At 26.9% G+C, this 57,671-nt stretch carries 49 protein-coding genes, 2 tRNA genes and 3 pseudogenes (2 of these 54 only partly in view); 43 read left to right on the plus strand and 11 right to left on the minus strand.

Annotated features, from left to right (window positions below; translation table 11 throughout):
* The 8 genes from spoIVB to scpB all read left to right on the plus strand — a co-directional run.
* Nucleotides 1–940, plus strand: the 3' portion of a protein-coding gene (gene spoIVB / locus OW763_RS05320; protein ID WP_268040045.1) for a SpoIVB peptidase. It extends 275 nt beyond the left edge of the window; only the last 940 of its 1,215 coding nucleotides appear in the window; its start codon lies beyond the left edge, outside the window; its stop codon occupies nt 938–940.
* Nucleotides 941–1,092: 152 nt separating this feature from the next.
* Nucleotides 1,093–1,905, plus strand: coding sequence for a sporulation transcription factor Spo0A (spo0A, locus tag OW763_RS05325; protein WP_268040046.1), 813 nt, complete (start codon nt 1,093–1,095; stop codon nt 1,903–1,905).
* 400 nt (nt 1,906–2,305) lie between these two features.
* On the plus strand, nt 2,306–2,932 hold the full coding sequence (gene spoIIM, locus OW763_RS05330; RefSeq protein WP_268040047.1) for a stage II sporulation protein M: 627 nt from the start codon (nt 2,306–2,308) through the stop codon (nt 2,930–2,932).
* Between the two features lie 305 nt (nt 2,933–3,237).
* Nucleotides 3,238–4,116 carry a site-specific tyrosine recombinase XerD gene (gene xerD, locus OW763_RS05335; RefSeq protein ID WP_268040048.1) on the plus strand — a complete coding sequence of 293 codons (879 nt, stop codon included), beginning with the start codon at nt 3,238–3,240 and terminating at the stop codon, nt 4,114–4,116.
* 178 nt (nt 4,117–4,294) lie between these two features.
* A complete protein-coding gene (locus OW763_RS05340; protein ID WP_268040049.1) occupies nt 4,295–5,470 on the plus strand; it encodes a D-alanyl-D-alanine carboxypeptidase family protein in 1,176 nt (391 codons plus the stop codon).
* A 93-nt stretch (nt 5,471–5,563) separates the two neighbouring features.
* Nucleotides 5,564–6,751: a tRNA nucleotidyltransferase/poly(A) polymerase family protein gene (locus OW763_RS05345; RefSeq protein ID WP_268040050.1), complete on the plus strand. Its 1,188-nt coding sequence runs from the start codon at nt 5,564–5,566 to the stop codon at nt 6,749–6,751.
* Nucleotides 6,735–7,490 carry a segregation/condensation protein A gene (locus tag OW763_RS05350; protein ID WP_268040051.1) on the plus strand — a complete coding sequence of 252 codons (756 nt, stop codon included), beginning with the start codon at nt 6,735–6,737 and terminating at the stop codon, nt 7,488–7,490. The genes OW763_RS05345 and OW763_RS05350 overlap by 17 nt, the downstream gene beginning before the upstream one ends.
* Nucleotides 7,477–8,082 (plus strand): SMC-Scp complex subunit ScpB, encoded by a 606-nt coding sequence (gene scpB / locus OW763_RS05355; protein WP_268040052.1) that lies wholly within the window; start codon nt 7,477–7,479, stop codon nt 8,080–8,082. Before OW763_RS05350 ends, scpB begins: the two co-directional genes overlap by 14 nt.
* Nucleotides 8,083–8,086: 4 nt before the next feature.
* Here the strand turns inward: scpB and ytfJ are convergent, their stop codons facing one another.
* Nucleotides 8,087–8,509: a GerW family sporulation protein gene (gene ytfJ / locus OW763_RS05360; RefSeq protein ID WP_268040053.1), complete on the minus strand. Its 423-nt coding sequence runs from the start codon at nt 8,507–8,509 to the stop codon at nt 8,087–8,089.
* Between the two features lie 30 nt (nt 8,510–8,539).
* Nucleotides 8,540–8,947: a DUF2953 domain-containing protein gene (locus OW763_RS16960; RefSeq protein ID WP_418921794.1), complete on the minus strand. Its 408-nt coding sequence runs from the start codon at nt 8,945–8,947 to the stop codon at nt 8,540–8,542.
* A 310-nt stretch (nt 8,948–9,257) separates the two neighbouring features.
* Here OW763_RS16960 and OW763_RS05365 point away from each other — a divergent pair, with 310 nt between their 5' ends.
* From OW763_RS05365 to OW763_RS05390, 6 genes are all read left to right on the plus strand, one after another.
* Nucleotides 9,258–10,364 (plus strand): D-alanyl-D-alanine carboxypeptidase family protein, encoded by a 1,107-nt coding sequence (locus OW763_RS05365; protein WP_268040054.1) that lies wholly within the window; start codon nt 9,258–9,260, stop codon nt 10,362–10,364.
* Between the two features lie 254 nt (nt 10,365–10,618).
* Nucleotides 10,619–10,822, plus strand: coding sequence for a hypothetical protein (locus tag OW763_RS05370; RefSeq protein ID WP_268040055.1), 204 nt, complete (start codon nt 10,619–10,621; stop codon nt 10,820–10,822).
* A 239-nt stretch (nt 10,823–11,061) separates the two neighbouring features.
* Nucleotides 11,062–13,191, plus strand: a complete 2,130-nt coding sequence (gene recQ, locus OW763_RS05375; RefSeq protein ID WP_268040056.1) for a DNA helicase RecQ — start codon at nt 11,062–11,064, stop codon at nt 13,189–13,191.
* Nucleotides 13,192–13,512: 321 nt separating this feature from the next.
* Nucleotides 13,513–13,929 carry a hypothetical protein gene (locus tag OW763_RS05380; protein ID WP_268040057.1) on the plus strand — a complete coding sequence of 139 codons (417 nt, stop codon included), beginning with the start codon at nt 13,513–13,515 and terminating at the stop codon, nt 13,927–13,929.
* A gap of 296 nt (nt 13,930–14,225) precedes the next feature.
* On the plus strand, nt 14,226–16,187 hold the full coding sequence (locus tag OW763_RS05385) for a DNA gyrase/topoisomerase IV subunit B (RefSeq protein WP_268040058.1): 1,962 nt from the start codon (nt 14,226–14,228) through the stop codon (nt 16,185–16,187).
* 82 nt (nt 16,188–16,269) lie between these two features.
* Nucleotides 16,270–19,188, plus strand: coding sequence for a DNA topoisomerase IV subunit A (locus tag OW763_RS05390; RefSeq protein ID WP_268040059.1), 2,919 nt, complete (start codon nt 16,270–16,272; stop codon nt 19,186–19,188).
* 58 nt (nt 19,189–19,246) lie between these two features.
* Here the strand turns inward: OW763_RS05390 and OW763_RS05395 are convergent, their stop codons facing one another.
* Nucleotides 19,247–19,690, minus strand: a complete 444-nt coding sequence (locus tag OW763_RS05395) for a GtrA family protein (protein ID WP_268040060.1) — start codon at nt 19,688–19,690, stop codon at nt 19,247–19,249.
* Between the two features lie 115 nt (nt 19,691–19,805).
* On the opposite strand from OW763_RS05395, the gene OW763_RS05400 reads away from it, so the two are divergent.
* Nucleotides 19,806–21,020, plus strand: a complete 1,215-nt coding sequence (locus OW763_RS05400; protein ID WP_268040061.1) for a M16 family metallopeptidase — start codon at nt 19,806–19,808, stop codon at nt 21,018–21,020.
* A gap of 77 nt (nt 21,021–21,097) precedes the next feature.
* Here the strand turns inward: OW763_RS05400 and OW763_RS05405 are convergent, their stop codons facing one another.
* A complete protein-coding gene (locus tag OW763_RS05405; protein WP_268040062.1) occupies nt 21,098–21,688 on the minus strand; it encodes a flavin reductase family protein in 591 nt (196 codons plus the stop codon).
* A gap of 460 nt (nt 21,689–22,148) precedes the next feature.
* Nucleotides 22,149–22,967, minus strand: coding sequence for a TIM barrel protein (locus OW763_RS05410; RefSeq protein WP_268040063.1), 819 nt, complete (start codon nt 22,965–22,967; stop codon nt 22,149–22,151).
* Nucleotides 22,968–23,043: 76 nt separating this feature from the next.
* On the opposite strand from OW763_RS05410, the gene recJ reads away from it, so the two are divergent.
* Nucleotides 23,044–24,825 carry a single-stranded-DNA-specific exonuclease RecJ gene (gene recJ, locus OW763_RS05415; protein ID WP_268040064.1) on the plus strand — a complete coding sequence of 594 codons (1,782 nt, stop codon included), beginning with the start codon at nt 23,044–23,046 and terminating at the stop codon, nt 24,823–24,825.
* 158 nt (nt 24,826–24,983) lie between these two features.
* Nucleotides 24,984–26,588, plus strand: a complete 1,605-nt coding sequence (locus tag OW763_RS05420) for a sensor histidine kinase (protein ID WP_268040065.1) — start codon at nt 24,984–24,986, stop codon at nt 26,586–26,588.
* Between the two features lie 62 nt (nt 26,589–26,650).
* On the opposite strand, the gene OW763_RS05425 is transcribed toward OW763_RS05420, so the two are convergent.
* Both OW763_RS05425 and OW763_RS05430 read right to left on the minus strand, forming a co-directional pair.
* A complete protein-coding gene (locus tag OW763_RS05425; protein ID WP_268040066.1) occupies nt 26,651–26,830 on the minus strand; it encodes an alpha/beta-type small acid-soluble spore protein in 180 nt (59 codons plus the stop codon).
* Nucleotides 26,831–27,133: 303 nt separating this feature from the next.
* Nucleotides 27,134–27,313 carry an aspartyl-phosphate phosphatase Spo0E family protein gene (locus OW763_RS05430; RefSeq protein ID WP_268040067.1) on the minus strand — a complete coding sequence of 60 codons (180 nt, stop codon included), beginning with the start codon at nt 27,311–27,313 and terminating at the stop codon, nt 27,134–27,136.
* Nucleotides 27,314–27,591: 278 nt separating this feature from the next.
* Here OW763_RS05430 and rlmD (OW763_RS05435) point away from each other — a divergent pair, with 278 nt between their 5' ends.
* Nucleotides 27,592–29,004 (plus strand): 23S rRNA (uracil(1939)-C(5))-methyltransferase RlmD, encoded by a 1,413-nt coding sequence (gene rlmD / locus OW763_RS05435; RefSeq protein ID WP_268040068.1) that lies wholly within the window; start codon nt 27,592–27,594, stop codon nt 29,002–29,004.
* Nucleotides 29,005–29,076: 72 nt separating this feature from the next.
* Here the strand turns inward: rlmD (OW763_RS05435) and OW763_RS05440 are convergent, their stop codons facing one another.
* From OW763_RS05440 to OW763_RS05450, 3 genes are all read right to left on the minus strand, one after another.
* Complete coding sequence (locus tag OW763_RS05440) at nt 29,077–29,733, minus strand: pentapeptide repeat-containing protein (RefSeq protein ID WP_268040069.1); 657 nt, start codon at nt 29,731–29,733, stop codon at nt 29,077–29,079.
* A gap of 147 nt (nt 29,734–29,880) precedes the next feature.
* Nucleotides 29,881–29,956: transfer RNA gene (locus OW763_RS05445), tRNA-Met, on the minus strand.
* A 113-nt stretch (nt 29,957–30,069) separates the two neighbouring features.
* Nucleotides 30,070–30,145, minus strand: a tRNA-Met gene (locus tag OW763_RS05450).
* 257 nt (nt 30,146–30,402) lie between these two features.
* Between OW763_RS05450 and rlmD (OW763_RS05455) the strand changes: the two genes are divergently transcribed.
* From rlmD (OW763_RS05455) to OW763_RS05500, 10 genes and pseudogenes are all read left to right on the plus strand, one after another.
* Nucleotides 30,403–31,794 carry a 23S rRNA (uracil(1939)-C(5))-methyltransferase RlmD gene (gene rlmD, locus OW763_RS05455; protein WP_268040070.1) on the plus strand — a complete coding sequence of 464 codons (1,392 nt, stop codon included), beginning with the start codon at nt 30,403–30,405 and terminating at the stop codon, nt 31,792–31,794.
* Nucleotides 31,795–32,206: 412 nt separating this feature from the next.
* Nucleotides 32,207–32,275: pseudogene (locus tag OW763_RS16895) on the plus strand (SEC-C metal-binding domain-containing protein); the annotation flags it as partial.
* Between the two features lie 3,897 nt (nt 32,276–36,172).
* Complete coding sequence (locus OW763_RS05465) at nt 36,173–37,375, plus strand: DUF262 domain-containing protein (RefSeq protein ID WP_268040072.1); 1,203 nt, start codon at nt 36,173–36,175, stop codon at nt 37,373–37,375.
* Nucleotides 37,329–38,288 (plus strand): hypothetical protein, encoded by a 960-nt coding sequence (locus OW763_RS05470; protein ID WP_268040073.1) that lies wholly within the window; start codon nt 37,329–37,331, stop codon nt 38,286–38,288. Before OW763_RS05465 ends, OW763_RS05470 begins: the two co-directional genes overlap by 47 nt.
* Before the next feature lie 4 nt (nt 38,289–38,292).
* Complete coding sequence (locus OW763_RS05475; protein ID WP_268040074.1) at nt 38,293–39,075, plus strand: hypothetical protein; 783 nt, start codon at nt 38,293–38,295, stop codon at nt 39,073–39,075.
* A 472-nt stretch (nt 39,076–39,547) separates the two neighbouring features.
* Nucleotides 39,548–40,816 carry a DNA methyltransferase gene (locus OW763_RS05480; protein WP_268040075.1) on the plus strand — a complete coding sequence of 423 codons (1,269 nt, stop codon included), beginning with the start codon at nt 39,548–39,550 and terminating at the stop codon, nt 40,814–40,816.
* Nucleotides 40,817–41,078: 262 nt separating this feature from the next.
* Nucleotides 41,079–41,477 (plus strand): hypothetical protein, encoded by a 399-nt coding sequence (locus tag OW763_RS05485; RefSeq protein ID WP_268040076.1) that lies wholly within the window; start codon nt 41,079–41,081, stop codon nt 41,475–41,477.
* A gap of 55 nt (nt 41,478–41,532) precedes the next feature.
* The gene (locus OW763_RS05490) at nt 41,533–43,809 is read left to right on the plus strand and encodes a hypothetical protein (RefSeq protein WP_268040077.1); all 2,277 of its coding nucleotides are present in this window, start codon (nt 41,533–41,535) and stop codon (nt 43,807–43,809) included.
* Between the two features lie 376 nt (nt 43,810–44,185).
* Nucleotides 44,186–44,440, plus strand: a complete 255-nt coding sequence (locus OW763_RS05495; protein ID WP_268040078.1) for a hypothetical protein — start codon at nt 44,186–44,188, stop codon at nt 44,438–44,440.
* Nucleotides 44,441–44,607: 167 nt separating this feature from the next.
* The gene (locus tag OW763_RS05500; RefSeq protein ID WP_268040079.1) at nt 44,608–45,612 is read left to right on the plus strand and encodes a hypothetical protein; all 1,005 of its coding nucleotides are present in this window, start codon (nt 44,608–44,610) and stop codon (nt 45,610–45,612) included.
* Nucleotides 45,613–45,669: 57 nt separating this feature from the next.
* Here the strand turns inward: OW763_RS05500 and OW763_RS05505 are convergent, their stop codons facing one another.
* A complete protein-coding gene (locus OW763_RS05505; RefSeq protein WP_268040080.1) occupies nt 45,670–45,870 on the minus strand; it encodes an ImmA/IrrE family metallo-endopeptidase in 201 nt (66 codons plus the stop codon).
* Nucleotides 45,871–46,046: 176 nt separating this feature from the next.
* Here OW763_RS05505 and OW763_RS05510 point away from each other — a divergent pair, with 176 nt between their 5' ends.
* The 15 genes and pseudogenes from OW763_RS05510 to OW763_RS16965 form a co-directional block, all read left to right on the plus strand.
* The gene (locus OW763_RS05510; RefSeq protein ID WP_268040081.1) at nt 46,047–46,262 is read left to right on the plus strand and encodes a DUF3791 domain-containing protein; all 216 of its coding nucleotides are present in this window, start codon (nt 46,047–46,049) and stop codon (nt 46,260–46,262) included.
* A gap of 7 nt (nt 46,263–46,269) precedes the next feature.
* A complete protein-coding gene (locus OW763_RS05515) occupies nt 46,270–46,473 on the plus strand; it encodes a DUF3990 domain-containing protein (RefSeq protein ID WP_268040637.1) in 204 nt (67 codons plus the stop codon).
* Nucleotides 46,474–46,476: 3 nt separating this feature from the next.
* On the plus strand, nt 46,477–46,719 hold the full coding sequence (locus tag OW763_RS05520) for a hypothetical protein (protein ID WP_268040082.1): 243 nt from the start codon (nt 46,477–46,479) through the stop codon (nt 46,717–46,719).
* A gap of 140 nt (nt 46,720–46,859) precedes the next feature.
* Nucleotides 46,860–47,393: a GNAT family N-acetyltransferase gene (locus tag OW763_RS05525; protein ID WP_268040083.1), complete on the plus strand. Its 534-nt coding sequence runs from the start codon at nt 46,860–46,862 to the stop codon at nt 47,391–47,393.
* A gap of 385 nt (nt 47,394–47,778) precedes the next feature.
* On the plus strand, nt 47,779–48,525 hold the full coding sequence (locus OW763_RS05530) for a 3'-5' exonuclease (protein WP_268040084.1): 747 nt from the start codon (nt 47,779–47,781) through the stop codon (nt 48,523–48,525).
* Nucleotides 48,526–48,897: 372 nt separating this feature from the next.
* Nucleotides 48,898–49,863 (plus strand): helix-turn-helix domain-containing protein, encoded by a 966-nt coding sequence (locus OW763_RS05535; RefSeq protein ID WP_268040085.1) that lies wholly within the window; start codon nt 48,898–48,900, stop codon nt 49,861–49,863.
* Between the two features lie 97 nt (nt 49,864–49,960).
* Entirely contained in the window at nt 49,961–50,569 is a 609-nt protein-coding gene (locus OW763_RS05540; protein WP_268040086.1) for an MptD family putative ECF transporter S component, read from the plus strand.
* Nucleotides 50,570–50,573: 4 nt separating this feature from the next.
* Nucleotides 50,574–51,266 (plus strand): energy-coupling factor transporter transmembrane component T, encoded by a 693-nt coding sequence (locus OW763_RS05545; protein ID WP_268040087.1) that lies wholly within the window; start codon nt 50,574–50,576, stop codon nt 51,264–51,266.
* Nucleotides 51,267–51,277: 11 nt separating this feature from the next.
* A complete protein-coding gene (locus OW763_RS05550; RefSeq protein ID WP_268040088.1) occupies nt 51,278–52,747 on the plus strand; it encodes an ABC transporter ATP-binding protein in 1,470 nt (489 codons plus the stop codon).
* A gap of 9 nt (nt 52,748–52,756) precedes the next feature.
* On the plus strand, nt 52,757–54,469 hold the full coding sequence (locus tag OW763_RS05555; protein WP_268040089.1) for an ABC transporter ATP-binding protein: 1,713 nt from the start codon (nt 52,757–52,759) through the stop codon (nt 54,467–54,469).
* The gene (locus OW763_RS05560) at nt 54,470–56,224 is read left to right on the plus strand and encodes an ABC transporter ATP-binding protein (protein WP_268040090.1); all 1,755 of its coding nucleotides are present in this window, start codon (nt 54,470–54,472) and stop codon (nt 56,222–56,224) included.
* Between the two features lie 3 nt (nt 56,225–56,227).
* A complete protein-coding gene (locus OW763_RS05565; protein ID WP_268040091.1) occupies nt 56,228–56,371 on the plus strand; it encodes a hypothetical protein in 144 nt (47 codons plus the stop codon).
* A 99-nt stretch (nt 56,372–56,470) separates the two neighbouring features.
* Nucleotides 56,471–56,668: a DUF2281 domain-containing protein gene (locus OW763_RS05570; protein ID WP_268040092.1), complete on the plus strand. Its 198-nt coding sequence runs from the start codon at nt 56,471–56,473 to the stop codon at nt 56,666–56,668.
* Nucleotides 56,669–57,197: 529 nt separating this feature from the next.
* Nucleotides 57,198–57,425: pseudogene (locus OW763_RS05575) on the plus strand (alpha/beta hydrolase); the annotation flags it as partial.
* Between the two features lie 133 nt (nt 57,426–57,558).
* Nucleotides 57,559–57,671, plus strand: a pseudogene (locus OW763_RS16965) (DUF6718 family protein) (its annotated part continues 52 nt past the right edge of the window); the annotation flags it as partial.

The following is a 57,671-nucleotide window of genomic DNA, read 5'->3' on the forward strand; positions in this document are numbered from 1 at the left end:
TGGAGGTATTCCAGTAGGAGTTAAACTAAATACAAAAGGAGTATTAGTAGTTGCGTTTTCTGATATAGATACCAATAAAGGCAAGGCTATAAGTCCATCTGCTGAAGGAGGATTACAATTAGGAGATAGTATAACTAAGATAAATGATAATGTAATAAATGGTTCAGAAGAATTAATTAGAGAAATAGATTTAAATAAAAGTAACAAAATGAAAGTAACAATAGAAAGAAATAACAAGACAATAGAAAAAACAATAAAACCTGTAAAAGATAAAACTGATGATATTTATAAAATCGGACTTTGGGTAAGAGATTCAACTTCTGGAGTAGGTACATTAACATTCTATGATGAAAAAAGTGAAAAATTCGCTGCATTAGGTCATCCCATAACCGATGTAGATACAGGAACAATTTTAAAAATTAATAATGGGGAAATAGTACAATCATCTATTATATCGTTAAGAAAAGGTCAAAAAGGTAACCCAGGAGAATTAAGAGGAATATTTGTAAATGAGGATGAGGATTTAGGTAAAGTATACAAAAATACTAAATGTGGAATATATGGAAATTCAAATAAAAAATTAACTTGCAGTAAAAATAATAAACCTATGAAAATAGCATTAAGAACTGAAGTAAAAGAAGGAAAAGCTAAAATATTAACAACTATAGATGGTTCAGAACCTAGATATTATGATATTAAAATAGAAAAATTATTAGTACAAGATAATCCAGGACCTAAAAGTATGGTAATAAGAGTTACTGATCCAGAACTTTTAAATAAAACAGGTGGTATTGTACAAGGAATGAGTGGTAGCCCAATAATTCAAGATAATAAAATAGTTGGAGCAGTTACGCATGTCTTAATAAATAAACCCAATGTAGGTTATGGCATTTATATAGAATGGATGTTAAGAGATGCTGGGATTTTACCAAATAACTAGTAATTATTGATAAAAAGTAGTAGAATAAAAGATAGGTTATACTATCTTTTATTTTTTATTTTTAGAAAAATTTTGTAAAAAAGAAGGATATAGGAATTGGTTGTCGAAATAATTGTTAAGAAATGGAATAAAAAAGAAGGGGAGATATAAATATGGAAAACAATAAAATAAACGTTGTCATTGCAGATGATAACAAAGAATTTTGTAATATACTTAATGACTATTTGCTAAATCAAAGAGACATAATTGTTACTGGTGTTGCTAAGGATGGAATTGAAGTATTGAAATTAATAGAAGAAAAGAAACCAGATTTAGTAGTTCTTGATATTATTATGCCTCATTTAGATGGAATTGGAGTATTAGAAAGATTAAATACTATGAATGTTGATCCTATGCCTAGAGTAATAGTACTTTCAGCAGTAGGTCAAGATAAGATTACACAAAGAGCTATTACATTAGGAGCAGATTATTATGTTGTAAAACCATTTGATATGGATGTCTTTACAAAACGAATTAGACAAATGTTTAATAATACTATTTCTAGTGATCAAACCAAAAGAACTATTTCTTCAATGCAGTTAGAACAAACTAGAATTAGAAAAAGTGAACCATTAGATTTAGAATCTGAAATAACAAATATAATTCATGAAATAGGAGTACCAGCTCATATTAAGGGATATATGTACTTAAGAGAAGCAATAAGTATGGTTGTAAATGATGTAGAATTATTATCCGCAGTTACAAAAGAATTATATCCATCAATTGGTAAAAAATACAATACAACAGCAAGTAGAGTTGAGAGAGCAATAAGGCATGCTATAGAAGTTGCATGGTCTAGAGGACAAGTAGAAACAATCAATAAAATCTTTGGATATACAATACATAACGGCAAGGGCAAACCTACAAATAGTGAATTTATTGCTATGGTAGCAGATAAGCTTAGATTAAAAAATAAAGTTAGTTAGTATAGTATATCAAGAGATTTAGACCGATTACATCTATATTAAACCAATGAGCATATATTTAGACCAATGAATATATGTTTAATACCTAGGAACCTTTCATATTCATTGGCAGTGAATATGAAAGGTTTTTTATTATAGCTGAGAATATGAAAAAATTAAGAAAAATATTAATTATTAAAACTTTATATTGAAATAAATTGTAATCTATATAAGTAGCTTTGTTGTTATATAATTTGTAGGATTGTATAGCAAATCATTATTAGTATACATATTTTTTATTATGTATACTAATTAAAATGTAAATTTAAAATATACAATCAGAAGAAATTTTTTGCTTGCATATATCTTCTTTTGTAATCATAAATATTAGAAAGGTAATCAACAAAAGGAGGAATAATAAGTGAAAAACAATAAAGGATTTAAAAATATAATAGAACATATGCAGAAAAATTTAATATTATATTCTATAACTTTGTTATTCCTTTGTATAGGAATAGTATTAGGAATGTATACTGTTAAGTATATGAATGAAAACCAAAGAAGCAGATTAATGGATTACTTTATTAATTTTTTAACGAATATTGACTTAAATAAAATAAATAATAAACATATTTTTATAGAAGCATTTAAAAACAATATAGCTATTATTTTAGCAATCTGGTTTTTAGGACTTACTATGCTTGGTATTCCTATAATATTAATTATAGATTTAATAAAAGGTTTTACATTAGGGTTTACAGCAAGTTTTGTTATAAATGTATTAGGTTCTAAAGGATTACTTATTAATCTAATTGCTATTTTTCCACAAAATATAATTTATATTCCTTGTATAATAATTGCGTCTGCTATTGCAATGGAATTTTCAGTGATACTATTAAAACACAATGTTTCATTGTCTGTTAAAAATAATAATTTTATTCAGATAGCATCGTATTCTACTATGTTTTTGCTTATTGCTGGATTTATGATCATAGGATTTTTATTGGAAGGATACATAATTCCTAATGTAATGAAGTTAATAGTATAAAGAGTAGGATGTGTTTTAATATGATTAGAAAAAATGAAATGTTTAATTTTATTTTACTTGTCTTCAAATGTTTTTTTATAATATTATTTTTTGGTATAATAATTCCTAAATTTATTGATTTTATATTAAAAACATTTATAAATAGATATCTTATATATAATAACAGTGTTTTAGTTTTTCATGTTATAAATAAAAATGAAATTATTTTATATAAATATATTTATATTGTAAAGTCTTTTTTGTATTTGTAAAATATATAATATATTAACTAATTATAAATAAAAATAAATTATTGGAGAAATCATATGGGAGAATATTTAATTAAGTTTGTTCAAGATATGAGAAATAAAAGGTTAAGTAAAAATACTATTGAAGCATATATAAGAGATATAAGGAATTTTGATGAATTTTTAAAAAAAAGAAAAGAAGTAATGATAAGTATTGATGTTGTATCTGTTATGGCATATGTTCAAAATTTAAAAAAAGAAGGACGAGCAAATAGTTCTATTATTAGAAATTTAGTTTCACTTAGAAATTTTTATAAATATTTAATGAAAATAGGAGAAATTTCTCATAATCCTATTATTAATTATGAAATGCCTAAAAACAAAAGAAATATTCCTGAAGTACTTACAGTAGAGGAAGTAGATAGATTCTTATCTATGCCAGATTGTAGTAGTTATAAAGGGATTAGGGATAAAGCTATGTTAGAGCTTATGTATGCAGCTGGCATTAGAGTTTCAGAATTGTTGAATTTAGCAATCTTTGATGTGAATTTGAAATTAGCGTATATAAAATGTAAAGGAACTAAAAATAAAGAAAGGGTAATCCCAATAGGGTCGTATGCTATTAAATGTTTGAATGAATATTTTAAAATCCGAGATATTCTAAATATTACAAAATCTAACTTGTTATTTTTTAATTTAAAAGGAGAAAAGATGACTCGACAAGGATTTTGGAAAATAGTTAAAAATTATGGAACTGAAGCTAGTATAAAGAAAAGAATTGATTCTTATACATTAAGACATTCTTTTGCAGTACATTTACTTCAAAATGGCGCTGATATTAAATCGGTTCAACAGCTTTTAGGACATAATACTATAGCAACTACTCAAATTTATTCTAGTATTTCAAAACAAAGCAAAATAGTTGATGTTTATAAAAATGCACACCCAAGAGCATGATGTCTTGAGGTGTGTATTTATTTTTTGTGAAAAAGACCCATGCTTTTTTATATTTAGTTATATTACTTCTTAAATTTTAAATAAAAAGTAAAATATTAAGTTTTGTCATAATCTAAAACTAATTGGTAAAAATAAAAACATAAAGTTAAAGTTAAAGTAATGTGGAAAGGGGATAAATATGAAGAACAAAAACAAGGTAATAATAAGTATTTTTTTAGCAGCAGCTCTTCTAAGTCAGATATTTGTAATTCCTGTTAAAGCGGATGAAACAGGTTTAGATGTAGAAGCAAAATCTGCAATGCTAATGGAACCATCTACAGGTAAAATTATTTTTGAAAAAAATAGTCATGAAAAATTTGCACCAGCTTCTGTAACTAAAATAATGACAATGCTTCTAACTATGGAAGCAGTAGATTCTGGTAAAATGAAAATGTCTGATAAGGTAGTAATAAGCGAAAATGCTAAAAAAGCTGGAGGAAATGGAAGTAGTAGTATGCTTCTAGATACAGGAGAAGTTAGAACAGTTGAAGAACTTTTAAAAGGAGTTGCTATTGCTTCTGGAAATGATGCTGCTGTTACTTTAGCTGAATACATAGCAGGAAGTGAGCAGGCATTTGTTAAGGCTATGAATGAAAAGGCTAAATCATTAGGTATGAAAGATACAACGTTTAAAAATTGTCATGGATTATCAGCAGAAGGGCACTTATCAACTGCTTTTGATATATCTATAATGTCTAGAGAATTATTGAAGCATGAAAAAATTTTAAAGTATACTGGAACTTATATGGAAACAATATCTGAAGGCAGAAAATCACCTATTGGGTTAGTTAACCATAATAAGCTTGTAAGATTTTATAAAGGCTGTGATGGATTGAAAACAGGTTATACAAGTGAAGCTAAATATTGTATTTCAGCTACAGCTACTAGAAATAATATTAGAATGTTGACCATAATAATGGGTGCGCCTACCTATAAAATAAGAAATAGAGATGCAAGTATGCTTATGAATTATGGATTTTCAAAATTTGAAGCTAAAAAATTATTGGTAAAGGATGAAGATGTAGAAAAAATACCATTAAATAAAAAAGGAGATAAATTCTTAATAGCAAAAGCTTCAAAAAATTTAACTTTAATTTTAGAAAGAGGTATAGAAAATAAAATAACTAAAAAATGTGTCTTAAATGAAGAAAAGAAAGAATATAAAAAGAATGAAATTATTGGATACTGTGAGATATATGTAAATGATAAACTTTATGGCAAGGTACCTGTTTATAGTGATAGAGATATTAAAACTCATAATATTTTAGAGAATATAAAATACAATTTAGTAAATTTATTTGATAAGGCTATTTAATTAAAAAGTCTACAGTTTAAAAACTGTAGACTTTTTAAGATATGTATTATAATATAAATAATACATATCAAATAAAAAGAAGGAATATGTTATATGAATATAATGAATAATTTTGACAAAGATGATATTTATATAGTAAATTTAATAAAGGAAGAATGTATTAGGCAAAACGTAAAGGTTTATATTGTTGGAGGAGCTGTAAGAGATGCTATTTTACATAGAAAGGTAAATGATATAGATATTTGTATTGAGTGTGATCCAATTAATATTATAAAAAAAATTAAAGAGATAAAAAAATATATATATTATAAGGAATTTAAAACAAGTAATATTATATTTAACAATAATGTTACGATAGATTTAATACACTGTAGAAAAGAAGGCTATGAATACAGTGGAGCTTTGCCTAAAGTTACTCCTTCTAATCTTTATGATGATTTATATAGAAGGGATTTTACCATAAATGCAATGGCATATGATATTATTGATGATAAACTTATAGATTTATATGATGGTATGAAAGATATTAAAGCAAAAAGGATTAGAAAGGTTCATAGAAATAGCTATAATGAAGATCCTACAAGAATTTTTAGAGCTATAAGGTATTCAGCAAGGTATGAATTTGATATTTATGATAAAAATGAAATTAGTACATGTATTAGAGAAGGGATAATTAAAAATATAAGTGATGATAGAGTAATTCGCGAAATCCTTTTATTATGTATGGAAAGTAAATGGAAAGAGAGTGTAGTATGTTGCAATCAGTTTAATATAATGCAAATAGAAGTAGATTTGTTAGAAAAAGATAATATATTATGTGATTATTTAAAAATAAATACTAGAATTTTAAATTTATTTTTTGCTTCAAAACAAAATGAATTTAGGGAAATGTTAATAAATAATTCTATTTTAGAAAAAGAACTTAGAAATTCATTAAAAAGATATAGAAATATGACGAATGAAATACAAACTATACTTTCTCAGTGTGTAGATAATTTTGATATTTATAAATTGTTAAAAAAATTTTCTTTGTATGAGCTAATATTAATTAGTTTTTTTGATGTATATAAATATAAAATAATGAATTATTTAAGTAATTTAAAAGAAATTACTTTAGATGTTGATGGAAAGTATCTAATGGATTTAGGAATAGAACAGGGAAAAAACATAGGAAATGTAATGAATTATTTATTGGAATTGAAACTTAATACGGGTATTAGAAATGAAAAAGAGTATTTAAATAAAAATTCAGGAGAGATCTTAAATGCCGTTAAACATTAAAATAGAAAATTTTGAAGGTCCTTTTGACTTGCTTTTACATTTAATAAAAAAGAATGAAATGGATGTATATGATATTAAAATACATGAAATTACTGCTCAATATTTAAGATATATAAATAATATGAGAGAGATAGATTTAGAAGTTACTTCTGAATTTATAGTTATTGCAGCAACTCTTTTGGAAATAAAATCAAAAATGCTTTTGCCAAAAGCTAGTAAAGAAGAAGATTCAGAAGATGAGAATGATCCAAGAAAGGAATTGATAAGTAAGCTTTTAGAATATAAAAAGTTTAAACTTGTTGCTGATTTCCTTAAAGAAAAAGAGGAGCAAAGTGGTATTACTTTCAAGAAAAAACCTGAAATAATAGAGGAAAAGAAAGAAAAAGAAGATAATAAAGATATTTTAAAAGATATAACTATACTAGAATTATTTAATATTTATAATGATTTAATAACTAGATATAATAATAAAATGAATACTGAAAATGTTATTGAAAAAGAAATACCGTTGGATAAATTTAAAGTTGAAGATAAAATGATAGAAATTAGCAAGCAGCTTGCTAAAAATAAAAGAATGAAATTTTCTAATTTTATATATGAATCTTCAAGTAAGATTGAGACTGTTGTGGCTTTTCTTGCGTTATTAGAGTTAATAAAATTAAGGGCTATATCAGCTATTCAAGAGAATAGCTTTAATGAAATTTTTATAGAGGAGATTAATGGATATGAAGGAGAATAACATAAACCAAATAGAGATAACTGAAGTATCTAATAAAAAAAGATATCTTTCTATAATAGAATCATTACTTTTTGTTAGTGGAGAAGCATTACCAATTGCAGAGATATCATCAATAATAAATTGTAGTGAAGAATTTACTGTTAATTTATTAAAAGAAATGCAGTATAAATATGATGAGGATGAAAGAGGAATAAAAATAATAAGCATAAATAATAATTATATGTTTGTAACTAAAGCAGAAAATGGTGATTTTGTTCAAAAGTTATTAAAAACTAATACAAGACAATCTTTATCTAGAGCAGCTTTAGAATCTTTAGCAACTATAGTGTACAAGCAACCAATTACTAGAATTGAGATTGATGAAATAAGAGGAGTTAAAAGTGATAGGGCTATTCAAACTTTAATTGAAAAAAAATTAATTAAAGAAGTAGGAAGAAAAAAAGTACCTGGCAGACCTATTATGTATGCTACTACGGAAGAGTTTTTGAGACATTTTGGACTAGATAATTTAAAGGGTATGCCTACACTGGAAAGTTTTCTAGGGGAACATGAAGAAGTGCTAGGATTAAATAACGAAAATGAAGAGAAATAAAAAATTATTCCTCTTCATTTTCGTTATTATCCTTTTTTGGATTTTTTTCTTTATCTTTTGAAAAAGCATTTTTTAATATATCTATTAATTGTGGTATTCCATCAACAATTTTGTCGTATGTATTCTTTTGATTTACTGGAAGAAGTCTAATAACATCGTCTTTAATTACTAGAAATGCCATAGGTTTAACACTTATACCAGCACCAGACCCCCCTCCAAATGGATATTGAGAAGTAACCTCTTTTGAAGAATTATCAGAAAACTCACTTCCACCTGATGCAAAACCTAAACATACTTTAGATATAGGAATTATTACAGTACCGTCCCCTGATTCAATAGGGTCACCTACAATAGTATTTACGTCTATCATATCTTTTATATTTTCTAATGTACTTTTCATAAGACCCTCTATAGGATAAGTTGCCATTATATTGCCTCCTTAGGAATAAAAATTTTTTTAGTTTCTTTTTTTATAATGATTAAAAATAAAAAACTTATTATAGATAATTTTAACTAAATTTGTGAAAATTATTCCTTTAATTTTAGCTTCAAGTATTGATTGGTTAAAATTAGGTTTTATGTTTACTTTAAATTTTTTATTTTTAAAATAAATAGAAAGAAAATTATAGAGGTTTCGATTAAGTTCCCATAATAAACCATAGGTTATGCCAGTTATAGCTGCATCATTAAATCCGTATATTAAATCGATATTAAGAATTAATAGAGGTTTAAACAAACTATGTGTGGTTTTAAAACTTTTAATTATTCTAATAAGTTTTTTAAGTGAGATTTTTTTCTTTTTTTTAAAAGATTTCCTTATTTTTTTCTTCTTTTTTTTATGGGGATATATTTTTATTCCAACCATATAAAGTGAACTAGTATTATTAATATATTCAAATTTAATGATAATAGGGATGGGTATGAAAAATATAACCAGAGTAATTAAAACCCAAATCAAAAAAAAACCTCCATAAATTTATGATATTAAAAATTATTGACAAAAAACTTATTAAATATAACCCAGTTGTAAAATATTATTGAACAAAAATATAAATATGATGTTAATTTACATATTTTAAATTATGTAAATTAAATTAAATGTAAACCGGAAAACATTACATGACTATTTAAAGAAAATATGAAAAAAATAATTAAGAAGGGTTGGTGAATTATAAGTGAAAAATAAACATATTAAAAGAATAACATCTATTATTCTGTTAACCTTAATTTTTAACATATTACCTTATAGAGTAAATGCAAAACCCATGTATATAGATGCAAGAAGTGCAATTGCAGTAGACAGCGAATCTAAATGTGTATTATATGAAAAAAATTCAGAATTATTAATACCAATAGCTAGTACTACTAAAATTATGACTACTCTAGTAGCTATAAAATATGGGGATTTAAATAAAAAGGTAGAAATATCTAGTAAATCATCTAATATTCATGGATCTCAGGTTGGATATAAAAAAGGTGAGTTAATAAGTATAAGAGAATTACTATATGGATTAATGTTAAGGTCGGGGAATGATGCAGCTATAGCAATAGCAGAGGGTATAAGTGGAAGTGTAGAAGAATTCTTAAAACTTATGAATGAATATGCGCAGGAAATTGGAGCAATTAATACTCACTTTGAATCACCACATGGTTTAGACAGTCAGTATCATTATTCAACTGCTTATGATTTAGCATTAATTACTGCAAAAGCTAAGGAAAATAAGTTATTTAATCATATCGTAGGAGTTAAAGATGTGGATGCAAAGGAGTATGGTTTTACAAGAAGTTATCATAATATAAATAAAATTCTATATCAAATTCCTGGTGCTAATGGAGTCAAAACAGGATACACAGGAAATGCAGGTAAATGTCTTGTTACATCAGTAAATATGGGAGGAAGAGATATAGTAATTGTTGTACTTAATTGTAGTAAAAGATGGGGAGAAACTAGAAAAATATATGAATATGTAAAAGGTAATTATGAATTTAAAAAGGTAATAAAAAAAGGAGAAATAGTAGATTCTCTTGAAATCGATGAAAATAAAAAGGTGAATTTAATATGTGATGAAGATATTATAATTCCTATAAAAAAAGAACAAAGTTATGAAACAAAGGTAATTAAGCCTGTAAAAATTCAAGTTCCCATACAAAAAGGTGAGAATTTAGGTAAGGTGTGTATTTATAAAAATGGAACTATATTATTAAGTAAAAGCTTAAAGAGTAGCGAAAAAATTGATGAAAGTAAAAAGTTAAAAATATTATTTAAGAATTTATTTAAATGAGAAAATTGGATAATTCTAAAAAATGAAAAATATATAATTATAAAAAATAGAAACATTACGTATATGTTTCTATTTTTCTGTTAAAGAAAATTCTGTGTTTTTCAATGCATTTATACGAGGTTTTATCTAATAGTCCAACTATATAATATAATAAGTTACTCATCTTATTTTATAATTATTTAGTACATTATAACATATTCCGTTAGTATTTTTGAATATAATTTGTATTGAACTATATATTATGGAGGAGTAAAATGAGATTAGTTATTAATTATAAGAGTGGAAAAAAAGAAATGCTTAACGAGGAAGACACTAAAAAAGTAATGAAAAGCATAAATTATTTAAAGCTTATAAGATTTATTATGAGTTCTAAAAAATTGAAAGGGAAAACGATTAATATTTTAGATAAGAAAATAAATATTGATGAACTAAAGTCTTTAGAAATATTATTTATGTAATTATGAGATATAAAAAACTTATTTTTCAAATAAATGCTTAGCTTTAATATAAGCTAGCATTTATTTTTATATACAGCTGATTTATAATAAAAACATATAATAGTATAATAAAAATTTTATTTGTGATTATTAAAACTATTATATATAATTCTAATAATTTATAAAAAGCAAATAGATTAAAATTAAATGAATTGGATAAAGTTATTAGAAGATTGAATATGATTTTTTAGGAGGAAAAAATGAACCAAAGCGCTGAAGAAATACTTAAAAAATATTATGGATATACAGAATTTAGAGAAGGACAAAAAAATATTATAGATAATATAATGAATGGTAAAGATACCTTTGCTATTATGCCTACTGGTGGTGGTAAGTCAATTTGTTATCAAATACCAGCAATAATGCTTCCAGGACTTACGTTAGTGGTTTCACCGTTGATTTCCCTTATGAAGGATCAGGTGGATGCTTTAAATAGCTTAGGAATTTCAGCAGGAGTTATTAATAGTTCTCAAGGAATAAATGAAGTTAAGGATACAATTTATAAAGCAACACAGGGAGAACTAAAGCTTTTATATGTAGCTCCAGAGAGATTAGAAGTAGAATCCTTTTGTAGAGTTTTACAGACTCTTAACGTATCTCAAATTGCTGTAGACGAAGCTCACTGTGCATCACAATGGGGTCATGATTTTAGAATGAGCTATAGAAACATCAACCCTTTTATAAATCGATTTAATAACAGACCAATAATATCAGCATTTACAGCTACAGCGACATCTAATGTAAGAGAAGATGTAATTAAATTATTAAACTTAAAGGAACCAGGGGTTTTTATAACTGGATTTGATAGAAAAAATTTATATTTTTCTGTAGTGAAAAATGAAAATAAAAAAGATTTTATTTTAAAATATATTGAAGACAATAAAGAAAAGTCAGGTATAATATATGCTGCTACTAGAAAAGAAGTGGAGAATATTTATAAGGGTTTAAAACAAAAAGGGTACTCTATAGATAAATATCATGCGGGTATGAATGATAATGAAAGAGCACAAAGTCAAGAAAAGTTTTTATATGATGATATAAAAATCATGGTTGCTACCAATGCATTCGGTATGGGTATAGACAAGTCTAATGTTAGATATGTTATTCATTATAATATGCCTAAAAATATTGAGGCTTATTATCAGGAGGCTGGAAGAGCGGGAAGAGATGGAGAACCAGGAGAATGTATACTATTATTTGGACCTAGAGCTATTATGCTTCAAAAATTTTTCATAGAGCAAACTGTTTTAACACATGAAAGAAAAATGAGTGAGTATAGAAAACTACAGGCAATGGTTGATTATTGTCATACAACTAGATGTTTAAGAAAATATATATTAGAGTATTTTGGAGAAAAAAACGTTAAGGATAAATGTGATAATTGTGGAAATTGTAAAAATGAAGGTGAAACTATAGATATAACAGTTGATGCTCAAAAAATATTCTCTTGTATATACCGTATAAGAGAAAAATATGGAGTAACTATGATAGCAGAGGTACTCAGAGGTTCTAAAAATAAAAAAATATTAAACTTAAGATTAAATCAATTATCTACATATGGAATCATGAAAAATTATACAATAAAAGGAATAAAGGATTTGATTAATGTACTTATTGCTGAAGAATATCTTACTCTTACTGAAGAGGAATTTTCAGTGGTAAAATTAAAAAATAAGGCTATTGACGTATTAAAGAATAAAGAAAAGGTTATGCAAAAAGTATATAAGAGAAAAGAAAAAGTTCAAGAGGATAATTCATTATTTGAAATGCTTAGAGAAATTAGAAAGAAAATTGCTCAAAGAGAAGCTGTACCACCATATATAGTATTTGCAGACAGTTCATTAAAAGAAATGAGTGAATATGTACCGTTAATTAAGGAAGAAATGTTAAATGTAAAAGGGGTAGGAGAAAAGAAATTTGAAAGATATGGTGAAGAGTTCTTAGAAGTTATTATAGAATATAATAACGAACATAATTTAAGAAAACAAGAAATGATCAATAATGAAGAAGATTCTAAAGATAAAAAAATTCCAAGTCATGTGAAGACTTTATCAATGGTTAAAGAAGGAAAAAAACTAGAAGAAATTTCACAGATTAGAGGAGCAAAATTAGATACAGTTAAGGATCATATAATTAAATGCGGTCTTGAAGGATATGAAATAGATTGGAATTTACTAATTCCACAGCAGCATGAAGAATTGATTTTAGAAAAGATTAAAGAAGTGGGATGTGAAAAATTGAAACCACTTAAAGATCTTTTACCAGAGGATATAGAGTATATCACTATTAAAGCTGTGATATGTAAGCATAAAATTAAAGATGTTTCATAAAACAAAGAATGCTGGAATTCAGCATTCTTTGTTTTATTTCAATTAAATTTATAATTTATTATTTAGCACAATCTTTATAAAGTATTAAATTAATGCTTTATATTTGTCTCATTTTTTATTAGAATGGCATATACCATTATTAGATAGATTTATCGGAGGAGGGTTGCTACGATGCTATTAGTACTAAAATATGTTTTAGTAATGGGGTTAGTTGTTGGAGCAATATATATAGGCAAATAAGTAGTAGTATGTGGTGGTAATAGTGTTTTTACAGAATTATATATTTAATACATGTGCTTGGTTTAGAAATGGAGGAACGTTATGGGAGAATTAATAATACAATATGTTTTAATAGTATTCCTTGTTGTGGGACTAGCCTATTTTGTATATTTACTTAAAGATAAAGGAATAAAAATAACTGAAGATTATTTCGGTATAGCATACACAATGCTAGGATTTTTAGAAAATAATGAAGCAACAACGGAAAATCAAAAAAAAATACTTAGGACTATTTCAGAGATTGTTAATTATGTAGAGGTAAATTATACAAATCAAGAAAATAGTATGAAAGAAGAAAAGGCTTTAGTTCTAGCAAGAGAAGCTATGGATTCTTTGAATTTAAAAAATAAGATTGAAGAACATGACTTAAGACGTCTTATAAGGTTATGCTCAGGGTTTATGCCTTCAACAAATAAAATTTTTAGAAGTGAAAAATTAAAATATGAAAAAGAGAATTAAATGTTGAAAAAGTAATAAACTAAAGAGTGAATAAAAATATAGTATAAATAAAAACAGGCATGAGTTTTGCTCATGGCTGTTTTTATAAAATAGGAAAAATATAATACGATAATTATCCATATTATAGTAAATGGATAGTATATTACCGAAAAATATGTAAAATCAACTTGTAATGAATTAGAAAAATGGTTAAAATAGAATATGGTTTTATATATGAGAACATTAGTTTCTATATTTTAAAATGATTTTTAAATATACTTAGAGTGAATAGAAGATTTAAAATATGGAGGAATAATATGAATTTAAATAATAAAGAAATAGTTTCCTATGATGTTACTGATTTGACATCTTTAGAAAAATTAGAACCAGTTAGAGTAAGACCTGGTATGTATATTGGTTCCACAGGTACTAAGGGACTTCATCATTGCATATGGGAAATGTTGGATAATGCCATAGATGAATTGACTAATGGTTATGGAAATAAAGTCGAAGTAATTTTAAATAAAGATAAAAGTGTTACAATAGCAGATAATGGAAGAGGTATACCTACAGGAATACACCCTATAAAAAAGAAATCTGGAGTAGAGATGGTATTTACAGAATTGCATACTGGAGGTAAATTTAATAATAAAAATTATAAAACTTCTGGTGGGCTTCATGGAGTTGGAGCTGCAGTTGTAAATGCTTTATCTGAATGGCTTGAAGTTGAAGTTAAACAAAAGGGAAATATATACAAACAGCGTTTTGAGTATGCCATGGATAATGAATTAAATAAAAAGATGCCTGGAACGCCAGTAACTTCTCTTGAAATTATAGGAAATACGAATACAAAGGAAACTGGTAGTAAAATAACCTTTAAACCTTCTACAGAGATTTTTAGTACAACAGATTTTAAATTTGACATAATAGATCAAAGATTACAAGAGTTAGCCTTTCAAAATAAAGGTATAACATTAGTGTTAAGAGATAATAGAAAAGAAGAAATTATAGAAAAAGAGTATCATTCTCAAAGAGGACTTTTAGATTTTATAGAGTACTTGAATGAAAGTAAAACACCTATTCATAAAGAACCAATACTTTTTCAAGGAGAAAAAGAAATCAATGGTATGAGAGTATATGGAGAGGTTTGTGTGCAATTTACAGATTCCACTACAGAAAATATAGCAAGTTATGTAAATAATATTCCAACAACAGAATCAGGAACTCATGAAACTGGTTTTAAAACAGGAATGACTAGAGCTTTTAAAGAATGGTCTAAAAAGTTAAACATAGTTAAAGAAAAAGATAAAGGCTTTGAAGGTGATGACTTAAGAGAAGGTATGACTGCTATATTAAAAGTTAAAATAAGCAATCCTATTTTTGAAGGGCAAACTAAAACTAAACTTGGAAATAATGAAGCATACACATTTATGAATGAACTTGCTTATACAAAATTAGGAGCTTGGATAGAAGATAACAAGGATATTTCTGGAAATATTATGAATAATGCAGTATCTGCAGCTTCACGAAGAGAAAAAATAAAAAAGATAAATGAAGCAGAAAAGAAGAAGATAGGAAGAGGTACTGCACCGCTTGCAGGAAAAATATCTGTTTGCACTTTAAAAAAACCTGAAGTTCGTGAATTTATTGTAGTTGAAGGTGATTCAGCTGGAGGTAGTGCAAAACAGGCAAGAGACAGACGGTTTCAAACGATAATGCCTTCTAAAGGTAAAATAATGAATACGGAAAAACAAAAGGTTGAAAATGTATTAGCTAGTGAAGAACTTAAACTTTTTAATACTGCAATAGGTACAGGAGTTTTGGATAACTATAGTGAAGATGATTTAAAATATAATAAAATAATTATATTAAGTGATGCAGACGTTGATGGCTATCATATAAGAACTTTATGGATGACATATATATACAGATATATGAAATCGTTGATTACAAATGGGCATTTATATATAGCGTTACCTCCTCTATATAAGGTTTATAAGAATACTAAAAATGGAGAAGTGAAGAATTATGCATATAGTGATGATGAATTAAAAAATATAAAAAAAGAAATCGGAAAAGGATCTATGATTCAAAGATATAAGGGACTTGGAGAAATGAATCCTGATCAACTTTGGGAAACTACCTTAAACCCAGAAACAAGAACTCTCCAACAAGTTACTATTGAAGATGCTGCGAAAGCTGAAAAAATGGTATCTCTTTTAATGGGCGATGTGGTAGAACCAAGAAGAAAGTATATGTACAAGTATGCAGAGTTTTAATTAGTTTAGAATTTAAAGTTTATAATTTTATATAGATTGGGAAAATTATTTGAATTTTAAACTATGAGAAAGGAATTGAACAATGGTTAAGAAAATAGATATTCCAAGAGATAATAATATAATAAAAGTTTCTCTTTCAGAGGTTATGCCTGAGAACTATCTTCCGTATGCTGTGGAAGTTGCAAAAGAAAGAGCATTACCAGATGTTCGAGATGGTTTAAAACCTGTACATAGAAGAATTTTATATGGTGCTTATAAATTAAAAGCTATGCCAGATAAACCATATTATAAATCAGCAAGAATAGTTGGAGATATTTTAGGTAAATATCATCCTCATGGGGATACTTCTGTGTATGATGCTATGGTAATACTAGCACAAGATTTTTCAACAAGAATGACACTTATAGATGGTCATGGAAACTGGGGAAGTGTAGATGGAGATAATGCAGCAGCTATGCGTTATACTGAGGCTAGGCTTACTAATGTTGCTTTAGAAATGTTAAAAGATATTGATAAAGATGTAGTTGAAATGGTAAACAATTACTCTGATACGGAGCTTGAACCCAAAGTACTTCCATCCAAATTCCCTAATTTATTAGTAAATGGAACCTTTGGTATAGCAGTAGGACTTGCTACAAATATACCACCTCATAATATGAGTGAAGTTATAGATGGAGTTATTGCTTATATAGATAATAATGAAATAACTACTAAAGAACTTATGGATTATATAAAAGGACCTGATCTTCCTACTGGAGGAATAATAATTGGTGAAAATGCACTTCTTTCTGCTTATGAAAAAGGTGAAGGTAAAGTTACATTAAGAGCTAAAACAAGTATTGAAAAATTGGAGGATGGTAGATATGGAATAGTAATAACTGAATTCCCTTATAGAAGAAATAAATCAAAAATCCTTCAATCAATTTCTGAAATGACAGCTGATAAAAAGCATGCTAAAGCTTTAGAATCTATAACTGATATTAGAGATGAATCTGATAGAAATGGAATAAGATCAGTTATAGAATTTAAAAAATCAGTAGAAAAAGATATTGTTGAAAAGGTATTAAAATACTTGTTTAAAAAGACGGATTTGCAATGCAATGTAAATTTTAATATGGTAGCGATTGCAAATGGTAGACCAGAAATTATGGGTCTTAAGACGATAATAGTTCATTATACAAATCACCAAAAGGATGTAATAACTAGAAGAACTAAAAAAGAACTTGAAATAGCAAAAAAAAGATTTCATATAGTAGAAGGGTTTATCAAGGCTATAGATATAATGGATAAAATAATTTCTACAATTAGAGCTTCAAAATCAAAAAAAGATTCAGAGAAAAATATTATTAATAAATATGGTTTTTCAGAAGCACAGGCACAAGCTATTGTTGAACTTATGTTATATAGGTTAAGTGGTCTTGAAATTAAAACGTTTGAAAGAGAATATATGAAATTAGAGAAAGAAATTAAATCTCTTGAAAAAATACTTTCTAGTGAAAAAGAACTATTTAAGGTTATTAAAAAACAATTCAACGAAATAAAACAAAAATACGGAGATAAAAGAAGAACTAGAATCATACATGATGATGAGAAGGCTAAGATAGATTTAGATGAAATTATTTTAGAAGAAGATATAGTGATAACAATTTCAAATGAAGGCTATATAAAGCGATTATCTGATAAGTCATATAAAAGGTCAAATACTAATGTTGACGATATAGAATATAGAGAAGGCGATTTGAATAGATATTTAATAAATGCAAATACAAAAGATACTCTTATGATATTTACTGATTTAGGCAATGCGTACCAGATTAAATGTGCATTATTACCTGAAATGAAATGGAAAGAAAAAGGAGAAAAGCTAGATAATATAATAAGGGCTTTAGATTTAGATAAGGAAAGAATTGTAGAAGCTTATGTATTAGACAAATTTTCTAAAGATAGAACGTTTGTTTTCTTTACAAATAAAGGGATAATAAAGAAAACATCTTTGGACAAATTTGAGACAAATTACTCTAAATTGGTAGCTTTAAAAATAAAAACTAATGAAAAACTTATAGATGTTCAGTTAGTTGACAATAGAATATTAAAGAAATATATAAAGGTTAAAACAAAAAATGGATTGGAATTTACTGTGGATAAACCTAGTCTTGAAACTACAGACAGAAATATATTAGGAAAACAATTGTTTAACCTTTCAAATTCAGATGAAGTTATTAATATTAAATATACAGATGAATTTAAACTAAAAAAGTTTGTTGTGAATATTAATGGAAAAGGATTAATAAAGGTAACTAATAAAAAAGTTTGTAAAAATTTTTATGGATGTCATACTAACTCATTGAGTAAAATTATGATTTTTAGTGATATTGGTAATGTGTTTAAAATTCCTGCGTATATGTTAGAAAATGTTCAAGAAAAGGGAATTAGTCTAAGTGATTTAATTAATGATTTTAATGAACAAGAGGAAAAGGTTATAAAGGTTTTGTCTATTATAGATTTTAGTGAAAATAATAGTGTGTATTTTTTTAGTAAAAATGGTTATGTAAAAAGAACATTAATGAGCGAATTTGATGGAGATTATACTTTTGTTAAGGGATATAAAATTAAAAACGAAAAGGATAGATTGATAAATATTAAGTTAAGTAATGACAAAGATAATAATGATATAGTACTTATAACTAAGAGAGCAATGGGTATAAAATTTGATAAAATGAGTATAAATACTATGGGTAAAACTGCATCAGGGGTTACAGGAATAAGTTTTAAGGACAATGACAATGATGAGGTTATTTATGCGGAATTTATAGCAAATAGTAAAGTTAATAATGAAGAACTAGCTGTTGATGCTGAAAATACAAAATGCTTAAAGATGATTTCTAAAAATAATATAGAACAGGTAGTAGAAATAGGAAATATGAAAGTTCAAAATAGGGCAGGAAGAGGAAAAAAATTAATTCTTTTAGAACTAGATGATTATGTAGATAAAATAAAATAATATAATAAGGAGAAAAGCTGGGTTTATGCAGTTTTTCTCCTTATTTGAAATGTAAAAATTAATTTTTTTTAAATATAAAGAATTTATTTATTAAAAAAGTTACTATTCCTACAGTTATGGAAGCTATTAATTTTGATAAATTAAACCAAAGCTTTATAGGCAAATAAAATGTATTATGACCTGTAAGCCATACAAATATATTAGTATTAAAGAAAGCTGAAATTCCTAGAACTAAAGCATATTTTAAGTAAGAACTTTTATTAGATTTAAAAGTGAGCTTCCTATTTAATAAATAACCATTGATTGAATATGCTCCAAATGCTGCTATATCGAATAAATATAGCAGTGCTCTAGAATATGTATCTGTTGCAGAATATATATTAGTTATTGATGATAATATATTTATTATAGCAAAGTTTATAAGTACATTACTTCCACCTACTAAGGCATAAGTTATAAATTGAACTAAGTTTTGTTTTGTTGTGCAATTGCTTTTTAACATTTTTAGTTCCTCCAATGTTTGAACATAGAGTAATTATATCACAAATTATGTAAAAAATTTTAAAAATAAGCTACAATGTAATTATTTGTATAAATGAGAGTGGAGTGTTTTGTTGATGATAGAATATAAATTAAATAATGGGATTATTGTTCAATACATAAAAAGAGAAAGTAAGGTTACTTCGTTTTGTATAGGATTTAATGCAGGGGCTATTGTTGAGGATAAAAACGAAATTGGAGTTGCTCATGCAGTTGAACATATGGTTTTTAAAGAAACAAAACATAGAAGTGAAAAACAGATAAATGAAGAATGTGATGAAGTATTTGGATTTCATAATGCTATGACAAATTATCCTTATGTTATATATTATGGTACTACATTATCTACAGAATTTGAAAAAGGATTTGAAATTTATTCAGATATTATATTAAATCCAATATTTCCACATAAAGGATTTAAAGAAGAAATAGATATAATTCTTGAAGAATTAAATGAATGGAAAGATGATCCATATCAGCATTGTGAGGATGAACTTTTCTTTAATTCTTATAAAAATAGGAGAATTAAAGATTTAATAATTGGATTAGAAAGCAGTATTAAAAGCATTACATTAGAGGATATTAAAAGATTCTATAATAAACATTATGCACCTGAAAATTGTGTTATAAGTATAGTTTCTTCTTTAGATTTGGAAATTGTTGCAGGAATCATAGAAAAATATTTTGCACAATGGAATAAACCATATAATTTTATAGAAAAACAGCTTTACGAAAAAAATAAAAAAGGTATTTTTTATAAAACTAGAAGTGATTTGAATGGTGCAAAAATACAATATTGTTTTCCTATAGATTTTTTAAATGAAAAAGAAATAAAATTATTGAAAATATTTAATCTTAAATTTGGTGAGGGAATAAGCAGTATATTATATGATGATATAAGAACAAAAAATGGTCTTGTTTACGATATTTCAAGTAGCATAAAAAATGAGAAGGGAATAAAATTATTTACAATAAAGCTTGGAACATCTATACATAATATAGATAAAGCAATAGAGCTTATTAATAATAAAATAGATCAAATCAAGAATTCAAAAGAAATTTTTGATGAAAAAACTATAAGAAAAATTATAAAAAGTATAAATTTAAAAACAGAGCTAGGTGTTGAAAAATCTATAGAACTTGCTAAAAAAATGACTACTCATAAGATAATGTATAACTCTGTTGAAAATATTTTTGATGAATTTAATGACATTAATGTAAATGAAAATATGATTTTAAATGTAATTAATAAGGTTTTAAAAAGTCCTAGTATACAAGTACTGAAACCATAACAAATAATAAAAATGAGATTATGGTTAATAATGAAAAGAACACAAATATGGATTTAAAACATATTGTGTTCTTTTTGTTAACGTTTTTTATTTTTACTCTTTTTTTTCTTTTTAACAGAATAACCAAAGCTTCCTAAAGCGTTTTTTGAAAGTCCAAAATACTCTCCGTGAGAATAGCAAATAAGATTTGCTTGTTCATAGTGAATTTTGTTTTTTTCATCAATTAGAGTTTCTTCAACATGAACAGCTAAAACTTCAGCTATAAATAAATCATGCGAACCTAATGGCATAATATTTTTCACTTTGCATTCTAAAGATATAGGACAATCATCTATATAAGGGGGTTCTATTTTTGTGCTAGGAGCTAAATTTAATTTACATTCTTTGATTTTATCTGTGTTTTTCCCAGAACGTACACCACAAAAATCTACTATTTTCACCATATCCTTAGATGGAAGATTAACTACAAATTCTCTAGTATCTTTAATATACTGGTGTGAAAGTCTTTCAGGTTTTATACCTACAGTTATCATAGGTGGGTTTGTACAAACAGTTGATATCCATGCAACTGTAAAAACGTTTGTTTTACCTTCTTTGTTTTTTGATGTAATTAATACAGAAGGAACAGGATTTAACATTGCGCTTCCTTTAAAAGTTTTTTTTGTCATTATTATCTCTCCTAATTTATATGGCTTACTATTGTGTACTTGAAAACATAATAATTATAACAGCTAAGATGTTATATAATCAATAGAATATAGAAGAATAATTTAAGTTTATCAATATTAATATAAAAAATACTTAGTGGATAAATATTACTATATTTCCTCTAGGATACTATGTAATAAAATCCGTTTTTGTACGATAATTAAAGTATATAAAAATTATTTTGCAATAAATATGGAGGGGATAAAAATGGAGAAAATGGAAATGCAATTATTGGAAAAAATTTTGAGAGAGTTACAAGATATTAAGGTTATTGTTCAAGAAAACTTGGAAAGTGAAAAAGAAGAAAAAGAAGAAAAATAGTATTATACATAAACATACTAAATTAAGGACAAGCTTATAGATTTTAAATTAAAGTAAAATTTAATTATAAAAAGCGACTTTCGTCGCTTTTTTTACAATTTAAAGAGATTCATAATAATTTTTAAGAAGCAATGCATCTTTTTCTAAAAATGGGCTTTCACAAATAATGCAGCCCCTAATATTAAATTTGTGAAAAGATTCAAGACAAGCTTTGTAATTAAAATCACTTTCCTCAAAGGGAAGATGATTTCTTTCACCTTTTACAGTATAATTTATTCCAGACATATGTATATGCATATCTTTTAATGCTGTGTCTCCTAGCTCACATCCAACATAATCTAGGATTCTTGCAAAATCATCGTAAGTTTTTAAACAACCGTTATATCTAGCATGTAAGTGTGAAAAATCTATACATAGTTTGCATGTAGATATAGCTTTACATAATTGAACGTTTTCTTCAAGAGACCCAAATTGGGTTGATTTTCCAGTAGTTTCTAATCTATAATGTACTCCTAAATCAGGAAGTTTTAGCAAATTATTTTTTATAGTTTCAAAGGTTTCTTCTTTAGAATCCTTAAGATAAAATCCAGGGTGAAAAACAAGACTTCTTCCTTCTACTTTTTTTAATCCTTCAGCTCCTTTTATGATTCTTTCCATAGATTTTTCTTGTTTTTCTTGTTCATCAGCATTTAGATTTACAAAATATGAACCATGAGCAGAAAGATAAAATTTATTTGTTGCTTTGGCTGTTAATATATCATCTTTATTTTTATCCGTTACATTAACAGATCTTACAAAAGGAAGTTCCATGGCATCTAAACCAATTTTTTTTAAATATTCAATTCCTGATTTGTAGATAAGTTTTTTTGTTCCATCTCCAAAAGGGAGACCTGATATTCCAAATAATAAAGTATCCAACATTAGCACCTCCAAGTGCAATTATACCACAAATCCTTGCTTATTATGATATAATAGCGTAGAGAAGGTGATGAAAATGAAAGCAGAATGGAGATTACGAGTTACAAAATGCGATATTGATAAAATCTCAAAAGAAGCAAACATTAGTAAGATTGTTGCAAAGGTTTTAACTAATAGAGGTATTAAGAAGGTAGATGAAGTTAAAAAATTTATGAATACATCTCTAAATGATTTATATGATCCTTTTTTAATAAAGGATATGGAAAAAGGAACGGATATAATATTAGATGCTATAGATGAAGGAAAAAAGATTGTAGTATATGGTGATTACGATGCAGATGGAGTTACAAGTACTACTATTTTGTATAAAGCCTTATTAAAATTAGATGCAAATGTAAAGTATTATATTCCTGACAGAGAATCAGAAGGATATGGAATGTGCTCCGATAGAATAACAACCTTAAAAGAAGAAGCTGCTGAAGTTATTTTAACTTGTGATAATGGAATAAGTGCTATTGAAGAAATAAAACTTGCTAAAAGTTTAGGAATGCAAGTGATTATTACAGATCACCATGAACTTCCTTTTGTAGAAAATGAAGGTGAAAAAAAGTATGTAGTACCAGATGCTGATGCTATTATAAATCCTAAACAAAGCGATTGCCCTTATCCTTTTAAATTATTATGTGGAGCAGGAATAGCGTTAAAATTTGTACAGGCACTTTACATAAAGCTTGGTATTGATGAAAAAGAAGCTTATGAATTCATAGAATTTGCTGGAATAGGTACTATATGTGATGTAGTTGATTTAATAGGGGAAAATAGAATTATAGCAAAACATGCTTTAAAAATGATTAGTAAAACTAAAAATCTAGGTTTGAAATCATTAATAGAAGTATTAGGAATTACAGGTGGAGAGATAAAATCTTATAACATAGGCTTTATGATAGGCCCTTGTATAAATGCAACTGGAAGATTGGATACAGCAGCATTATCAGTAGAATTACTTATGTGTGAAGATAAAGAAAAAGCTGAAGAACTTGCAAAAAAATTATATGAATTAAACAAAAGAAGACAAGAAATGACAATTAAAAATGTAGAAGAAATAATAGAATATATAGAAACTTCTGAACTGAAAAATGATAGAGTTTTAGTTATATATAAACAAGATGTCCATGAGAGTATAGCTGGTATAGTTGCAGGGAAAGTTAGAGAAAAATTTAATGTTCCTACAATAATTTTAACAAAAGGAAAAAATATGCCAAAAGGATCAGGTAGATCCATAGAAGAATATAATTTATTTGAGGAACTTGTGAAATGCAAGGAGTTATTAGATAAATTTGGTGGACATCCTATGGCTGCAGGGTTATCGATAAAAGAAGAAAATATTCTTAAACTAAGACAAAAGCTTAATGAAAATTGTAAGCTTACTGAAAATGATATTATTCCTAAAATCAAGATTGATAAAAGAATACCTTTAAGTATAATTGATTATATATTTATAGATGAACTTGAAAAATTAGAACCCTTTGGAAAAGGAAATTCTTCTCCTTTATTTGCAGAAAAAAATATAGAAATTATAAACATAAAAATAATGGGAAAAAATCAAAATACTTTAAAGCTAACTTGTAAAATGAATAAAAAAGATACAATTGATGCTATAGCATTTAATAAAGTAGAAGAACTAAAAGAGATACTTAAAGAAAAGCACGGAGAAAATTATATGAAAATATTAAATAATCCGATTGGATTAAAGTTAGATATAATTTTTTATCCTTCAATTAATGAATATAATGGTCATAAGAGTAAGCAATTAAAAATAAAAGATTTTAGGATTTCAAAAGAGTTAAATAACAAATAAAAAATAGATATATCACATTACTTTATATAAAGATAATTGTGATATATCTATTTTTATTTTTATAAAAGTAAATTAGGCTATTTTATGTAAAAAGAAGGAAAAAAAGTATGCGTATAGAATAAATATAAGATAAGCTGCCATATGTTGGAGGTGTTTTCATGTATGAATTATATGATAAAACTCTTTTTAATGTAATAATTTTACAAGGAATAGATTTGAAAATTATTTATGTTAATGATGAGTTTTTAAATAAATTTAATATAAACTATGATATTTTAACATACAATATAGAAAAATTATATTTTATTAAAAATAGTAAAGATATTTTTATTAACTGTTTTGTAAATAAAATGGATAAAAAACTAAAAAAAATATGTATTTTAGATAATAGATATTTTGATATTATGATTAATTATAAAGAAGAGCACTTAGAAATATTTATTTATGAAGTTACAGAATATGTGGAAAATGTAAACAGAATAAAAAAAGATAGAGAAAAATTCTTGTCTATTTCTACTGAGATAAAAACTAAATGTGATATTATTGAGAATTTACGAAATAGAGAAAAAAAATATCTTATACGTTTGAAAGATGTTATAAATAATATGTCTGAAGGATTGATAGTTTTAGATAGATATGGTTATTTTAACTTTTGTAATGAGGCAGCTCTTAAAATATCCAGTCTTAAATTACAACAAATATCAAATTATAAAGAAATAATTAAATATATAAAGATTTATAACGGAAAGGAATATGGAAATGACCTTGAGGAAGTATATGATAATTATAAAAATCATGTAGCTAATATAAAAAATTTAGTTATAAAATGTAATAATAAACAAAATAATGAACAAAAATACATAGAATTAAATTGCAATCCTATATTAAATGAAAAAGGTAAATTAATTTATACAGTAATAACTTTAAAAGATATTACAGAAACAAAAATTAACGAAATAAAAATAAAAGAACAAAATAGAAAATTAGAGAAAGTTTCTGAAGTTAAAGATGAGTTTTTCAATATGATTTCTCATGAATTGAGGACACCAATAACTATAATTTATTCATCACTTCAGTTAGCTAATGATATATATTCAAGTGAAATAACTCCTAATATAAGAAAAATTTTATTAAAGGTTTCTCAAAATTGTAGTAGGCTATTAAAATTAGTAAATAATATACTTGATATATCTAAAGCAGAAGGAGGCTTTTTACAAATTAATTATTCTGTATTTGATGTGATTTATTTAACAGAAAATCTAGTTACTTCAGCAAATCTTTATGCAAAAAGCAAGGGTATTGATTTGATTTTTGATACAAATCTTGAAGAAGTATTAGTTAAATTGGATAAAGATAAATATGAACGAATTATTTTAAATTTATTATCTAATGCAATAAAATTTACACCTAAAGATAAAAAGGTTATGATAATAATAAATATTAATGATAGTGATGTTAGGATTAAAGTACGTGATGAAGGAATTGGTATTGCAGAAGAGAATATTGAAAATATTTTTGACAGATTTGCGCAGGTTAATAGTTCACTCTCAAGAAAAGCAGAAGGTACAGGTCTTGGATTAACATTAGTTAAAAAGCTTGTAGAACTTATGAAAGGTAAGATAGACGTAAAAAGTAAAATAAATCAAGGTACTGAATTCTGTGTTAAATTTAATAAGGAAATTATTATAAAAGAATGTAAGAAAGATTACTATGTGGATTCCAACTTAAATGATAAGGTAATTGTTGAGTTTTCAGATGTGTAACATTTAATACTAAAACGCATGAGTATAAGGACTCATGCGTTTATTTATATATTATCTAGTTATTATAGATTTCTTTCATATTGTTCTACCATTTTTTTAACCATTTCTCCGCCAACTGAACCACACTGCTTTGAAGTAAGATTTCCATTATATTCTGTAAAAGGAACTCCTAATTCATTAGCAACTTCCATCTTAAATTTGTATAATCCTTGTTTAGCTTCAGGTACTAATTTTTGTGCCATTTATTTTCACCTCCTTTTTCTGGTTCATTAATAGCTTATCCAATATGGAGATATATATAATAGAAGATTCAAGGAAAAAAAGGAAGTGGATTCAAGAATTTTAATCAATTTCTTTATAACCAAATTTTTTCAATTTTTTTATCACTACATAAATTATGATACCCTTATATAGAGAGAATATACTATAGTTACATAATGTAAATAAAAATTTTAAATAAAAAATCTGTTTTTAAGACTATAATATTTGTGTTATATTTCAATTGATTTTATGGAATTATATATGTTAATGATGATATCTTTAGTTTATTCATAATTAAGATCTTTATATTGTAATATAAGCTTGTCTAAATATTGACTACAGTTTACAACTTCTGTATCGGTAGGTTTTTTATATTTTAAAAGTATATAAAGAAGATCTTTTACATAGTCAACTTTTGTATCTAATAATTTAAGTTTTTGATTATTTACAAAATTATATTCCATTTCCAGTTACCTTTCTCTTAAGCATAATCCACATAATTTTACCATACTTTTTCAATAAAATAAATATATAGTATAAAAAATAATATTTTGAAATTAACAGTAAAATAATATGATGTTTTCATATTAATTTTGCAAATATTGATTAATTTGAAATAAGAATGTTATAATGTAAAAATAAATGTTTAAACAATTATCAATAACTAAAGTAAGGCATCTGAAAAACTAGATTAGTATGCTGCTAGTATTTTTTAAGATGTCTAATACAAAGGATGGATTCAATGAATAATATTAAGCATAATTTTAAGAAAAATTCCAAAAATAATTCGAAATTTAAAAAGAAAATACATAAAAAAAGTGATTCCAAGAAAGAAATAGTAGAAGTTAAATGTATTGATATGGATGAAACCGGAAAAGGAATAATAATACATAGGAATGATAAAGTGGTAATTCCGTATTTACTGAAAGGTGAAACAGCAACTGTTGAGATATTAAAAAATACTGGAACTATTACAGGACGTATACTTAAGGTTAAGAATTCATCGCAATACCGAGTGAAGCCTAAATGTCCTTATTATAATGAATGTGGTGGATGTCAGATACAGCATATGTCTTATAAAGGGCAATCAGAATTCAAACAAAAATCCGTTGAAGAGATTATGAAACCATTCGGTAAGGTGAATCCAATTATCACTATGGAAAAGCCATATGATTATCGTAATAAAATACATGCAACTTATTCTTATGGAAAAAGAGGCGAGGTTATTTCAGGTTTTTATGAAGAAAATAGTCATAGAGTGATTCCTATTCAACGATGTATAATTCAAGATCCTAAGGCAGATGAGATAAATGCTTCAATTAGAGAACTTATGAAATCCTTCAAGATGAAGCCTTATGATGAGGATAGGAGGCAAGGAATTTTAAGGCATGTTCTTATTAAAACAGGTTTTGCTACTAAAGAAGTTATGGTGGTACTAGTTACAGGAACTTCTGTTTTCCCTTCAAAAAATAATTTTGTGAAGGCATTGTTAAAGAAGCATCCTGAGATTACAACAATTGTAATGAATGTGAACAATAGAAAGACTAGTATGGTACTTGGAGACAGAGAAAACGTCCTGTATGGTAAAGGAACTATTAAAGATATACTATGTAATTGCACTTTTAATATATCTCCTAAATCGTTTTATCAGGTTAATCCTATTCAAACTCATAAGCTATACAGTAAAGCAATTGAGATGGCTGATTTCAAAGGTGATGAAGTGGTTATGGATGCTTACTCTGGTATTGGTACTATAGGACTTATTCTTAGCAAAAGGGTGCATTCAGTTATTGGAGTTGAATTGAACAGAGATGCTGTAAAGGATGCTATTAAAAATGCTAAGATAAATAGCATAAAGAATGCACGTTTCTATGAAGGTGATGCAGGCGAATTCATTGTAAACATGGCTAAAACTGGTGAAAAACTAGATACGGTTATGATGGACCCACCGAGAAGTGGCAGTGATGAAAAATTCCTATCTTCTTTAGTAAAGATGAGTCCCCAAAATGTTATTTATATTTCTTGTAACTATATAACACAAGCAAGAGATTTGAAGTTTTTAACAAAGAATGGCTATAAAGTAGAAGAAATTCAACCGGTTGATATGTTTCCACAAACGAGCCATGTAGAAAATATAGTGAAGTTATGCAAGTAAAATAAGTTAACAAAATAGAAAAAATATCATGAGAAGTATTCCTCATGATATTTTTTCTATTTTATAAGTATATTAAAGAGTTCCATCTATTTGATGTTTTTTTAGTAACTTGATTATATAACTTAATGTGTAAAAAGCTCTATCTAGTTCAACTTCAATGATAGTTAATCCTTTTATTAATGTTGATTCATCAAAGTTATCTAATAAGATCATTAAGTTCAATACGTTTAAGTTCCCATCTTTTGTATCAAAAATCCTTGCTTTCTTTACATATTTATTTTTCATTATGGTTTTAACTGCTAGTTCTAGTTCTGTGCTGATTTCTAATTGTGGCATTTCATCAAAAACTTTAATGTTTGAATCTTTTAAATTTAAGTTTTTAGCTTTATCTGTATTAGTAGCTAAAAATATAGTATTTTTAAATTCTGCATCTTTGAAATTAACCCCATCTAAATTCACAGAATCAAATATAGTATTTTCAAACTTAGCATTTTTTAAAATACTGCCTTTTAAATTTGTTCCAATAAATTCTGCCCATTTAAAGGTACATCCCCAAAAAGTACATGATTTAAAATGTGCACCTCTAAAACTTACATAATTAAAATTTGAATTTGAAAAATTGCTATTATAGCAATTACTTCTCTGAAGATTTTTATACATAAAGTTCTTATCTTTTTTATCTATATTATTGTAATTAAAATTTCCACTAACACTTTGATTTTTAGCCATTGTTTACCTCCATTATAAGTACCTTTATTTGCTGTTTGTTATTTTAATATTTAATTTATCCAATTTTATATAAATGAATTGAAGCTGTTATAGTTTAATATTTTATTATTAATAAGAAACTCCTATACTTAAGTATAGGAGTTTCTATGGTTGCGGGAATAGGACTTGAACCTATGACCTTCGGGTTATGAGCCCGACGAGCTGCCAGCTGCTCCATCCCGCGTCGTTATATATAAGTTTTGACTAGGGCTTTATTATAACTTAATAAATATAATAAGTCAAGAGAAATATTTTATTATTAATAAAAGCTCCTATACTCAAGTATAGGAGCTTTTATGGTTGCGGGGATAGGACTTGAACCTATGACCTTTGGGTTATGAGCCCAACGAGCTGCCAGCTGCTCCACCCCGCGTCGTTATGTGTAAGTTTTGACTAGGGTTTTATTATAACTTAATAAATATAATAAGTCAAGACATCTGTTGAAATATATTAAATAAAACATTATTAAAATATTGGTTGTTCTTAATTTATATCAATACTTTGAATATAAGAATACCGCGTAAGTTGAATTTTTATTATTAAATTTTTAGAATAACTATATTACTATATTAAATTTTCTGATAAGATATAATACGATAGTAAAAAAGAAAAGAAATGGAGAAATATTAAATGGAAAAAATTATACCAATAGAAAAAAATACAGAACACGTTGTAGAAATAACAGGATTGGGCTATGAAGGAGAAGGTGTAGCCAAAATAGATAATTACACTATCTTTGTGCAAGGAGCACTTCTAGGAGAAACAGTTCGTATTAAAGTTTTAAAAGTAAGAAAAAACTTTGGATTTGGAAAACTTATAGAAATAATTAATCCATCTAAGGATAGAGTTGAACCAGTTTGTAGTATATATAATAGATGTGGAGGATGTGGATTACAGCATTTAGCTTATGATGCACAGCTTAAATTTAAAACAAACAGAGTTAAGGATTGTTTAGAAAGAATAGCAAAACTTAAAGTTGATAGTAAAGAAAATATAGTTCTTCACGATACATTAGGAATGGATAGTCCCTATAATTATAGAAACAAAGTACAACTTCCAGTGAGAGAATATAAAAATGAAGTTAAAATAGGATTTTATGTTCCTAGAACTCATGATATTATTGATATACAAAATTGTGCAATACAAGATGAAACAACTGATAAAGTTGTTAAACTTACAAGACAGTGGATTAAAGAGTTTGATATAAAGCCTTATAATGAATATATAAATGCTGGAGTAGTAAGACATATCATGGTGAGAAGAGGATTTAAGACTAATGAAACTATGGTTGTTATTGTAACAAAAGCAAACAATCTACCATGCAAAAAAGAATTTATAGAATTAATGGTTAATAACATAGAGGGAATTACAAGTATAATTCAAAATGTAAATCCTAATAAAACTAATGTGATTTTAGGTGAAAAATGTAAAACTCTATGGGGAAAAGATGTTATAAAAGATAACATAGGAGAATTTAAATTTAATATATCTCCATTGTCATTCTTCCAAGTTAATCCAATTCAAACAGAAGTATTATACAATAAGGCTTTAGAATATGCTGATTTAAGTGGAGAAGAAATAGTATTTGATGCTTATTGTGGTACAGGAAGTATCTCATTATTCCTATCACAAAAATGTAAAAAAGTATATGGAATCGAAATGGTACCTCAAGCAATAGAAAATGCAATAGTTAATGCTAAAGAAAATAATATAGATAATGTTGAATTTATAGTAGGAAAATCTGAAGAAGCTATACCTCAATTAATAGAAGAAGGAATAAAAGCAGATGTAGTTGTAGTTGATCCACCAAGAAAAGGGTGTGATAAAGTTCTTTTAGAGGCTATAGCTGAAATGAAGCCTAAGAAAGTGGTCTATGTATCTTGTGATCCAGGAACATTAGCTAGAGACTTAAACATACTTGATGAGTTAGGATATGAAACATTAGAGGTACAGCCAGTTGACATGTTCCCACAAACGAGCCACATCGAGTGCGTAGTAAAGCTTAAAAGGAAACACAGGTAGAGGTATTGGTACATCTAGGCTGAAAGAATGGTAAAAATAGTATATGTTTCTTGACACGGGGTTAGGAAACAGAAAAAAAAAGAAAATATGGTTGGGTAGAGCCCTTGAGTGTAGATGGTGCACTTGAGGGCTTTTGCATACAGGAATATATTTTTTTGAGTTAATATAGAAGTGTAACTTAAAAATTAATAGGTTTATGTAAAGAAATAGATATTTTTATTGTGTGTAAACTATACTGTGAATTTATTTAAAGGGTAATCATATAATAAATATGTAAATTAACTTAAATATGGTAAAATATGATTAAAAGATATTTACTTTTAATTGATGTAATAATCGATTGTAATAAAAAAAAGTTGGCTATGAATTTAAATATATAAGTTAGATATTATTATTTGGGAGGTTCTTAATGAAAATAGGAAGAAATGATCCATGCCCTTGTGGTAGCGGAAAGAAGTATAAAAAATGTTGTATGAATAGAATGATAGAAAGCAAAAATAATGCAGATTATAATAAAAATCAATTGTTAGTATCAAGTGATTTTCAAAGAATTGCAACAAAAGTATTACCAATAAAAAATATTTTATCTGAATATGATTTTAATGATTTAGTAATAGCTATATATTGTATTAATATTTCATTAGATAATCGTTCAGCATTAGAAAATGCATTGACTCTTAATGCAGGATTACTAATTCAAGAAAATTTTGGAAAGAAACGTATATCTGATTATGCTGATTTTTTGGAATTCTTTAAAAAAATTGAGAAAGAATTGCCGGTTGGTATTTGGGATGATTACACTATAGAAGATTTTGGTGAAATTAAATTCTATTGGAGAGATAAAGAGTACAATGTCATTACGGGTACAGGGCATAATCAAGTGTTTGGAATGCTACAGTTCCTTCCATGTTTAGCTGAATTGATAAATATGGAAGAAATATTAAAAGGATTATTAGAGTATACTTCTGGTACTATTAAATTTTTTAAAGAAGAAAATATCAGTAATGGTGAAAAAAAAGTTAAATATTTAGTACCTTCAGAAAAATTATTTAATAGAACACGTGAGTTCTTTGATGATGAAATAAAAAAGTATCCTTTAAAGAATATTGCAAAAGTACTAGCTGGTAGTAATTTACCAATAGAAAAACGCCATTTCATTATAAAATATGGACAAGTCTATCCATTGTTTAATACATCTATCATTGTTGATATATATAGTATTTGGATTAAAAATTTAAATTCAATTCAGGAAACTAATCTTATTAATACAACAATTATTAGAATGCTAAGTAAATTATGTAAGATGGATGATATGGAATGTCCTAAAGTACTATTTCCGGTTTCAATACTAAAAGATGGGGAATTAATATCAAAATCACCTTATGCCTTTTGTGCTAAAACAGAGAAAAATATTATTTTGGCTATAAACGAGGATGAGTATTCTGCTGAGGAATTGTATAATGAACTTGATAAAATTCAAAACCTAAATAAAAATAATTGCTTAAATATAGTGGAAACCGTAAGCAGAAGTAATGATGAAAATGTTATTGGGATTAATGTGCCAAATGATAAAAATATATCATTCATTTTGTTTAATCAGTTTACTAATATAACAGAGCATGCAATGCAATTAGGTGATAAAAATGAGAAATATTTCAAATGTTCGGCATTAGATATGGCCTACATTTTATTATTTATGGATGATTTCGAAGAACTTGCTATTTATTTAAATCAAGATAGAAAAAATGAATATGAAAAGATGTTTGGATTTGGAGGTAAAGCATCTCATTTTCTAACTTGGAAACAACAAAATCACATGTTTTCAAAAGGAGCAATTGAGTTTCAAATGATAGGATTGGCACATGATGTAGAAATTGCATATGTTTGGGATTATTATAAAGATAAGTTACAAAAGTATCCATGGCGAAGTGATGAGTTTATGTTTGATTCTCCTTTTAGCTGGGTTATTGAGGAAAAAGGAAATGGTTATTATCAATATATTAATAAAATTTCACATGGTTTTAGGGGAATAGTTAAACGATTTGACAATAATTGTGTTCTTTTCTTTATTCATAATGTTGAATTTTTTAGGCGTATAGGATTTTCAGAGAAAGAATTTGAAACCATTAATTTTGTAGATGACCTAAATGATAGAAAAATAAAGCGATGTGAAAAGGTATTTAGAGATTCTAAAAAAATGTATAATAAATGCATACAAATTTTATATATGCCTAGTATATATGCAAAAGAAGTAGATGAAACAGGATTTACTGAAGATATTTCTCGAAAATATGTTTATAGTGATGTTCATACCTATGGAAACAATATATGCATTAGGTACGCTGTTAATAAAGAAAATCTATACAGAGATATTGAGACATCAATAGATAGAAGTGTAGAGAATAAGTATTTCTTAGAATTATTTAAGCCGTTAGAAAAAATTAGTAAAGAAGACTATTCAGCTTTAGTTAGTTGTTTAAATAATGAAATTAGATTAAAAAAAGAAGTTGATGTTTTTGCTATGTCTATAGATTATTACTGGTCTGATAAAGCTGTTCGATACAATGTTCATGATCAAGCATATTTGAATGTAAGAAAGAGTATTGCAAAGTTATGTTATGAAATGGGGATAGAACAAAAAATATATAATGGAAGAGAGGCTACAAATGTAATTAGAAACATGCAAGGTGGTCTTATAAAAATGTTTGAGGAAAAAGTATCTGCATTTAATAGAGAGGATTTACATTATCGAGTACTTAGTATCTATGCAAATTCAATACATACTGTAAATGTTCATAATAAAAGATATAGGGCATTTCACAATGTTGAAGAAGAAATTATCCAAGAGATTCACGACAAAATAATAAATATGAGGGAAGAAGAAAAGCATCATATACGGTGTTTGCAGTATTTGATAGAAACAAATTTGAATTTGAATAGAGCGGTTTCAAAAAAATGTTCCAATGAAGAACTGGAATTTCTGATGGCCTTTGCCAATTGGCTTGTTGTGCTACAGGATAATGCTGATTTATGCTATAACTCTGAAAGAGAATCACATATTGAAATAAATTTTGAGTTTATTGTGGATGTTATAGCAGAAGATGAAGTGGAATTACAAAAAGAAGAATTGGAACAACGTATATATAATAATCAAGACTATACTATAAAGGGTGATGAAGAAGATCGAGTATTTATGGAAGCTGCAATAAGTGCATATAAGAAAGATACGGATATAGATTTTAAGAATATGCTGTCTCTGATTGAGTATCTGCAATTATCATTTATAAATATGGATTATTTGGAGATAGTGCCAAATGTAATTGAGATGCATGAAGAAGAAATAATCCAAGGATTTCAAGAGTGCTTACAGGAACCGATTGAAAGAGAAGAAATTATTAAAATTATAGAAAATCTAACTGTTGATATTATTAAATTGAAATTGTGGAGAGGGCAAATCAAAGATTTCTTACCTGTTAATGAAAGGGAACAACGTGATAATCGTTTTGATGTTAAACCATTGATTAAACTAAATAATAATATAATTTTTTCACCAGTTGTATTAAAAGAATTACATAATAAATGGGAATATGGTTTGGCTGATTTTTATTTGCCATATGAAATAGGAATGGATAATGTTATGAAGGTTCTGAAAGCGTGGAAAAAGAGATATGAAGATTTAATGGTATATGATATTGTAGATATCTTTACTAAATATGGATTTGAAAATATATGGCCTAATGCAAAACTTCATTCTCTGGATAAAAAGCATAAACATCCACAAAAGTTAGGTGATTATGATTTACTGGTTGTGAATGAGGATAAGGCAGAAATATGGTTGATAGAAAGTAAAGTTTTAAGTAAAGTCGGTTCTATTCATGAAATGTATATGCAACAATTTAATTTTTTTTTAAACCATAAATATGATGAAAAATTTCAAAGAAGAATTGATTATATGAAAGAACACTATAAAGAAATATTGGAAGGACTACATATGGTCTATTCTAAAAAATATAAGATTAATGCGTACATGGTAACTAATAAAATATTATTTTCAAGGTATAAAAAAATTGAATACCCAATTATTAGTATTTATGAATTAGACAAATTATTGAATAAATAAGTCTAAAAACTATTGTGGTTTAAATTAGAGTTTTTAATATGCAGTTTAACAAACAAAATATTATAGAAAAATATTAAAATAGGATTTATAATATAATTATGTTAATATAGATTTTGGTATTTATTTTTATAAAAGATTTTAGATAGTTTTAGAAAAATATACAAGAAAGAAGATTATAGAAAGTTAATGTTTTTAGTGATAGTAAAAACAAACATAGATAATACAGATATTGTATAATTTAATAAGGTGGTGAAGAAGATGGAAGAAAAAAATTATAATATTGAAGATATAGAAAAACAGGATGAAGATATAACTGAACAAAAAGATTATAGCTTCATAGAAAATACAAATGTAACTCAATATAAATCAGATTTGGCATTTAAGACTTTAATAGATGGTTTTAATGATCTATTATATGTAATACCTAAGTATCAAAGAAAATATATTTGGTCAAAGGAGCAAGTTGAAAATTTAGCTATTTCGCTTATAAGGGGGTTACCTATACCGCCTATATATGTATATCGTAATGAAAAAAAACAAATGGAAATACTTGATGGACAGCAAAGAATACTAAGTTTATTTTTGTATTATAAAGGAAAATATATAAAGAATAGTACAAATACTCAAGTGGAATTACAAAGATTAATGTCTGATGATAGATTAAATAGAGCGGAAATAAGTTTTGAAAAGTTATTAGAAGATCAATATCCTTTAAAAGATGTTACTTATGAGTTGAAATATAGGGAAGAGGATAAGGAAAAAGTTATTGATATAAGATATGATAAATTACCTAAAGAAATAAGAAGAACTGTAGATTTTACTACTATTTCTGTTATAGAAATAAAAGTTGATGCTGAAAATCAGAAGAATAGAATATTATATAAAGTTTTTCAAAACTTAAATAGTGGTGGAACAGAACTTAAAAATCAAGAACTTAGAAATGGTGTATATCAATGCAAATTCTATGATATGTTACATGAAATTAATAACACTAATGAAAAGTGGAGAAAAATCTATGGAGAAAAACATAAACATAGTAGAGATGTTGAATTATTACTTAGATTTGCAGCAATACAGTATTATTTTAAGCTAGAATATGGTTTGATTAAATTACATAATTATGGAAATTCCTATCCTAAATTGCTGAATGATTTTTCAGATGAAGCTATACATTTTGATGATGTCACAGTAGATATGTACAAGAAAAATATAGAGAGATTTATAGATAAAATAGAAGTAGGGGATAGAATAGCTAACTTATTATTAGAAAGCTTATATCTTGCAAGTATTTATATAGATGGAAATTATACAATTGAAAATGATTTTTGTAAAACTATAGCAAATGATACGTCTTATGAACAATATATTTTAAGTTCTTCATCAAGTAAATCAAAGGTAAAAGGGAGATTGAATTATGTATACAAACAGTTATCAAACTATGTTAATGGAAATAAAAAATAAAATATTAAATAAAGAACTTAAACATAGAAATACAATAATAGTTGGCGATAATTCAAGTGGAAAATCGGAGATTCTAAAGCAATTACTTGTAAAGCAAGAAAAGGGTTATTATTTTATAGATTCTGTTAATAGAAATTTTAATTATGAAAAAGTTAGTATGGCAGATGACTTAGATCAAACATATAAGTCCGTAGTTAAATATAGATTAAATGAAAACAATTTTAACTTAGTGGATACTTTTGATTTATATAAAGCAGGTATTGGTGTTATAGAAAAGGTATATTTTAATTATCATGAAGAATTAAAAGTGATGCTGAAAAATTTTTTGGATATAGATTTTGAAATAACGCTTAAGAAGGACAAAATAATGGGAGAAAAAAAAGTCTTAGATATAAAAGATGGTATAGAAAATATATCAAGTGGATATCAAGCAATAATAAGGCTGTTTTTGGAATTGATTTACTTTGAAAATTCTCTAGGATCTAATATAATGAACCCAGTAGTAGTTATTGATGAAATAAACGAATTTTTATCAACAAAAAATGAAGGGAAAATTTTACCGTTTTTAATTAATACATTTCTTAATATGAATTTTGTTGTAACAACACATTCAGCAGATGTAGTAGCAAGTTCTATAGATTGTAATATTATAGTTTTAACCGAAAATAATTATGAGTGTTTAGATGGAAATGATTTTTCAAGTATTACTGATGTAAGAGAGATATTTGAAAAAATCTACAATTTAAGTAGTAGTAATGAAATAGAGGACATTGAAATAACTCTAAGAAATTTGTTGAATTCTAAAATTAGTGAAACATGGACAGAAATTGAAAAAGAACGATTGGAAAATATTGATGAAACAATATTAACTAACTCTCAAAAACTTATATTAAATCAAATAAAGAGTTGGTGATATTATGGGGAATAATATTTTTTTATTAGATATGCCAAATTTCAGTCCTCAATATAAGAAAGATATATTGTATTCATATAAAGGTAAGGGAAAAGATAATTTAAAGCAAGTTCTTACAGAAGCATCTAAGGGGCATTGTATGTATTGTTATACAAAGATTTTAATAGATAGAAAAAATTTGGGGGAGTTGGAACATTCTATAGAAAAATTTAATTGTGACAAGCTTAAAAATTGTCCTAGTAATATTGCTATAGCGTGTTCAAAGTGTAATGGATCATTTAAGAAAAAAGGAGAAAAAATCAGAGCATTAACAGTTGAAGAAGTGAAGGATTTTGAATTGATTTCAGAATGTGGAGTAACATGTATAGAGAGTTGTAGTAAATATAATGAAATCAGAAGAATTTACACAGAAAAAGAGGGCGGACAAATAATATTACAGCCATTTGGAATTAAAAATAAAATTACAGGAAGGGATTATTTAATACAATATGATTTATTAAATCAGAAATTTATACCTAGTAATATATACCCTTATAATGATGAAGAAAAACAGTTTATACAAAAGCATATAAATAGATTTAATTTAAATGATTCTAAATATAGAACAAAAGAATTCTCTAAATTTCTCCAAGATGTAATTGAATATAAAGTAATTCCTAAAAAAAATAGGTATTGTAATTTAGTTGTAGATTTATTTATTGAAAAAATAAAGGGATTTTCTAAAGAAAAATCAATTAAACTATGTGAATTAATATATACCCAAATACTTATTAAAAGTAAAAATTAGAATAAAAAATATAAAGGTTTATATTGAGGTGGATGATAGAAAACGATTTATATATACTGAAGGAATGGCGAAAAACTTACGTTTAATAAGTGGGGTCAGAAGGTTACTGGATGGTCTAGTATTAGAATTTATGATTGGGTTCTAATCAAGGGTAATGACAAAACTTTGCATGAAATGAGGCAAGAGAAAATGTTATCTCTTGAAAATGAAATATAATAGTATTATATATAAGAGAAACCAGCAGGTGGGCTAATTTTAGTCCATCTGCTGGTTTCTTTGAAGTAAATTTGTTTAGTGGAAAATTAGAAAATTTAGTGTCAAATCTTTCACTAAACTTTATTTTATAAACGGATTTTTTTGCTATAAATTTTTACAATAATTTCGTATTATTTATTAAAAGAGATAATATTTAAATTTTTTTCATATAGATAGAATAACAAAAAATCTTTTCGTTTAAAACGAGGTGAAATATATGGAATTACAGGAATTTGATTGGAGTGATATTATTTGGAAAACAAATAAAAAAAGATGGATAAATTCATTACATGCTATGTGTTCATATTTAGCCATGTTTCCACCCTCTCTTCCAAATTATTTAATAAAGCAATTTTCACAACCTGGTGAAGTTGTATTTGATCCCTTTTCAGGAAGAGGGACTGCACCACTTGAAGCATGCTTAAATGGTAGGATTGGTATAGGAAATGATTTGAGTCCATTAGCTAGGATCTTGACTGGAGCTAAAGTAAATGTGCCGCAGTTGCAAAATGTTACAAGAAGAATTAATCAATTAGAGGATAACTACACGTATACAGATGTTTTAAATGTAGAGCCAAATATTAAAATGCTATATGATGAAGAAGTGACATTACCTCAGCTTGTATATCTAAAGAATAATTTAAAGATAAAAAATAAAGTTGATCAATTTATTATGGGTTCATTATTAGGGATTATGCATGGAAAAATCAGAAAAGATGGGACATCAATGTATTTATCAATATCAATGCCAAATACTTTTTCTATGTCACCAAACTATATTAGAAATTATATAGAAAAAAACAATATAAATAAGATAAAAAATGATGTATTTGAGGCGTTAAGGTATAAGGTTAATTTGTTATACAAAGAAAAATCTAATAATTATGTAAAAGGTAAAGCATATGGATTTGATGCTATGAAGATTAATTATAATAGGCGTATTTTCAAAGAAAATTATATAGATTTGATAATAACTAGTCCTCCGTATCTACAGGTAATAAATTATGGTACATATAATTGGATAAGGCTATGGATGTTAAATAATATTTATGATTCTGAGGAAATTAATGAAAAATTAAAATCAAATAAAGTATATACAATAAATAGAGAACTTAAGCTTAAAGATGAATTACGACTGAAAGAATATTTAGAATTTATGAAAGAAGTTATTTTAGGATGGGAAAGGATATTAAAAGAAGATGGAATGGCATTTGTGATTATAGGCGATGTTAGTAACTATAATAATAAGTACATTAAATTGGCAGAGGAAGTATGGAAATATGCAAAAAATTATACCAGTTTAAAGTTAATAGATATTATAGAAGATAAAATTGATACAAAAACAAAGGTAACAAAAATTTGGGGTAATAAAAAAAGAGGAGAAGCTACGAAAATAGATAGAATATTAATATTATCAAAAGGTAATGGTAGGATGCCTAATTATACAACTAATATAAGGGATCATTTTAGTTATTTTTATAAATAGATATATAAGTTGAGTTCTGGAGACTTTTTTTAGCTTTTTTATGTGTCAATTAAAACAAAGGCAATACAAACATAAAATATTATTTATATAAATAATATCAATATTGATATATAAATCATTGATAATGATTTAAAGTGAATACAATATCAATGATTTTGCTAAAAAAATAAATAAAAAAATTTAGAATTTCAATACAAATTAATCACAAAATTGAAATTGCTGAGTACAATAGTATTAGATATCAATAAATTAGGAGTAAATAATGAATATAGTTTGGTTTGACGCCAACAAAGGAATACCTTCTGCTACAGTTGCCCAATATGGTATAAATTTAAACAATTCAGCAGCAGAATATCTGAAAAGTGCAGTGAAAATCAAATTGGGATATGAAGAAAAAATGAAGCACATCTGTATACAATCCTGTGACAAAAACGATACAAGTGGATTTAATCTTCCACATATGGATGATAAAGTTAAGAATGCTAGAATTTCATGTAGAGAATTTATACGGTTACTCAGTATTAAGTTTGGGCTTGACACAACAATAAGTGATAAATATTACTGTTATTGGGATGAGGGAATTAAAGTTCTAGTGATTGATCTAAATCAGAAAATACCTAAAAAGCAACTAATGAAAAAAATTAAAACTGAAGAAATATAATGAAATGGTTGACAATTGAATATTTCAAGTAAGCAATTTAAGAGAAGGGAGATAGATGAATAATTTATTTAATAAGCTCATTAATTCGATAAAAGCTAGTGATATTGTAACTCTAGTTGAATGTGAGTTAAAGAATAAAATTTCATGGAAATCAGTAGGGGGAGAAAATAAAAATAATTATCCAATAATAAATATAGGAAGTGATCCTGCGGCAGGGATTACTGAAAGAATTACAAATGCAATTGATTCTGTAATTGAAAGAGCATATTTAGAACGACAAAGTAACGGTAAAGGAAAGATTTCAATTAATTCACCACGAGAAGCGTCAAAAAAGTTATTCAATGTTAAAGATGGTCAATTAACCAATTTAAATGATAAAGAAATTCAAACCATAGCTAAAAATGTAATAGTAACTTTGAGAAATTCAGATGAAAAGAAAAAACCTACAATAGACATTAGAGATAAAGGAACTGGTATAAAAGCAATTGATTTTGAAGATAGCATTTTAAGTTTAAATGCTGGTAGAAAATTAAATAAGTTATATTTATCAGGTGCTTATGGCCAAGGTGGATCTACAGCATTAGCGTACTCTAAATATACTTTAATATTATCAAGAGCTGTTTCGAAGATAGAAAATCTAAATAAAGTTGCATATACGCTTGTTAGGTATAACCCCGGGGATATAAATAAAGATAAAATTGGTGTATATGAATTTATGGTAGATAAAATAACGGGTTATCCATTAGAGATAGATATTCCACTTGATGAATTTGATTTTGGAACTTTGGTAAGACATATTGAAATGGACATAGGTAAGTATTCTTCAATCATGACTGCACCAACGGGTTCTTTATGGTATCTAGTTCATAATTATCTTTTTAATACAGTATTACCTTTCAAAATTGAAGAACAACGCAATAATAAATCTAAGAATTCTAAAAGAAATATTTCAGGTAATTGTAGAAGGTTATCAAAAGGAAATGATATTGAATATCAAGGGGAAGCTTATAGAAACTTTAATAGTGGAAAGATTAAAATAACTTGGTGGGTTATTAAGGATGAGAAAGAAAACTCAAAAAATATTATTAAAAATTACACATTACCATCTAAACCAATTATTATAACATATAATGGACAAAAACATGACGCTTTATCAAATAGTATTATTAAGAAGGATTTAAAGTTACCATATTTGGATGGATATTTGATTATTCATGTGAATTGTGATGAATTAGATAATAAATCTAGAAGAGAATTATTTGTAACAACCAGAGAATCTGTAAGAGAATCAACAATTTTAGAAGAACTAGAACAATTAGTAATAAACACATTAAAAGAAGACGATAATCTCAAAGTATTAAATAATCAGAGAAAACAGAAATTTTTAACAAAAAGTAATACTGAGGTTATGAAAAAGTTGGGTAGTAGAATAGCTAATAAGATTAAGACTACATTAAGTATTAGTTGTGATTCTACAAATCAAAATAGTAATATGGAAAACAATAATCCTACCACTAAGGATAAATATAATTCACCAAATAATAAACCACATGGTGATAAACTTGTTCAATCACTTAAACCAATACCAACAAATAATCCACCTCAACTATTAAAAATTACATCACATAATAATAAAAAAATTTATGTAGGAGATGAATTTGCACTTCATTTTATAACAGATGCTGATCCTAAGTATTTTAAGAATAATAACAATTTTAATATAACAATATCTTCTCAAAATACGATTTTTACAACTGGAAAAACTAAAATGAAACAAGGTCATGGAGTTATTTTCTTTAAAGTTAATAGCAATTTAAAGATAGGAGATATTATTAATATTAGGTTTGATTTAAAAGTAAAACAAACACAATTATCAGATGATATTAATGTAGTTGTTACACAAAAAGTAAAGAATAATTCTAAAAATAGTGTTATTCCTAAAATTGAACCGATACCAGTTGAAAAAAGTCATCCATATTGGATTCGAAATGGATGGGATGAAAATTCAGTTGCTAAGGTTGAAAGGTCTGAACAAGAAATAACAGTATATATATCAATTGACAATATAAATATAAGTCGAATAATAAATAAGCAATTTAAAAGTGGTAAAGCTGCTGTAGAAGCAATACAGAATTTCTACTTAGAGCATATTTGTTATCATGCAGTATTATTAGAATTAGATTATGAAAAGGAACAGAAAATTGATGATACAGAAGTAATTGAGCAATTTAAAGTTAAAGAATTAAGAAGAGAAAGTAAAACGATATGTGGAATCATTGAAGATATATATAAGATATTTAAAGTTGAAGCGGCAGCAACGACTGATAATTAATATGTTTTTATTGAATTAAATTTTTGAATATTTTACAGAAAGATTATATTGATTGGTTATAAACTAAAATTTTTTATCAATTTCATAGGTAGAATCAGATTTTGTACTCTATATATCTGGAGCGTGTAATTTACAATGATATATGTATTGCTTTATAGTTTTCTAATTTATATTGAGTTGAATAAGGAAAAAATTTATTAGTATTTTTTAAAGTAAGGTTCAAATAATAAAAATAAGTTTTTATTGTAACAATAATTTTTAAACTAAAAGTGGAACTGATGCGACGTACAAAAGTAAGCGTAAAAAAATTACTGCCTATAATTTGGGAATTAATTAAAGTAAAATAGCAGGTAATGAAGTAAAAGGAGGAACTGCTATGCAAAATGAAAAAAAAGATATAAACTGGAATGAAATAATGGAGAAATTCTCAACACACAAAGGAAAAATAGTAGATTTTTGCAGAGATCATAATATAAAACCACAGCAGTTATATAGACAAAGAAAAAAATCAGAAAAAACATCTACTCAAACTTTTCATACCATTGATATGTCAAAGACTGTAGATAGCAAGGTGCACCCAAGGGTGCGCCAAGAACCCCTGGGGTGTAAAAAATGGGAATTATATTATTAGAAATAGTGCAAGATGTTTACTCATCTAGCACTTTAATTTATATCAAAATTATAAAGAAAACACCATGAAAATCTAGAATAATATACTTTAGATTATAATATAACGTTATGGAAATATTTCCAAAGGTTATAATGTTAAATATAAAAAACAATTAGGTGGTAAATTATATGTTAATTCCAGTAAAAATAAAAAATTCTATAGAAATTGAAGATATTGAAATAGAAAACACAAACTTTAAATCTTTAAACTTAAGAGAAGAACATATAGAAGAGTTTTTAAGAAAGAACATAGAAGTTATATTTCAAGATGAAACTTTACTTGTGGTTGGAAAGCAAGTTGTAAATAAAGAAAACGGAAGAAGTGATTTAACAGCAGTAGACGAAAATGGTAACCTTGTACTTATTGAGATTAAAAGAGAGGTTGAAGATATAAGGCAAAGGAAAGAGGCTTTTGAATTTCAAGCTATAAGATATGCTGCAAGTTATGCAAAAGTAAAAACTCCTGATGATCTGGTTGATAAAATATTTGCTTCATACATTGAAAAATATAAAGATGAATTTGAACTTGGTGATCTAACTGCTTATGAAAAAGCATCAAGGATTTTAAATGATTTTCTTGAAAAGAATAGTGCAATAAAAACTTTTAATTCAAAACAAAGAATAATATTCATAGCATCATCTTTTGATAAGCAAACATTATCAGTGGTAGCTTGGCTTATAGCTAATGATGTTGATATTAGTTGTTTTGAATTAAGTCCAATGAAAATAGAAGATAGTTATTTTATAGACATTAATAGAATATTACCTCCACCAGCTTTAGAAGATTTTTATGTTGAAGTAGATGATAAAAAACGATCTACATATACAACTAAAAGGAATACACCTATTACTAGAACCACACTTCCTGGTATGGATAAGTTATTTGAGTGGGGAATTATTAAAAGTGGAGATGCTGTAGTAATTAAGAACAGAGATAATTCAGAAGCTACAGTTATTGATGCTAAATATGTTGACTTCAATGGTGAAAAACTTACATTTAATAAATGGGGGCAAAAGGTTACTGGATGGTCTAGTATTAGAATTTATGATTGGGTTCTAATTAAGGGTAATGATAAAACTCTACATGAAATGAGGCAAGAGAAAATGCTATCTCTTGAAAATGAAATAGAATAGTATTATATATAAAACAAACCAGCAGGTGGGTCTAATTTCAGTCCACCTGCTGGTTTGTTAGTCCTCCAAATTAAATTTATATTTCAAAAGTTTAACAGATACACACAGTTTACTAGAAATCTGTTCTATATTTAGCCCAGCATATTCAGCCTTATCAAGAGTATTTTCTATAAGCAGCTCTGCTGCAAACTTATCTGCTTGTATCTCATATTTATTCTTAATCTGAAGTTTATTATCAATGAAAAATTGTAGTGACATATCGGTATGAAGCAAAGAATTCAGGAAGCAAAGCTGGATGATACCATAAGAAAAAATAGAGCAGAAGAGATTGCAGATATTATAAAGAAACGGGAACTAGTAAAGAATTTTGAATTTTAATTATTTATAATATAGGATATAATATAAATAAAATAGATATATTTGGAGGTGTTGTAATGGATGAAAAAAAATTAGAATTTGCTATATTTTGTATTGAAAGTTTAGCGGAAAAACTAGAAATGAATCCTGCAAAAATATATGAAATTATTAAAAATACAAATACTTTAGATGAGTATATTATCCCTTGTTATGAGCCATTACACTCTCAAAGCAAACGGTATATAGTAGAAGATTTAATAGAAGTATTAAAAGAAATGGGAGTATTAAGCTGAAAGTAATATTTATTTAAAATATGACATGGTAGTAGGTGGAATAGCTGATGATAGGGTACATAATACGATAGAGCTTTATCAGGATAAATTAATAGAGAAAGATGGAGCATTAAAGAGATTAAAGTATTATAAATCTAATCAACAGATGTGTATAATAAATCAAGAGATTATTGATAAATATTTAAGTTATGAAGGAAATAAGGAAGTGTAGAATATGTTAGCCAATAAAATATTATTACAATCTTTATATAAAAATATAATCTTAGAACTTTCAAAGAGAACTAATAAAGATTTAGAAGAAAGTATGAATTATTTTTATGAATCAGAGCTTTATCAATTGGTAAGCGAAGGTGTAGGAGATTTACATTGTAAAGGAGTTAAATATCTAACAGATGAATTAATGTTAGAGTATGGAATTATTAATCATAAGAGTTATCCAAAGGATTTAATTCATTAAATAACGGTATTTTCTATAGTACAAGTTAAGATATATGTTTGTTGCCTTATATTTTAGAGAGCTTTATATTATGTTGGCTCTCTTTTTATATTTAAATATTATTAGTAGAAATTAAATAAGATAGCAGGGAGTTGTATTTAATGAAAGAGATTAAGGTTAAGGATGAAAAAATAATAATTAGAAAAGCAAATAAGGCTGATGCTAAAGCATTAATAGAGTATCTAAATGTTATTGGAGGAGAATCAGATTTTTTAACATTTGCAGCAGGAGAGTTTGGAAGAAATGTTTATGAGGAAGAAGAGTTTATTGAGAATGCATTGAAGAAGGAAAATGCTTTATTTATTATAGCAGAAATCCATGGTAAGGTAGTTGGAAATTTGAACTTTTCAGGAGGTCCAAGAGAAAGAAATGCTCATGTTGGTGAATTTGGAGTAAGTGTTCTTAAAGAATATTGGGGAAATGGTATAGGGGAAGAACTGATAAAGTATTTAATTACTTGGAGCAAAGATTCAGGAATAATTAGAAAAATTAATTTAAGAGTAAGAACTGATAATGCACTAGGTATTAAATTATATAAGAAGCTTGGTTTTTTAGAAGAAGGAATAGTAAAAAGAGATTTTTTAATTAATGGTAAGTTCTATGATTCTTTATTGATGGGATTATTGATTGATTAAAACACCTTACTTAAAAAAACTGTTGTGAAAAATTAAAATTTTAAGCTATACATTTAAAGGGAGTCGGCACTAATTAAATGGTGTATACAATATATAGTGCAAAATAAAGATTTATATATCACTGATTGTATGTGTTTCCTTTAAAGCTAATAGTTTGTCCCAAGGCATGTGGAGAGCGTAGTAAAAATAGCGGAAATTATGTTGAAAAAGACCTAAAAAGGAGTAGAGAAATAAGAATTGCTATATGATATGGTACGTGGAAACACGTTAGAGAAAGAGCTAGACATTCTTGAAATAGAGTGAAAATTTAGTATTGATAGCGGTTATTAAACAGATAGTCTAAGCAATTTTGCATGTGCCTAATTTTTAAATAGTAGGTGAAGATATGAATTACATAATATATGATTTAGAATTTAATCAAAAAAGTTCAGATATTAAAGAAATTAAAACTAATAAAAATTCCAACTTACCATTTGAAATTATTCAAATAGGTGCCTTAAAACTTAATGAAAACTTTGAAACACTTTCTACATTTAATGCTCTAATTAAACCAACATTATATAATACTGTTCACCCTTATGTGGAAAGATTAACTAAAATAACCGATGATAAAATCAAATCATGCAAATTATTTCCAGATGTCTATAATGATTTTATAGAATTTATTGGTGATGATGAAATAATATTGTGTGTTTGGGGAACAGTTGATATAAAAGAACTTTTACGAAATATACGGTTCCATAATCTGTCCACTTCACTAATTTCTAAATATTACATTGATATTCAGCAATATGCTTCAAAATATCTTAATGCTCCAAAAAGAACTAAAATTGGTTTAAAAAATGCAGTTGAACTTTTAAATATATCAATTAATAATGGTGAATTTCACGATGCTTTTAACGATGCCTATTATACTACAGAAGTTTTTAAAAAAATTTATGATAATAATATAAAACCAAAGTTATATACCCATACCCCAAATAAAAGAGTGTCACAACCTAAGGAAAAAATTGATATGGACTCTTTAATAACTCAATTTGAAAAGATGTATAATAGAGAAATGTCTGATGAGGAAAAATCCATAATAAAAACTGCCTATATGATGGGACGAACTAAACAATTTATACTTTGATTAATTCACATTCCTTATAATTCTCCTTGCGTTATCCTATTGCTAGATGTCTTTATAAAATTAAAGTTCTTTATAAAATCCACTAAAATTGTTTAGTGGATTTTTTTATATACTACCTAAAATATATTTGGTGGTGATACTAGTGAAAATTGATAGATTGTTTCAAATCGTATATATTATTAGATAAAAAACAGATAATAGCAAAGTAATGGAGATGATCCTTTTTATGCAAAATATCGATGGAAAGAACTATTCTTATTGTAGTATTTATAATACAATAATGGACTATTGATTATTTGGCTTATATAATTAAGACATATAATGGATATATCTAAAATCCTAAATATTTGTATTTAGATGGGAATGATAAAAATGTGTAAAAATCAATGGTTTGAAGAAAAGTCTAAATTAATAGAAGAAAATAAGGACTATTTTATATATCGATATTCGTGTAATGGAAGTGGAATATTAACTGTATATAAGATATTTGACGGAATTGAGATTGTATTTATGAATTTCAATACATACGATACCTTTATACCAGATACGCCTCATAAAGACATTATAGAAATTTCGTGGTGTAAAAAAGGAAGGGTTGAGTGTGAATTTACAAATCAATCTATTTCCTATTTACAAGAAGGAGATTTTGGAATAAACGGAAGCGATTATGTGCCAGTATCTTATCAGTTCCCTTTGGGAATTTATGAAGCAGTATCTTTAGTTGTAAATCAAAGAGAATGTTCTGATGAAGTGAGAAAGCTTATGAAGACATTTTCTATTGATATTGATTCATTATTTTGTCATTTGGATTTAAAAAGGGCTTGGTATATAAGTAGAGATGATAAAAAATTGAAGCATTTATTTAATGAAATTTATGTAGCAAAAAAGAAAGAAAGTAACGAATATTTTGCAATTAAAAGCATTGAATTGTTATACCATATTCGTTCTTTATCTGAATTTACAGGAAAGAAGATTACTTATTATAAGAAAGAGCAAATAAAAAAAGTAAAAAAAATCAGAGACTATTTAGTAAACTCCTTGGATGAAAAAATTAGCATAGAACAGTGTGCAGTTGATAATGGAATAGGGATAACAACATTTCGGAGTATTTTTTTGCAGATTTATGGAGATATACCAACAGTGTATTTGAAAAAATATAAAATGGCTGTAGCAACAAAGTTTTTGTTGGACAAGTCATTATCTATTATGAACATTGCACTTCAACTTGGGTATTCCAATCCAAGTAAGTTTTCAGCTGCATTTAAAAAGGAATATGGAATGCTTCCAAAGGATTATAAGAAAAAAAATGAGGATTCGGGCTATTTTGAAGAAAAATAAAATGCTATGGAGGAGAAATGATAATGAATTTCATTTACTATATTATATAGTTAGTTATAGATAACTATTTTAGAATAATTATTCAGGAGGGAAAAAAATGAGCGGTAATACAACAAATTTTGAGATTAAGGATATTGTAACAGTAGCAGTAATGATGGTTTTATTTTTTATTGTTTCAATGGCAATAGGTATGGGAACCGTAACGGTACCAATTCTATATTTATATGGAACTGCAGGAATTGAAATGTTTATTGGAGCAATATTTTATTTGGTTTGTGCAAACAGAATTAATAAGCATGGGTTAATTTTTATTTGGTCAACTGTTTATGGATTAATTAATGCAGCTATGGGTTATACATTTATGTTGCCTTATTTCATAGTTGTTGGAATTTTAGCTGAGTTATCAATGATAGGTAAAGATGCATACAGAAATCCAATAAGAAACATGATTTGTTGGTGCATTTATGGTATCGGAATGGTTTTAGGTATAGGAGTTCCTATATATGTAGCTTGGGAAAGTTATGAAAAGATGGCGTTAAATGGAGGATTCGCTGATGCGACTTTGATGATACAGTATGAGATGGTAACCAGGCCAGAATTAATGTTAATTGGAGTTGTCATAACAATAACTCTTTCAGCTTTAGGAGTTTTATTTGGACAGAAATTATTAAAAAAACATTTTAAAAAAGCAGGGATAGTAGGCTGATACAATGTATGAGAAAAAGAATAATATAAACAGATTAAATGGATTGACCGGATTAATCTTAACAGCTTTCGCATGTATAGTAACGATATTTTCTCAGAATATCGTTACTCATGTTCTATTTGTCTTATGGCTGTTTATATTGCTAATATATTTTGGCTTAGTAAGACAGAGCATCATATATTTAACTGTATATTTATTAACGATATTTTGGCTTACGAGGTTAGTACCATTAGGGATTAAATTTCCTTCACCAATGTTATTTGGAATGATATATAAGTTTATTGTTCCAATTATGGCAGCTTATCTGACATCAAAAATACCATCAGGAAAAGTTATAGCAGTTTTTCAAAAGTTACCTATACCAAAAAATATCATACTAATATTAATTGTTATGATAAGATTTGCGCCAACGGTTACAGGAGAATTAAAAGCAATTAAAGAAGCAATGAAAGTAAGAGGTTTTATTGGTGATTTTAGAAAAATAATGTTTCATCCGTTAAAAACACTTGAATATGCAGTTGTACCGATTATATTCAGAGCGATTAAAGTAGGAGACGAGCTTGCAGCGGCATCTATCGTGAGAGGTGTAGATAATCCTTGCAGAAAAGAAAGCTATTATTCAAATAGATTGGGTTATGTTGATTATATGATTCTAGCAATAAGTTTGTTAATGGGAATTATGGCAATAGGTTACTAATGGAGGCGTATATGGAAAATAAAATAAGCATAAAAAATGTGACCTTTTCTTATCAGGGAACAGTTAATCAACTTAAGAAAATAGACTTTGACGTAAAAAAAGGAGAATGTGTTGTACTAATTGGTAAATCCGGTTGTGGAAAAAGTTCATTAACTAGAACCATTAACGGATTAATTCCTAGTTTTTATCAAGGAGATTTACATGGAAATATATTCATTGGTAATAGAAAAGTTAACGATTTATCTTCTTGGGAGGTTGGAAGATTGACAGGGAATGTTTTTCAAGATCCAAGAAGTCAGTTTTTTGCCAACGAAGTTGGAGGTGAAGTAGCCTTTGGCTGTGAGAATTTAGGGTTATCACATGATGAAATTGTTGATAGAGTAAATAAATCAGCAAAAGATCTACAAATTCAAGATATTTTAGAGGAAAGTATATATACACTTTCATATGGAATGAGGCAAAAGGTTGCAATCGCATCTGCAAAAGCAGTTGACCCTGATATCTATATTTTAGATGAGCCGTCAGCTAATTTAGATATTCAATCAACAAAATTGCTTGGAGAAATGATTGAATATTTAAAAAAGTTAGACAAAACTATTATAATTGTAGAACATAGATTATATTATCTAAACGGGATAGCTGACACCTATGTTTTGATGAATGAAGGAAGAATTGTAAAGAAGTTTTCACAAAATGAAATTAATAATATGGGAACTTTAGAATTGAAGAATATGGGTTTAAGAGCCATTGATTTAAAAAGTATAGAATTACCTAAAAAAGAAGTAAGTAATATTAAAACCGTGAGTTTTCGAGTGTCAAATATTACTAAGAATATAGGAAAAAAACAAATTTTAAAAGATATAAATTTCAGTTTTGATACAAATGAAATTATTGCTTTAGTTGGAAAGAATGGAGCTGGAAAAAGTACATTAGGCAAGATAGTTGCTGGAATTGTAAAAGAATCAAATGGAAATATTATTTTATCAGAAAAGAGTTTAAAACCAAAGCAGAGGATTAGTGAGATATGGTATATACCTCAAGATTTAGACAGTCAGTTATTTGGAGAAGATTTGTTGGATGAATTAATGACTGGGTTAAAGGTAGATGAGAACTTAAAATATAAAGCACAAAAAATTTTGCTTGAATTAGATCTTCAAAGATATAAAGACAGGCATCCATCAACATTGTCAGGAGGACAAAAACAAAGACTTGCTTTAGGTGTTGCTATTATGCATGGAGCTAAAGTTATAGTTTTAGATGAACCAACTTCGGGGCTTGATGGAAGTAATATGATGAGAGTAAGTAAAGTTATCAGAAACATGAATAAAAGTGGTACAAAATTTTTAATAATATCACATGATGCAGAGTTTATACTTAATGCATGTGACAGAATAATAAAATTGGATGAGGGCAAGGTTGTGGAAGACTACTATTTAAATTTGTCTTCTACATTATTATTGCTTCAATCAATGGGATATTGAGGTGAAAAAATGAATTATTTAAAAGATAATATAGGGAAAATTATATTTTCTGTAATAGTAGCAATTTTGGGTGTAGCTTGTAATGTATTACCTTATTTTGCAATTGCTAAAATAGTTACACTGTTAATCAGTGGAAGAAACAATATTAATAGTTTCATGCCATTATTTTTTATGGCTCTTGGTGGTTTTGTTGGTGGAGTTGTATTTCATGAAATTTCAACACTTTCATCACATAATCTTGCATTTCGAATTATTGAAAATACAAGAAAAGAACTGGTGAAAAAATTAAATCGTTTATCTATGGGAACGATAGAGGGAAAAAGCAGTGGGCAATGGACACAATTTATGGTTGAGATCTTAGATAAAATGGAAAAACCTATTGCCCATGTAATACCAGAGGTTATTGCAAATTTACTTATTCCTATTGTATTAGTAGTTTGCATTTTCATAATGGATTGGCGAATTGGACTTGCAAATTTAGCAACTCTTCCTTTGGGAATTTTATTTTCAATGCTGACTATGAGTGGATACGAGAAAAAATCAAAAAAATACATCGAAGCATCAAAAAAGATGAATGCTACAGTAGTGGAATATATCAAAGGAATTAAAGTTATTAAAGCATTTAATCAATCAGCTTCTTCCTATGAAAAATTTCAAAAATCTGTTTCTAATAACAGAAGTTCAATGCTAGATTGGTATTTAAGTGCTTGTTTTTATATGGTGGCAGCGATGGAAATCTTACCTTCTACGCTATTGCTTGTATTACCTGTTTCTTTGTTCTTGTTTATGAAAGGGAGTATAGAAGTTGGACCTTTGGTAATGTGTGTTTTGCTTTCCTATGCATCTTATAAACCATTGATTAAAGCCATGACTTACATGGATACCATGGCAAATATCCGTGTTATATTTGGTGAAATCAAAGTTATTATGGAGCTTCCTAAATTACAAAGACCTAGTGAGAATAAATGTGTGAGTGGATCAACTGTAGAATTCAAAGACGTAAACTTTGGTTATAATGAAAACAGAGTATTTGATGGATTGAATTTTCATGCCAATGAGGGCCAATTAACAGCTATTGTGGGTCCTTCTGGTAGTGGAAAGTCTACCATTGCCAAATTATTGGCAGGTTTTTGGAATGTTCAGTCTGGTGAAATACGAATTGGCAACATTCCTATTAAAGAAATGCCGTTGAATCAAAATATGGAATTAGTGACTTATGTATCCCAAGAAAATTTTTTATTTAATAAAAGTATTTTTGAAAATATGAGAATGGCTAAGCCGGATGCTAGTTTAAAAGAAGTTCAGGATGCTTGTAGAAAAGCAAGTTGTCACGAATTTATTATGAGTTTGTCAAAAGGCTATGAAACCATTGCAGGAGAGGCAGGTAATAGTTTTTCAGGCGGAGAGAGACAGCGAATTACTATTGCAAGAGCCCTTCTAAAAGATAGCTCAATAGTGATATTGGATGAAGCAACCGCTTATTCAGATCCTGAAAATGAAGCGTTGATTCAGAAGTCGATTAATGCCTTGGTTAAAAATAAGACGGTGATTATGATTGCACACAGACTTTCAACCATTGTAGGTGCTGACCAGATTATTGTGTTGAATCATGGAAAAGTAGAAAATTGTGGGAAGCATTTAGAACTATTAAATTCATGTCCTTTATACCAATCTATGTGGAATTCCCATATCAATGCAAAAGATGGAATGGAGGGAATGTAAATGATTGATTTAATGAAAAAATTATATATCGTATCGGGGAAAGAGTCTAAGAAAATCACAAATATGTTGATTGCAGAAGTTATTAAAGGCATATTTGAGGGAATTACACTAGGTGTTGTGATGTTACTTCTTTTAAAGGTGTGTGAAAATATATTTGGTGGTAAAAGTATTACAAAGAATGATGTTCTTTTAGTGTTTTTCATTATGTTAGGTAGTGTTGTAGGAAAGATTGTATCAGGATATATTGCTGATCGAAATAAGAACATTGCCTCCTATAACATGGGAGCAGAAAATCGATTGTTGATTGGAGATCGCCTAAAGCATGTGCACATGGGTTATTTTAATAACAACAGATTAGGAGATGTATCTGGTGGATTAACTACGGTCATTGGTGAGCTTGAAACAACAGGAATATACATTATTGAAATGTTGTTAGTTGGTGTGATACAAACAGCAATTATGGCATTGTTTATGATTCCTTTTGACTGGATTACGGGTGTGATTATTCTTATCACTTTGATTCTTGGTATTTTAATCAATAATCTATTTCAGGAGAAAGCAGATAGTTTAACCAAAAAATTATTAGGATTAAAAATTAATTTGAATTCGGCTACTCTTGAATATGTTCAGGGAATTGGAGTTATCAAAGCTTTTGGGCAAGGAAATCAAGCGATGGACAGTATCAATCAAACGATTAGTGATAGTAGAAAGGGATTTTTAGATGTTGAAAAGGCATTAGCACCTGCACAGTTACTTTATATGATTATCTTTAAATTGGGGACATGTGCCATTATTTTAACTTCGCTAATGAGATATGGAGCAGGTCAAATAGAAATAGAAAAAACCATCATGCTAATGGTCGCTAGTTTTATTGTCTTTGGTGGATTCGAGATGGCTGGAAGTATGCAGGGAGTTAGAGGAATTGCTATGCAAAATCTCGATACAATCACCAAACTAAGAAATATTTCAATTATTGAAGACGGTGAAAAAGAACAGTTTGATGACATAAATGTTAAGGCAGATGACATTGCATTCTCTTATGATAAAGAAAGGATTATTGACCATTTAAGTTGTTTGATTCCTGAAAAAAAAACAACAGCACTTGTTGGACCATCTGGTTCTGGAAAAACAACTTTATGTCATTTGATTGCAAGATTCTGGGATGTTCAGCAGGGAAAAATTATGATTTCAGATACAGATGTGAAAGAATACAAGTATGATGATTTACTATCCCATATCACGATGGTGTTTCAAGATGTTTATTTGTTTGAAGATACAGTGAAAAACAATATTAAGTTTGGAAAACCGGATGCTACGGATGAAGAAGTCATAGAAATTGCAAAAAAAGCATGCTGCCATGAATTTATTATGGAGTTGCCAAATGGATATGATACCATACTACATGAAGGAGGTATTAGTCTTTCTGGTGGAGAACGCCAACGAATTTCCATTGCAAGAGCTATGCTTAAGGAAAGTGTTTTGGTTATTTTGGATGAAGCAACTTCTAGCATTGATCCTGAAAATGAAGAAAAGCTTATGATGGCATTAAAAGAGCTGTTAAGAGATAAAACGGCAATTATTATTGCTCATAGGCTTAGTACAATCCAAGAAGCCGATCAGATCATTGTCATGGATAATGGAGAGATTGCTCAGAATGGACTGCATAGTGAACTAAAAGACACTCCTGGTATTTATAGGAACTTTATTAAGGAAAGAGGGGATGCTCTTTCTTGGAAGATATCAGAGAAGGCATAATAAGTGAAAGAAAATATCAATGTTAAAAATTATGATGTAGATTTTAATTTTGGAGGAGTTAATCTTAAAAAAATTACTTGTGTTAGTCTTTTTTCAAATATAAGCACGGTATTTCAAAATGTGTATCTTTTTAATGACACTATTTGAGTGCGTAGTAAAACTATATAGGAAGTAATAAAATATGCATTCAAATTATTTATATAATAGGGTATAATAATTATATAAATAGTTTAAGGTGGTGTTTTTATGAATACGGCTAAAGAGATACTATTTAATCTTATTGAAAAAATACCAGAAAATCAAATATCAGAGGTTATAGATTTTATAGGATATTTAAAAGTAAAGAGAGAAAAAGAATTATATAAAGACTTACAGAAAGCAAGTGAGAGTAGTTTAGATTTTTGGAATAATGATATAGATGATGAGGTGTGGAATGATGTATAAGCAAGGGGATATATTACTTATACCTATTCCTTTGAATTTACAAATAATGATTTAATAGAAGGCTCACTTAAAGTTACTTCTTGTATTAGAGCAGATAAAATATATACATTATCTAAATATATAGTAGTTAAAAAATTTGGAAGTGTTAAGAAAGAATTAATTGATAAGGTTAAAATTGAAATCAATGATTTATTAAAAGAAGAAGTTAAATAAAGATTACTTATAATAAAGAACATCTATCGATAAATGGTAGGTGTTTTGTTATTGGTAAAAACAACGTTATCTTTTAATGTATATAACTTGTGTTGTAGCAAATATATCACTTTTTTAGGATATACCAAGGATGAAAATGGTGAACTGGTATGGAACTCAACTATAAGGTCAATTTTAAAAAATGAAAAATATAACAAATTACTTGTATTTTATGGGGAGATAAATCGGATAAGCTATTTATAGCAGTCCATGGCAATATGTCAAATAAGGAAGATGAAATAATTCATATATTTGAACAAGAGGCAACAGAAAATGAGATTATTATTGTTATGTAAAAGAACATCCTATTGTTACTTGGAATAATAAAACTTCAATTCTTTACGGCTCAGAAGACACTATATGTGAGTTTGATGTAATAGCTGCGTTTGTAAAAAGGTTTAATTGTGATTTCAAAGTAATGGATAAGGCAGAGCATTATTTTCATAAAGAGGAACAACTTAAGTTTTTTAGGCAGTGGTTAAAAAAAAATATATATGTTAAATAATGATATCGACCACTGATAAAGTAAATTGTATTTAGGAAAGTTTATAAAAATGAGTTTAAGGAGTTATTAAACAATGTGTTACTTAGTAGCAAAGAGATTTGATAAAGAAGGAAGTTGAGTATTAGAGGCAGAACAAGGACAAAGATTAGCATCATTATCTAAGTATTTAACCTTAACAACACTTGAATGCGGGGTACAAATAGTAACTTTAAACAATTTGGATAGTTATAGAGAATATGCTCCATA

Source organism: Clostridium aestuarii (assembly GCF_026735135.1).
Lineage (GTDB): Bacteria > Bacillota > Clostridia > Clostridiales > Clostridiaceae > Clostridium_H > Clostridium_H aestuarii.

What these genes read in the sequence shown, in the direction of transcription:
- spo0A (WP_268040046.1), top strand. Translation starts at nt 1,093, where the DNA reads ATGGAAAACAATAAAATAAACGTTGTCATTGCAGATGATAACAAAGAA.
- xerD (WP_268040048.1), top strand. Translation starts at nt 3,238, where the DNA reads ATGGGAGAATATTTAATTAAGTTTGTTCAAGATATGAGAAATAAAAGG.
- OW763_RS05340 (WP_268040049.1), top strand. Translation starts at nt 4,295, where the DNA reads ATGAAGAACAAAAACAAGGTAATAATAAGTATTTTTTTAGCAGCAGCT.
- OW763_RS05345 (WP_268040050.1), top strand. Translation starts at nt 5,564, where the DNA reads ATGAATATAATGAATAATTTTGACAAAGATGATATTTATATAGTAAAT.
- OW763_RS05350 (WP_268040051.1), top strand. Translation starts at nt 6,735, where the DNA reads ATGCCGTTAAACATTAAAATAGAAAATTTTGAAGGTCCTTTTGACTTG.
- scpB (WP_268040052.1), top strand. Translation starts at nt 7,477, where the DNA reads ATGAAGGAGAATAACATAAACCAAATAGAGATAACTGAAGTATCTAAT.
- ytfJ (WP_268040053.1), bottom strand. Translation starts at nt 8,509, where the DNA reads ATGGCAACTTATCCTATAGAGGGTCTTATGAAAAGTACATTAGAAAAT.
- OW763_RS16960 (WP_418921794.1), bottom strand. Translation starts at nt 8,947, where the DNA reads ATGGTTGGAATAAAAATATATCCCCATAAAAAAAAGAAGAAAAAAATA.
- OW763_RS05370 (WP_268040055.1), top strand. Translation starts at nt 10,619, where the DNA reads ATGAGATTAGTTATTAATTATAAGAGTGGAAAAAAAGAAATGCTTAAC.
- recQ (WP_268040056.1), top strand. Translation starts at nt 11,062, where the DNA reads ATGAACCAAAGCGCTGAAGAAATACTTAAAAAATATTATGGATATACA.
- OW763_RS05380 (WP_268040057.1), top strand. Translation starts at nt 13,513, where the DNA reads ATGGGAGAATTAATAATACAATATGTTTTAATAGTATTCCTTGTTGTG.
- OW763_RS05385 (WP_268040058.1), top strand. Translation starts at nt 14,226, where the DNA reads ATGAATTTAAATAATAAAGAAATAGTTTCCTATGATGTTACTGATTTG.
- OW763_RS05390 (WP_268040059.1), top strand. Translation starts at nt 16,270, where the DNA reads ATGGTTAAGAAAATAGATATTCCAAGAGATAATAATATAATAAAAGTT.
- OW763_RS05395 (WP_268040060.1), bottom strand. Translation starts at nt 19,690, where the DNA reads ATGTTAAAAAGCAATTGCACAACAAAACAAAACTTAGTTCAATTTATA.
- OW763_RS05400 (WP_268040061.1), top strand. Translation starts at nt 19,806, where the DNA reads ATGATAGAATATAAATTAAATAATGGGATTATTGTTCAATACATAAAA.
- OW763_RS05405 (WP_268040062.1), bottom strand. Translation starts at nt 21,688, where the DNA reads ATGACAAAAAAAACTTTTAAAGGAAGCGCAATGTTAAATCCTGTTCCT.
- recJ (WP_268040064.1), top strand. Translation starts at nt 23,044, where the DNA reads ATGAAAGCAGAATGGAGATTACGAGTTACAAAATGCGATATTGATAAA.
- OW763_RS05420 (WP_268040065.1), top strand. Translation starts at nt 24,984, where the DNA reads ATGTATGAATTATATGATAAAACTCTTTTTAATGTAATAATTTTACAA.
- OW763_RS05425 (WP_268040066.1), bottom strand. Translation starts at nt 26,830, where the DNA reads ATGGCACAAAAATTAGTACCTGAAGCTAAACAAGGATTATACAAATTT.
- OW763_RS05430 (WP_268040067.1), bottom strand. Translation starts at nt 27,313, where the DNA reads ATGGAATATAATTTTGTAAATAATCAAAAACTTAAATTATTAGATACA.
- rlmD (WP_268040068.1), top strand. Translation starts at nt 27,592, where the DNA reads ATGAATAATATTAAGCATAATTTTAAGAAAAATTCCAAAAATAATTCG.
- OW763_RS05440 (WP_268040069.1), bottom strand. Translation starts at nt 29,733, where the DNA reads ATGGCTAAAAATCAAAGTGTTAGTGGAAATTTTAATTACAATAATATA.
- rlmD (WP_268040070.1), top strand. Translation starts at nt 30,403, where the DNA reads ATGGAAAAAATTATACCAATAGAAAAAAATACAGAACACGTTGTAGAA.
- OW763_RS05465 (WP_268040072.1), top strand. Translation starts at nt 36,173, where the DNA reads ATGGAAGAAAAAAATTATAATATTGAAGATATAGAAAAACAGGATGAA.
- OW763_RS05470 (WP_268040073.1), top strand. Translation starts at nt 37,329, where the DNA reads ATGTATACAAACAGTTATCAAACTATGTTAATGGAAATAAAAAATAAA.
- OW763_RS05475 (WP_268040074.1), top strand. Translation starts at nt 38,293, where the DNA reads ATGGGGAATAATATTTTTTTATTAGATATGCCAAATTTCAGTCCTCAA.
- OW763_RS05480 (WP_268040075.1), top strand. Translation starts at nt 39,548, where the DNA reads ATGGAATTACAGGAATTTGATTGGAGTGATATTATTTGGAAAACAAAT.
- OW763_RS05485 (WP_268040076.1), top strand. Translation starts at nt 41,079, where the DNA reads ATGAATATAGTTTGGTTTGACGCCAACAAAGGAATACCTTCTGCTACA.
- OW763_RS05490 (WP_268040077.1), top strand. Translation starts at nt 41,533, where the DNA reads ATGAATAATTTATTTAATAAGCTCATTAATTCGATAAAAGCTAGTGAT.
- OW763_RS05495 (WP_268040078.1), top strand. Translation starts at nt 44,186, where the DNA reads ATGCAAAATGAAAAAAAAGATATAAACTGGAATGAAATAATGGAGAAA.
- OW763_RS05500 (WP_268040079.1), top strand. Translation starts at nt 44,608, where the DNA reads ATGTTAATTCCAGTAAAAATAAAAAATTCTATAGAAATTGAAGATATT.
- OW763_RS05505 (WP_268040080.1), bottom strand. Translation starts at nt 45,870, where the DNA reads ATGTCACTACAATTTTTCATTGATAATAAACTTCAGATTAAGAATAAA.
- OW763_RS05510 (WP_268040081.1), top strand. Translation starts at nt 46,047, where the DNA reads ATGGATGAAAAAAAATTAGAATTTGCTATATTTTGTATTGAAAGTTTA.
- OW763_RS05520 (WP_268040082.1), top strand. Translation starts at nt 46,477, where the DNA reads ATGTTAGCCAATAAAATATTATTACAATCTTTATATAAAAATATAATC.
- OW763_RS05525 (WP_268040083.1), top strand. Translation starts at nt 46,860, where the DNA reads ATGAAAGAGATTAAGGTTAAGGATGAAAAAATAATAATTAGAAAAGCA.
- OW763_RS05530 (WP_268040084.1), top strand. Translation starts at nt 47,779, where the DNA reads ATGAATTACATAATATATGATTTAGAATTTAATCAAAAAAGTTCAGAT.
- OW763_RS05535 (WP_268040085.1), top strand. Translation starts at nt 48,898, where the DNA reads ATGTGTAAAAATCAATGGTTTGAAGAAAAGTCTAAATTAATAGAAGAA.
- OW763_RS05540 (WP_268040086.1), top strand. Translation starts at nt 49,961, where the DNA reads ATGAGCGGTAATACAACAAATTTTGAGATTAAGGATATTGTAACAGTA.
- OW763_RS05545 (WP_268040087.1), top strand. Translation starts at nt 50,574, where the DNA reads ATGTATGAGAAAAAGAATAATATAAACAGATTAAATGGATTGACCGGA.
- OW763_RS05550 (WP_268040088.1), top strand. Translation starts at nt 51,278, where the DNA reads ATGGAAAATAAAATAAGCATAAAAAATGTGACCTTTTCTTATCAGGGA.
- OW763_RS05555 (WP_268040089.1), top strand. Translation starts at nt 52,757, where the DNA reads ATGAATTATTTAAAAGATAATATAGGGAAAATTATATTTTCTGTAATA.
- OW763_RS05560 (WP_268040090.1), top strand. Translation starts at nt 54,470, where the DNA reads ATGATTGATTTAATGAAAAAATTATATATCGTATCGGGGAAAGAGTCT.
- OW763_RS05570 (WP_268040092.1), top strand. Translation starts at nt 56,471, where the DNA reads ATGAATACGGCTAAAGAGATACTATTTAATCTTATTGAAAAAATACCA.